Genomic DNA, 55059 nt, shown 5'->3' with positions numbered 1-55059 from the left:
TACCGCAAGTCGCTGGAGATCAGCGGTGTCGGCTACCGAGTTCTGGCGAAGGGCTCCGACATGGAGTTCCAGCTGGGCTACAGCCACCCGATCCTGGTCGAGGCCCCCGAGGGCATCTCCTTCGTCGTCGAGTCGGCCACCAAGTTCCACGTGGACGGCATCGACAAGCAGAAGGTCGGCGAGGTCGCCGCGAAGATCCGCAAGCTGCGCAAGCCCGACCCGTACAAGGCCAAGGGTGTCAAGTACGCGGGCGAGGTCATCCGCCGCAAGGTCGGAAAGAGTGGTAAGTAAGCGATGAGTGTCTCTGTCAAGATCGGCAAGGGCAACGCCTACAAGAGCGCCGCTCGCAAGCGCCGCGCGATCCGCGTTCGCAAGCGCGTCGTCGGCACCGAGGTGCGTCCGCGCCTCGTCGTGACGCGCTCGAACCGTCACATGGTCGCCCAGGTCATCGACGACGCCAAGGGTCACACCCTGGCGTCGGCGTCCACCCTCGACGTGTCCATCAAGGGCGCCGAGGGCGACAAGACCGAGCTGGCCAAGAAGGTCGGGAGCCTGGTCGCCGAGCGCGCCAAGGCCGCCGGCATCGAGTCGGTCGTCTTCGACCGCGCGGGCAACCGGTACGCCGGCCGCATCGCCGCCCTGGCGGACGCGGCCCGCGAGGCCGGGCTCGACTTCTAAGCCGCTCGTCGACTCAGTCGACGGACGTAATCGAGAGAGGTAATTCCAATGGCTGGACCCCAGCGCCGCGGTAGCGGCGCCGGCGGTGGCACCGGCGGTGGCGAGCGGCGCGACCGTAAGCGTGACGACCGGGGCAACGCCCCCGCCGTCGAGAAGACCGCTTACGTCGAGCGCGTTGTCGCGATCAACCGTGTCGCCAAGGTTGTCAAGGGTGGTCGTCGTTTCAGCTTCACCGCGCTGGTCGTGGTGGGCGACGGTGACGGCACCGTGGGTGTCGGTTACGGGAAGGCGAAGGAGGTTCCGGCCGCCATCGCCAAGGGTGTTGAGGAGGCCAAGAAGAACTTCTTCAAGGTCCCCCGTATCCAGGGCACCATCCCGCACCCGATCCAGGGTGAGAAGGCCGCCGGCGTCGTGCTCCTGAAGCCCGCCGCCCCCGGTACCGGTGTTATCGCCGGTGGTCCGGTGCGCGCCGTCCTGGAGTGCGCCGGCATCCACGACATCCTGTCGAAGTCGCTCGGCTCGGACAACGCGATCAACATCGTGCACGCCACCGTGGCCGCTCTGAAGGGCCTCGTGCGCCCCGAGGAGATCGCCGCCCGTCGTGGCCTGCCGCTGGAGGACGTGGCCCCCGCCGCTCTGCTGCGGGCGCGTGCTGCAGGGGTGAGCGCCTGATGGCTCGCCTGAAGATCACGCAGACCAAGTCGTACATCGGCAGCAAGCAGAACCACCGTGACACCCTGCGTACGCTTGGTCTCAAGCGCATGCACGACGTGGTGGTCAAGGAGGACCGTCCCGAGATCCGCGGGATGGCCCACACGGTCCGTCACCTGGTGACGGTTGAGGAGGTGGACTGATCATGGGCGAGAACCCGATCAAGATCCACAACCTGCGGCCCGCCCCGGGTGCCAAGACCGACAAGATCCGCGTGGGTCGTGGTGAGGGCTCCAAGGGTAAGACCGCTGGTCGTGGTACCAAGGGCACCAAGGCCCGCTACCAGGTTCCGCAGCGCTTCGAGGGTGGCCAGATGCCGCTCCACATGCGTCTGCCGAAGCTGAAGGGCTTCAAGAACCCGTTCAAGATCACGTTCCAGGTCGTGAACCTGGACAAGCTGGCCGAGCTCTACCCGCAGGGTGGCGAGGTCACGGTCGAGGACCTGGTCGCCAAGGGCGCGGTTCGCAAGAACTCCCTCGTCAAGGTGCTCGGCACCGGCGAGGTCTCGGTTGCGCTGCAGGTGTCGGTGGACGCCGTCTCCGGCTCCGCCGCCGAGAAGATCAAGGCCGCCGGCGGTACGGTCAACGAGCTCATCTGAGCCCGCTGAAAGCCGCCCACGAGCTCCGCACCTCCTCCGGGAGGTGCGGAGCTCGCGCCGTTCCGGCCGGATTTCCGGCCGGAACGGCCCTCATTCCTTTGTGTGGCAAAACCGGGCATCCCGTACCCCGTGAGTGGGGGAGCGGCGGCATGCGCTTCTTTCGAGTGGCCGTGCACTGTTAGAGTCCGTGGAGTTCCCTTGTAGGCTGCGCGTAGGCTCGCCTGTGCCGTCTGTACGGGAGCCCGAAAGGCAAACTCCCCATTCAGGACCGACCCTCCCGCCGACGACGCGCGGGAGGCGCAGGAGGCACCGTGCTCAGTGCGTTCGCGCGGGCGTTCCAGACGCCCGACCTGCGCAAGAAGCTGCTGTTCACGCTGGGCATCATGGTGCTGTTCCGGCTGGGCTCGCACATCCCGATCCCGGGCGTGAGCTTCACCGCCGTGAACGAGTGCGTGAAGGAGACCAAGAACAGCGGCCTCTTCGGACTCGTCAACCTGTTCAGCGGTGGCGCGCTCCTCCAGCTGACGATCTTCGCCCTCGGCATCATGCCGTACATCACGGCGAGCATCATCCTCCAGCTCCTCACCGTCGTGATCCCGCGACTGGAGATGCTGAAGAAGGAGGGGCAGGCGGGCCAGGCGAAGATCACCCAGTACACCCGTTACCTGACCATCGCGCTCGCGGTGCTCCAGGGCACCGGCATCGTGGCGACGGCCTCCAGCGGCGCGCTGTTCTCCGGCTGCCCGCTGGCCAACCAGATCGTCCCGGACACCGGCGTGTTCCGGATCGCCGTCATGGTGCTCACCATGACCGCCGGTACCACGGTCATCATGTGGCTGGGCGAGCTCATCACCGACCGCGGCATCGGCAACGGCATGTCGCTGCTGATCTTCACCTCGATCGCGGCCCAGTTCCCGTCCTCGATGTGGGCGATCAAGCAGTCCGGCACCATCGGCGGCGGCTGGGTCGAGTTCCTCTCCGTGGTCGCGGTCGGCGTCATCGTCGTGATGCTGGTCATCTTCGTCGAGCAGGCCCAGCGCCGGATTCCCGTCCAGTACGCGAAGCGGATGATCGGCCGCCGGGCGTTCGGCGGGACCTCGACGTACATCCCGCTCAAGGTGAACCAGGCCGGTGTCATCCCGGTCATCTTCGCCTCGTCGCTGCTGTACATCCCCGCGCTCGTGGTCCAGCTGACCAACAGCCAGGCGGGCTGGGCCACGTGGATCCGGACGAACTTCGTCAAGGGTGACCACCCGATCTACATGGCCACCTACTTCCTGCTGATCGTCTTCTTCGCCTTCTTCTACGTCGCCATCTCCTTCAACCCCGAAGAAGTCGCCGACAACATGAAGAAGTATGGTGGGTTCATCCCGGGTATCCGGGCCGGCCGCCCGACGGCCGAGTACCTGAACTACGTGCTGACCCGAATCACGTGGCCGGGTTCGCTCTACCTGGGCCTGATCGCGTTGATCCCGATGATCGCCCTGGTCGCCTTCGGACAGCAGACCAACTTCCCGTTCGGCGGCACCAGCGTGCTCATCGTCGTCGGCGTCGGACTCGAAACTGTGAAGCAGATCGAGAGCCAGCTCCAGCAGCGCAATTACGAAGGGTTCCTCCGCTGATGCGTATCGTCCTCGTTGGTCCTCCCGGGGCCGGGAAGGGTACTCAGGCGCACGTCCTGGCCAAGACCCTGTCCATCCCCCACATCTCCACCGGTGACCTGTTCCGTGCGAACATCAGCCAGGGCACCCCGCTGGGGCTTGAGGCGAAGTCGTACATCGACAACGGTCGCCTGGTCCCGGACGAGGTGACCATCGGGATGGCCAAGGACCGGATGCTCCAGGAGGACGCCGTCGGCGGCTTCCTGCTCGACGGCTTCCCGCGCAACCTCGGCCAGGCCGAGGCCCTGGACGCGTTCCTCACCGAGCAGGGCATCAAGCTGGACGGTGTGCTGGACCTGGAGGTCCCCGAGGACGAGGTCGTCAAGCGGATCGCGGGCCGGCGCCTGTGCCGCAAGGACGGCAGCCACGTCTTCCACGTCGCCTACAACCCGCCGAAGGCCGAGGGTGTCTGCGACGAGTGCGGCGGCGAGCTGTACCAGCGCTCGGACGACACCGAGGAGGCCGTGCGGGTCCGCCTGGAGGAGTACCACTCCAAGACCGAGCCGATCATCGGTTACTACCAGGAGCAGGGCCTGCTGGTGACCATCCCGGCGCTCGGCAAGGTGGACGAGGTCACCGCCCGCGCGATCGAGGCGCTGAAGCAGAACAGCTGAGTCTCTCGGCGAACGTACGACGGTACGGCCGGGTCGCCCGCCCCAGGCGGGCGGCCCGGCCGTTTCGGCGTCGTACGGTGGTAGCAGTGGTAATCCGGACTTGGAAGGCGTGACCAGATGGTGGAGATCAAGACCCCCGAGCAGATCGCGAAGATGCGAGCGGCCGGGCTGGTCGTCGCCGAGGCCCTGAAGGCCTGCCGCGAGGCCGTCGTTCCGGGGGTGACCACCCAGGAGCTCAACGACATCGCGGACAAGGTCATCACCGGCCACGGTGCCACCTCGAACTTCCGGGCCCACCACGGCGGGCTCTGGTTCCCGGGCGTGATCTGCGCCTCGGTGAACAACGAGGTCGTGCACGGCATCCCCGGCGAGCGGGTGCTCCAGGAGGGTGACGTCATCTCGATCGACTGCGGCGCCATCCTGGACGGCTGGCACGGCGACTCGGCCATCACCGTGGCGGTCGGCGAGGTCCGCCCGGAGGTCGAGATGCTGAGCCGGGTCACCGAGGGCTCGATGTGGGCCGGCATCGCCCAGATGAAGAAGAACAACCGCCTGGTGGACGTCTCCAAGGCGATCGAGGGCTTCATCCGCCGCCAGCCGCTCCCGCCGAAGGGCAAGTGGGGCATCACCGAGGGCTACGGCGGCCACGGCATCGGCACCGCGATGCACATGGAGCCGCACGTGCTGAACTACGTCGAGCGCGGCCGCGGCAAGGGCCCGAAGCTCGTCCCCGGCACCGTGCTGGCGATCGAGCCGATGGTCTCGCTCGGCACCCCGCACACCACCGTGCTGGACGACGAGTGGACGGTCGTCACCAACGACGGCACCTGGGCCTCGCACTGGGAGCACTCGGTGGCCGTCACCGAGCAGGGCCCGCTGGTGCTGACCGCCTTCGACGGCGGCAAGGCGGAACTGGCCAAGCTGGGCATCACCGCAGCTCCGGACCCCCTCGCGTAGTCACGGCGGCGCCCAACTGCCGCTGCTGACAAGGGATCAGGGCCCTGGAGGTTTGGACCTCCAGGGCTTTTGTCCTATTTTTATGCGCTGGTAGTGGCCAGCAGTGGCCATCAGTGGCTCACGAGCGAGCAGGAGACAGCACGTGCTCAAGGGATTCCGCGACTTCATGATGCGCGGCAACGTCGTCGACATGGCGGTCGGTGTGGTCATCGGTGCCGCGTTCACCGCGGTGGTGACCGGCTTCGTGTCCGCCTTCCTCACCCCGCTGGTGGGCGTGGTGGTCGGCGCGGCCGGCGACTTCAGCTCCTACAAGGCGCACATCGCCGGAGTGACCTTCCCGTACGGGCAGTTCCTCAACGTGCTGATCGCGTTCTTCATGACCGCCGCGGTGCTGTACTTCTGCGTGGTGCTGCCGATCACCAAGGCGACCGCGCGCTACATGCCGAAGAAGCCGAAGACGCCGAAGCGCCCCTGCCCCGAGTGCCTGACCGAGATCCCCGAGGCCGCCCGCCGCTGCTCGGCCTGCACCGCCCACGTCGAGCCGCTGGCGGTCGCCACCAAGGCCTGACGGCGGGTGTGACGGCGACCGCTTTCCGGGGCCCCCGTTTTGGTCCACCGGACGCGCTGGCGTAGGATGGACCGTCGGCTCACTCGTAGCGTGCTTCAGCGCGCCCTCTTCCCTCCGGGGGAGGGGTGAACCCAGGTTCGCACGAGCGTTCCGCATACGGTAGCCGGTCCCGGAAGGTGGATCTCGCAGTTCATGGCTAAGAAGCAAGGCGCCATTGAGATCGAGGGCACCGTGATCGAGTCTCTTCCGAACGCGATGTTCAAGGTCGAGCTGCAGAACGGTCACAAGGTCCTCGCGCACATCAGTGGCAAGATGCGCATGCACTACATCCGCATCCTGCCGGACGACCGGGTCGTCGTGGAGCTCAGCCCCTACGACCTCACGCGCGGGCGGATCGTCTACCGCTACAAGTAAGAACGTCAGATCTAGACCCGGAGAACCTGAAACATGAAGGTCAAGCCGAGCGTCAAGAAGATCTGCGACAAGTGCAAGGTGATCCGCCGCCACGGTCGGGTCATGGTGATCTGCGACAACCTGCGCCACAAGCAGCGCCAGGGCTGACGCTCTCCAGCATTTCTCGTAGTACTTCGCGCGACGCGAAAACGTCATAAGCGGGCTACCCGATCCGTCCCTCCACGGACGGACTGCCACCCCCGGTCAGAGGCCGGGGCTCCATCGTCGAGAGGCGAAGGAGTAGGTAGCACGCAAGACCTCTGAAGAACCACAGGAGCCTTGAATGGCACGCCTCGCCGGCGTTGATCTCCCCCGTGAGAAGCGGATCGAGATCGCCCTCACCTACGTGTACGGCATCGGCCGTACCCGCGCCCAGCAGACCCTGGCCGAGACCGGTGTCAACCCGGATGTCCGCGTTCGCGACATCTCCGAGGACGACCTCGTCAAGCTGAGCCAGTACATCGACGCCAACTACACGGTCGAGGGTGACCTCCGCCGTGAGGTGGCCGCCGACATCCGCCGCAAGGTCGAGATCGGCTGCTACGAGGGTCTGCGTCACCGCCGTGGCCTGCCGGTCCGCGGCCAGCGCACCCACACCAACGCGCGTACCCGCAAGGGCCCGCGTCGCGCGATCGCCGGCAAGAAGAAGCCGGGCAAGAAGTAGTCCGTCCCGTAACCGGACATCCCTCCGGCCCGCGGGTCAGCGGACCGACCACCTCAGTAGGAGAACAGACTTATGCCCCCCAAGGGTCGTCAGGCTGCCGGCGCGAAGAAGATCCGCCGCAAGGAAAAGAAGAACGTCGCTCACGGCCACGCGCACATCAAGAGCACGTTCAACAACACCATCGTTTCGATCACCGACCCCGCGGGCAACGTGATCTCCTGGGCCTCCGCCGGCCACGTCGGCTTCAAGGGCTCGCGCAAGTCCACCCCGTTCGCCGCGCAGATGGCCGCCGAGGCCGCTGCCCGTCGCGCGCAGGAGCACGGCATGCGCAAGGTTGACGTCTTCGTGAAGGGTCCGGGCTCCGGCCGCGAGACCGCGATCCGTTCGCTCCAGGCCACCGGCCTGGAGGTCGGCTCGATCCAGGACGTCACCCCCACCCCGCACAACGGCTGCCGTCCGCCGAAGCGCCGCCGCGTCTGACGCAGCGCCTTCGGGCACGCGGGTCATGTTTTAAACCTCGTACGGGCTCCCACGTAGTGATTAGTCGCTGCTCACGGGAGCCCGTACGCTTGGTCCTGTCGGCATCAAATAGTGGGTGCCGAAGACAACTGGAGGAATCCCCCCATGCTTATCGCTCAGCGTCCCTCGCTGACCGAAGAGGTCGTCGACGAGTTCCGCTCGCGGTTCGTGATCGAGCCGCTGGAGCCGGGCTTCGGCTACACCCTCGGCAACTCCCTGCGCCGCACGCTCCTGTCGTCGATCCCGGGTGCCGCTGTCACCAGCATCCGCGTCGACGGCGTCCTGCACGAGTTCACCACCGTGCCGGGCGTCAAGGAGGACGTGACCGACCTCATCCTCAACATCAAGCAGCTGGTCGTCTCCTCGGAGCACGACGAGCCGGTCGTGATGTACCTGCGCAAGCAGGGCCCGGGTGTCGTCACCGCCGCCGACATCGCCCCGCCGGCGGGTGTCGAGGTGCACAACCCCGAGCTGGTCCTCGCCACGCTGAACGGCAAGGGCAAGCTGGAGATGGAGCTGACCGTCGAGCGCGGTCGCGGCTACGTCTCCGCCGTCCAGAACAAGGCCTCCGGCCAGGAGATCGGCCGCATCCCGGTCGACTCGATCTACAGCCCCGTGCTGAAGGTCACCTACAAGGTCGAGGCCACCCGTGTCGAGCAGCGGACCGACTTCGACAAGCTGATCGTCGACGTCGAGACCAAGCCCGCCATGCGTCCGCGCGACGCCATGGCCTCGGCCGGCAAGACCCTGGTGGAGCTGTTCGGCCTCGCCCGCGAGCTGAACATCGACGCCGAGGGCATCGACATGGGCCCGTCCCCGACGGACGCCGCCCTGGCCGCCGACCTGGCGCTGCCGATCGAGGAGCTGGAGCTCACCGTTCGGTCGTACAACTGCCTCAAGCGCGAGGGCATCCACACCGTGGGTGAGCTCGTCGCCCGCTCCGAGGCCGACCTGCTCGACATCCGCAACTTCGGTGCGAAGTCGATCGACGAGGTCAAGGCGAAGCTGGCCGGCATGGGCCTGGCCCTCAAGGACAGCCCGCCCGGGTTCGACCCGACCGCTGCCGCCGACGCCTTCGGTGCCGACGACCTCGACGACTCGCACTTCGCCGAGACCGAGCAGTACTAAGAGATTTGGCCGCGGGGGCGGTTCCACGGAGCCGCCCCCGTCGTCGTGAAAGCCGTACGGGCACAGTGCCCGTACGCCCGCTGCGGTACCTGGTACGGCCGCAGTCGGAGATTCGAGGAGTAATTCCATGCCGCGTCCCACCAAGGGTGCCCGCCTGGGCGGTGGCCCGCACCACGAGCCGCTGCTGCTCGCCGGTCTGGCCCGTGAGCTGTTCCAGTACGGCCGCATCACCACCACCGAGGCCAAGGCCCGCCGCCTGCGCCCGCTGGCGGAGAAGCTGATCACCAAGGCGAAGAAGGGCGACATCCACAACCGTCGCCTGGTGCGCAAGACCATCACCGACATCTCGGTGCTGCACACCCTCTTCACCGAGATCGCGCCGCGCTACGAGAACCGCCCGGGTGGCTACACCCGCATCACCAAGATCGGTCCCCGTCGTGGCGACAACGCCCCGATGGCCGTGATCGAGCTGGTCGAGGCGCTGACCGTCGCGCAGACCGCCGTCGGCGAGGCCGAGGCCGCCACCAAGCGTGCCGTCAAGGAGGCCGACGCCAAGGTCGAGGCCACCGAGACCGAGGCCGCCGAGCAGGCCTGACACCGGTAGGTGTGTTGCGGGCCCGCCCTCCCATCCGTGGGGGAGCGGGCCCGTTCCTCATGTCCAGGGAGTGGAGAGCAGTGGTCAACGATTGCGCCGAGCGGCCGCCGGTGAAGGACGGCCCGGCGGACGGGTACGTCCGGGTCCGCCTCGACCTGGCCTACCAGGGCGCCGAGTTCTCCGGCTGGGCCCGCCAGAAGGGCGGCCGCCGGACGGTCCAGGAGGAGATCGAGACCGCGCTCCAGATCGTCACCCGCAGCTCGGAGCTGTTCCCGCTGACCGTGGCCGGCCGCACCGACGCCGGGGTGCACGCCCGCGGCCAGGTCGCCCACGTCGACCTGCCGGCCGAGCTGTGGGCGGCGCACCGGGAGAAGCTGCTGCGCCGGCTCGCGGGCCGGCTGCCCGGGGACGTCCGGATCTACCGGGTCGGCGAGGCGCCGGCCGGCTTCGACGCCCGCTTCTCGGCGATCTGGCGCCGCTACGCCTACCGGGTCGCCGACCACCCGGGCGGGGTGGACCCGCTGCTGCGCGGCCACGTGCTCTGGCACGACCGCCCGCTGGACCTGGACCGGATGAACGCGGCCGCCGAGCTGCTGCTGGGCGAGCACGACTTCGCCGCGTACTGCAAGAAGCGCGAGGGCGCCACCACCATCCGCACCCTGCTGGAGCTGCGCTGGGACCGCGTCCCGGTGGACTCCTACGCCGCCCAGGAGGGCTCCCTCGCGGTCGCCACCGTCCGGGCCGACGCCTTCTGCCACAACATGGTCCGGGCGCTGGTCGGCGCGATGCTGCTGGTCGGCGACGGGCACCGGCCGGTGGAGTTCCCCGGCGAGGTGCTGGCCGGCGGGGTGCGCAACTCCGCCGTCAACGTGATCCGGCCGTACGGGCTCACCCTGGAGGAGGTCGGGTACCCGCCGGACGACCAGCTGGCCGAGCGTAACCGCGCGGCCCGGCGGATGCGCACTCTGCCCGGACAGGGCGTCCTGTGAGGTAATCCGTTTTGGTCCGGCGCGTCCACTTGGGAGAATCGCTCCCATGGGACACGTCGAGATTTCGCACCTGGAGTACTACCTGCCGGACGGGCGCGTGTTGTTCGACGACGCGTCCTTCCGGGTCGGCGAGGGCGCCGCGGTCGCCCTGGTCGGCGCCAACGGAGCCGGCAAGACCACCCTGCTGCGGATGATCGCGGGGGACCTCCAGCCGCACGGCGGCTCGGTGACGATCAGCGGCGGGCTCGGCGTGATGCGCCAGTTCGTCGGCACCACCGGCCGCGAGGACCAGCAGTCCACCCCCGGCGCGCTGCCGGCCGACGCCTCGGTGCGCGACCTGCTGGTCTCGGTCGCCCCCGCCCGGATCGCCACCGCGGCCCGTGCGGTGGACGCCGCCGAGCTGGCGATGATCGCGCAGGACGACGAGAAGACCCAGATGGCTTACGCCCAGGCGCTCTCCGACTGGGCCGACGTCGGCGGCTACGACTACGAGACCGACTGGGACGTCTGCACCATGGCGGCCCTCGGGATGCCCTTCGACAAGGCCCAGTGGCGCGGCCTGAACACCCTCTCCGGCGGCGAGCAGAAGCGGCTCGTGCTGGAGGCGCTGCTGCGCGGCCCCGAAGAGGTGCTGCTGCTCGACGAGCCCGACAACTACCTGGACGTCCCGGCCAAGCGCTGGCTGGAGGAGGCGATCAAGGCCACCTCGAAGACCGTCCTGTTCATCTCGCACGACCGCGAGCTGCTCTCGAAGACCGCGGACAAGATCATTTCCGTCGAGTCCGGCGCGTCGGGCAGCAGCGTCTGGGTGCACGGCGGCGGCTTCGACACCTTCCACGAGGCCCGCAAGGCCCGCTTCGAGCGCTTCGAGGAGATGCGCCGCCGCTGGGACGAGGAGCACGCCAAGCTCAAGAAGCTGGTCGTCACCCTGCGCCAGGCCGCCGCCGTCAGCCACGAGATGGCCTCCCGCTACGCCGCCGCCCAGACCCGGCTGAAGAAGTTCGAGGACGCCGGCCCGCCGGAGGCGCCGCCGCGCGAGCAGAGCATCACCATGCGGCTCAAGGGCGGACGCACCGGGGTGCGCGCCTTCACCATGGAGCGGCTGGAGCTCACCGGCCTGATGCAGCCCTTCGACCTGGAGGTCTTCTACGGCGAGCGGGTCGGGGTGCTGGGCGCCAACGGCGCCGGCAAGTCGCACCTCCTGCGGCTGCTGGCCGGTGACACGACGGTCGAGCACACCGGCGACTGGAAGCTCGGCGCCCGGGTCGTGCCCGGCCACTTCCGGCAGACCCACGCGCACCCGGAGCTGTTCGGCCGTACCGTGCGGTCGATCGTCGAGGAGGAGCACGCGCTCAGCCGCGGCGCCGCGATGGGGGCGCTGCGCCGCTACGAGCTGGACCGCCAGGAGGAGCAGAAGTTCGAGTCGCTGTCCGGTGGACAGCAGGCCCGGCTGATGATCCTCAAGCTCGAACTCTCCGGTGTGACGGCCCTGTTGCTCGACGAGCCGACCGACAACCTGGACCTGGAGAGCGCCGAGGCCCTGCAGGCCGGCCTGGAGGCCTTCGACGGCACCGTGCTGTGCGTCACCCACGACCGCTGGTTCGCCAAGACCTTCGACCGCTTCCTGGTCTTCGGGGCGGACGGCCGGGTGTTCGAGTCGCCGGAGCCGGTCTGGGACGTGACCCGGGTGGAGCGCGAACGCTGAGTGACGGCGAGGGCCGGGCCCGGGCATTTTTGACCCGCTCCGGCCCTGCCGGTAACCTGGACGCTTGATGTGCGTATTGGCTCGCTCTATCTCACGTGAGAGGTCGGTACGCCGGAGACATCAGGTCGTCGACCAGCGGTCCCCCTTGAATTGCGTCCAAGGATGGCCAGGCTGCTCTTCCGTCCGGGTGCTCCTGTCAGGACTCACTCACTGAAAAGCGAAGGCTACGACCGTGCGTACGTACAGCCCCAAGCCCGGCGACGTCCAGCGTCAGTGGCACGTCATCGACGCGACCGACGTCGTGCTCGGCCGCCTGGCCTCCCAGGCCGCCAACCTCCTCCGGGGCAAGCACAAGGCGATCTACGCGCCGCACGTTGACACTGGTGACTTCGTCATCATCATCAACGCCGACAAGGTGCACCTGTCCGGTAACAAGAAGACCCAGAAGCTGGCCTACCGCCACTCGGGCTTCCCGGGTGGTCTGCGCTCGGTGCGCTACGACGACCTGCTGGCGAACAACCCGGAGAAGGCCGTCGAGAAGGCCATCAAGGGCATGATCCCCAAGAACAGCCTGGGCCGTCAGATGCTCTCGAAGCTGAAGGTCTACTCGGGCGACCAGCACCCCCACGCTGCCCAGCAGCCGGTGCCGTTCGAGATCACCCAGGTCGCGCAGTAATTCGGCCACCAAGCCCCCCAACACTGAAAAGAGCTGAGGAACACCGTGGCCGAGACCACTGAAACCCTTGAGGTCGACTTCGACGAGGCCGTTGAGGCCGTCGAGGGCGAGTACACCTCCGAGGAGAGCTACACCTCCGAGTCCCTGGCCGGCCGCTTCGGCGAGGCCACCCCGGGCGCCGGACTGGGCCGCCGCAAGGAGGCGATCGCCCGCGTGCGCATCGTCCCCGGCACCGGCCAGTGGAAGATCAACGGTCGCACCCTCGAGGGTTACTTCCCCAACAAGGTGCACCAGCAGACCGTGAACGAGCCCTTCAAGCTCCTGGAGCTGGACGGCCGTTACGACGTCGTCGCCCGCATCAGCGGTGGCGGCGTCTCCGGCCAGGCCTACGCGCTGCGCCTCGGCGTGGCCCGTGCCCTGAACGAGGCCGACGTGGACAACAACCGCGGCGCCCTCAAGAAGGCCGGCTTCCTGACCCGTGACGCCCGCGCCGTCGAGCGCAAGAAGGCCGGTCTGAAGAAGGCCCGCAAGGCGCCGCAGTACAGCAAGCGCTAATCGCCTCCCCGGGGGTGCGGTCCGCCCTGGCGGCGCACCCCCCGGTTGCGCGAAACCGTCGCCCCGGAGTACCTCGCGTACTCCGGGGCGACGTGTTCCCCGGCTACTGTGCGGCGGCCGGGATCATCGGTTGGGTTCCGAGCAGTGGTGATGGAGGACGGGACAGTGGGACGACTCTTCGGTACGGACGGCGTGCGCGGGGTGGCCAACGAGAGCCTGACGGCGGAGCTGGCGCTCGGCCTGTCGGTCGCGGCGGCCCATGTGCTCGGTGAGGCCGGCGCCTTCGACGGCCACCGGCCGGTCGCGGTGGTCGGCCGTGACCCGCGCGCCTCGGGCGAGTTCCTGGAGGCCGCCGTCATCGCCGGTCTGGCGAGTGCCGGAGTCGACGTCCTGCGGGTCGGCGTCCTGCCCACCCCGGCCGTGGCGTACCTCACCGGCGCGCTCGGCGCCGACTTCGGCGTGATGCTGTCCGCCAGCCACAACGCCATGCCGGACAACGGCATCAAGTTCCTCGCCCGCGGCGGCCACAAGCTGGACGACCGGATCGAGGACGCGATCGAGTCCCACTACCGCAAGCACACGCTCGGCGACGAGGACTGGAACCGTCCGACCGGCGCGGCCGTCGGCCGGGTGCGCGAGTACACCGAGGGCTTCGACAAGTACGTCGCCCACCTGATCGGCGTGCTGCCCAACCGCCTGGACGGCATCAAGGTCGTCATCGACGGCGCCCACGGCGCGGCCGCGTACGTCGCCCCCGAGGCCTTCGCCCGGGCCGGCGCCGAGGTCGTCCACACCCTGGGGGCCGAGCCCACCGGCCTCAACATCAACGACGGCGTCGGCTCCACCCACCTGGACCGGCTGCGCGTCGCGATGAGGGAGCACCAGGCCGACCTGGGCATCGCCCTGGACGGCGACGCCGACCGCTGCCTGGCCGCCGACGCCGAGGGCGACGAGGTGGACGGCGACCAGATCATCGCCATCCTCGCGGTCGCCATGAAGGAGGCCGGCACCCTGCGCCGCAACACCGCGGTGGCCACCGTGATGTCCAACCTCGGCTTCAAGCTGGCGATGGAGCGCGAGGGCATCGAGCTGGTGGAGACCGCCGTCGGCGACCGCTACGTGCTGGAGGCGATGAAGGAGCACGGCTTCGCGCTGGGCGGCGAGCAGTCCGGCCACGTCATCCTGCTGGACCACGCCACCACCGGCGACGGCACCCTGACCGGTCTGATGCTGGGCGCCCGACTGGCCGCCACCAAGCAGCCGCTGGCCGACCTGGCCGCCGTGATGACCCGGCTGCCGCAGGTGCTGATCAACGTCAAGGGCGTCGACAAGTCCCGGGTGCGGACCAGCACCGAGCTGACCGCCGCGGTCGCCGAGGCCGAGACCGAGCTGGGCTCCACCGGCCGGGTGCTGCTGCGCCCGTCGGGCACCGAGCCGCTGGTCCGGGTCATGGTCGAGGCCGCCGACCCGGCCCAGGCCGAGGCGGTCGCGCAGCGGCTGGCCGACGCCGTGCGCACCCACCTGGGCTGAGCCCCGGAGACGACGAAGGGCCCCCGCCTCGCGCGGGGGCCCTCTCCGTCGCGTCCGACGGGTGCTCAGAGCTTGCGCAGCAGCGCCCGGCGGACCTTGTGGTCCGGGCCCTTCTGCAGGATCAGGGTGGCGCGGCCGCGGGTCGGCAGCACGTTCTCCAGCAGGTTGGGCTTGTTGATGGTGCGCCAGACCTGCCGGCCGTACTCCATCGCCTCCTCCTCCGGCACCTCGGTGAAGCGGCGGAAGTAGGAGTTCGGGTCCTGGAAGGCGGTCTGACGCAGCTTGCGGAATCGGTCCAGGTACCAGTGCTCGATGTCGTCGGTCCGGGCGTCGACGTAGATCGAGAAGTCGAAGTAGTCGGCCACCGCGAGGCGGGTGCGGCCGTCGGTGCCGGGCAGCGCCGGCTGGAGCACGTTCAGGCCCTCGACGATCAGGATGTCCGGGCGCTCCACGGTGAGCCGCTCGCCCGGCACGATGTCGTACACCAGGTGCGAGTAGACCGGCGCGCTGACCCGCTCCTTGCCCGCCTTCACGTCCGCGACGAAGCGCATCAGCGCCCGGCGGTCGTACGACTCCGGGAAGCCCTTGCGGGCCATCAGGCCGCGCCGGCGCAGCTCGGCGTTGGGGAGCAGGAAGCCGTCGGTGGTGACCAGTTCGACCCGGGGGTGCTCGGGCCAGCGGGCGAGCAGCGCCTGGAGCAGCCGGGCGGTGGTGGACTTGCCGACCGCGACGGAGCCGGCCACGCCGATGATGAACGGGGTGCGGGTGCGCTCGGTGTCCGGGGTGTCCAGGAAGGTGCCCAGCGTGCCGCGCAGCTCGTGCGTGGCGTGGATGTACAGGTTCAGCAGGCGTGACAGCGGCAGGTAGACGTCGCGGACCTCGTCCAGGTCGAGGGCGGTGCCGAGTCCGCGCAGCCGTTCCACCTCCTCGGCGGTCAGCGGCAGTGGCGTACGCTCGCGCAGCGCGCTCCACTCGGCCCGGCTGAGGTCGACGTAGGGGGACGGCGACGGGCCGGGCGTGGCGGCGCCCCGCGTACAGAGTTCGGTCAGCACATGCTCCATTGTGAGCCGTAGCGACGTTCACGGTGGCTGTGGTGTCGGTCACGCAGCGTTCGCGCGCGGCGGGGAAACGGGCACAGAACCGCCCTTATGCTGGCACGCATGTGCGGAATTGTTGGATACGTGGGCGCTCAGACCGCCCTCGACGTAGTTATCGCAGGCTTGCAGCGACTGGAGTACCGGGGTTACGACTCGGCCGGTGTCGCGGTGCAGGTGCAGGACTCCGAGGGGCAGTGGAGCCTGGCCACCGACAAGCGGGCGGGCAAGCTCGCGAACCTGGAGAAGTCGCTCGCCGAGACCCCTCTGCCCGGCGGCACCACCGGCATCGGCCACACCCGCTGGGCCACCCACGGCGGCCCGACGGACGCCAACGCCCACCCCCACCTGGACGACAGCCAGCGGGTGGCCGTGGTGCACAACGGCATCATCGAGAACTTCGCCCAGCTGCGCGCCGAGATCGCCGAGCGCGGCCACACCCTGCGGTCCGAGACCGACACCGAGGTCGTCGCCCACCTGCTGGGCGAGGCCTACGCGGGTGACCTCGCCGAGGCCATGCGGGTGGTCTGCCGTCAGCTGGAGGGCGCCTTCACCCTGGTCGCGGTGCACGCGGACGCGCCGGACGTCGTCGTCGGCGCCCGCCGCAACTCCCCGCTGGTGGTCGGCCGCGGCGAGGGCGAGAACTTCCTCGCCTCCGACGTCGCCGCCTTCATCGCCCACACCCGCGAGGCGATCGAGCTGGGCCAGGACCAGGTGGTCGAGCTGCGCCGGGAGGGCGTGACCGTCACCAACTTCGACGGCACCCCGGCCGACGTGCGCGAGTACCACGTCGACTGGGACGCCTCCGCCGCCGAGAAGGGCGGCTACGACTACTTCATGCTCAAGGAGATCGCCGAGCAGCCGAAGGCGGTCGCCGACACCCTCCTCGGCCGGATCGGCACCGACGGCCGGCTGACCCTGGACGAGCTGCGGATCTCCGACGCCGACCTGCGCTCGGTCGACAAGGTCGTCATCGTCGCCTGCGGCACGGCCTTCCACGCCGGCATGATCGCCAAGTACGCGATCGAGCACTGGACCCGCATCCCCTGCGAGGTCGAGGTCGCCTCCGAGTTCCGCTACCGCGACCCGATCATGGGCCCGGGCACACTGGTCATCGCCATCTCGCAGTCCGGCGAGACCATGGACACCCTGATGGCCCTGCGGCACGCCCGCGAGCAGGGCGCCAAGGTGCTGGCGATCTGCAACACCAACGGCTCCACCATCCCGCGCGAGTCGGACGCGGTGCTGTACACCCACGCCGGTCCGGAGGTCGCGGTCGCCTCGACCAAGGCGTTCCTGACCCAGCTGGTCGCCTGCTACCTGGTCGCCCTGTACCTGGGCCAGGTGCGCGGCACCAAGTGGGGCGACGAGATCTTCGCCGTCATCAAGGAGCTCGGCGACGCGCCGAAGCAGGTCGAGCAGGTCCTGGAGACCATGGAGCCGGTGCGCGAGCTGGCCCGCTCGCTGGCCGACGCCCGCTCGGTGCTGTTCCTCGGTCGCCACGTCGGCTTCCCGGTGGCCCTGGAGGGTGCGCTCAAGCTCAAGGAGCTGGCGTACATGCACGCCGAGGGCTTCGCGGCGGGCGAGCTGAAGCACGGCCCGATCGCGCTGATCGAGGAGGGGCTGCCGGTCGTGGTGGTCGTGCCCTCGCCGCGCGGGCGCTCGATCCTGCACGACAAGATCGTCTCCAACATCCAGGAGATCCGGGCCCGCGGCGCCCGCACGATCGTGATCGCCGAGGAGGGCGACGAGGCGGTCGTCCCGTACGCGGACCACCTGATCCGCATCCCGGCCACGCCCACCCTGCTCCAGCCGCTGGTCTCCACCGTCCCGCTGCAGGTCTTCGCCTGCGAGCTGGCCACGGCCAAGGGCCACGAGGTCGACCAGCCGCGCAACCTGGCGAAGTCGGTCACCGTCGAGTAGCCGCTCGGCCTTCCACGGTGCCCCTGCGGTGGCTGCGTCCTACCGCAGGGGCACCGTGTCGAGCGTGAAGGAGAACGGGGCCGGAAGGTCGATCGGCTTGCCGAAGTCGGCCTGGGCGTGAGCCGTGTAGTCGCCGTTCTCGGGGTCGGTGAACAGCGTGACCTTGCCCGTACTGCGGTCGACCAGCAGATAGCAGGGGACGCCCGCGGAGGCGTAGCCCTTTCGCTTGGGCTCGCGGTCCTTGTGCGGGTTGGTCGAGGTGATCTCGAAGACGAGAAGGACACCCTCGGCGGGGGCCCAGGAGCCCGCGTTCTCGAAGTGGCCGACCGGGCTCACGGTGCCGTCCGGGATGAAACGGCTCTTGGACGCGATGATCAGGCCCTTGTTCCCCGAGACGTCCAGATCGATCGCGGCCTTGCGGAAGAACTGCCTGGCGAGCAGGGAGAACGCCGTCTCGTGCGATCCGTCCGGCGGTGGCGTCACGACGACTTCCCCTTCGATGAGCTCGGCCTTGAAACCGGGCGGTGTGTCCAGCGCCAGGAACATCTGGAGGACATCGTCCTGATCCAGCGGGTGCTCGACTGCCGGCATGGCGACCATGGCCCTTCTCCCTCCTGCTGGTCGGTGCTGGGCGACACGCTAGGTGTACGGACCGGTGCTGGCGGGGGATCGAAGTGGGTGTCACTCGAAAGTGTGCCGCAGGCGCGGCTCCCGCGGGGCGGGGACGCGGGCTAGCGTCGTGCGTACGTCGACGGCCGGAGGAGCCCCGCCATGCGTCATGCACACCCTGTGGAAACCGTCCGGGCCGCCGAGGCCGCGCTGATGGCGCGGCTGCCGGAGGGCACCCTGATGCAGCGGGCCGCCACGGGGCTGGCCGCGACCTGCGCGCGGCTGCTGACGCGGCGTCGGGGCCGGGTGTACGGCAGCCGGGTGACGGTGCTCGCGGGCAGCGGGGACAACGGGGGTGACGCGCTGTACGCCGGGGCCGCGCTGGCCCGGCGCGGGGCGCGGGTGACGGCGGTGCTGCTGGCGCCGGCGAAGGCGCACCCGGGTGGACTGGCCGCGCTGCGGGCCGCCGGCGGGCGGGTGACGGCGGAGCGGGAAGTCGGCCTGGCCGACTTCTCGCGCGCGGACCTGGTGCTGGACGGCATCGTCGGCATCGGCGGCCGGGGCGGGCTGCGCCCGGAGGCGGAGCCGTACGCGCGGGCCGGGCGGTCCGGGATCGTGGTGGCGGTGGACCTGCCGAGCGGGGTGGACGCCGACACCGGCGAGGTGCCCGGCGCGGCGCTGCGGGCCGACGTCACGGTCTGCTTCGGCACGTACAAGCCCGGGCTGCTGGTCGACCCGGGCGCCTCGTACGCGGGTGCGGTGCAGCTGGTGGACATCGGGCTGGAGCCGCCCGCCGCGGAGGTGACGGCGCTCCAGCACGCGGACGTGGCGTCGCTGCTGCCGGTGCCGGGCGTGGAGAGCGACAAGTACCGGCGTGGTGTGGTCGGGGTGGCGGCCGGCTCGGCGACCTACCCGGGGGCGGCGCTGCTGGCGGTGGCCGGGGCGCTGCACGGCGGCGCGGGCGCCGTCCGGTACGTGGGCACCGCGGCCGAGGAGGTGGTGCGGCGCTTCCCGGAGGTGCTGGTCACCGAGGGCGGCCCGGCCGGGGCCGGGCGGGTACAGGCCTGGGTGGTCGGGCCGGGCGGCGGCGAGGGGGCGCGGCAGGCGCTGACCGAGGCGCTGGCGAGCGACGTCCCGGTGCTGGTGGACGCGGACGGGCTGACCGAGCTGGGCCGGCTCGGCCCGGAGGCGCTGGCCGGCCGCACCGCGCCCACCCTGCTCACCCCGCACACCGGCGAGGCCGCCCGGCTGCTCGCGGGCGCCGGGGGCGGCACGCCGCCGGCCGCCGACGAGCTGGCCGCGGCCCGGCTGGCCACCGCCCGCCGACTCGCGGCCGACTACCGCGCGACGGTGCTGCTGAAGGGCTCCACCACGGTGGTCGCCGATCCGGGCGGGGCCGTCCGGGTGAACCCCACCGGCACCTCCTGGCTGGCCACCGCCGGCAGCGGCGACGTCCTGGCCGGGCTGGCGGGCTCCCTGCTGGCGGCCGGCCTCGCGCCGCTGGACGCCGCGTCGGCGGCCGCCTACCTGCACGGCCTGGCCGGCCGCGAGGCGGCGGGGGCGCCGGGCGCCCCGACCACGGCGCTCGCGGTGGCGGGGGCGCTGCCGGCGGTGTGGCGGGCGGTCCGGGAGGCGTAGCCCGATGAGCGGCCGCCCGATGACCGGCAGCCCGGCCGTCCCGCTGTTCGGGGCCGGGCCCGGTGTGCCCGGGCCACGGCCCCGAGACGGCGACTCGTCCCGAGACGGAACCGGAACGTCCGGACACGGCGTCCTCAGCAGGGCGGACGGGCCGACCGCCGCAGGTCGGCGCGCCGCGGGGGGCCGCCGCGCCGACGGGCCGTTCGGCGAGGACTCCGGGACGTCTGGGAGACTGACCCTGATGACAACTGCGAACACGACCGGCACAGCCCCCCTGACCGACGGCCTCCGGGCCGAGGCGACCATCGATCTCGCCGCCCTGCGCGGCAACCTCGCCTCCCTGCGCGAGCGCGTCGGCAGCGCGGCGGTGATGCTCGCGGTCAAGGCGAACGCCTACGGCCACGGCGCGGTCGAGTGTGCCCGGGAGGCGGTCGCCAACGGCGTCGGGTGGCTCGGCTGCGCGACGCCGGACGAGGCGCTGGCGCTGCGGGCCGCGGGCATCCGCCCGGAGCAGGCCCGCGTCCTGTGCTGGCTGTGGACGCCGGGCGGGCCGTGGCGCGAGGCGCTGCGCGCGGACCTGGACATCTCGGTCAGCGGCCAGTGGGCGCTGGACGAGTTGCTGCCCGCCGTGCGCGAGACCGGCATCCCGGCCCGGGTGCACCTGAAGGCCGACACCGGCCTCGGCCGCAACGGCTGCCAGCCGCACGACTGGCCGCAGCTGGTCGCCGCGGCCCGCCGGGCCGAGACCGAGGGTCTGCTGACGGTCGTCGGCGTCTGGTCGCACTTCGCCGCGGCGGACGAGCCGGGCCACCCGTCGATCCAGGCCCAGCTGGACTCCTACCGCGCCGCGCTGGCCACGGCCGAGGCCGCCGGGCTGCGCCCCGAGGTCCGGCACCTGGCGAACTCCCCGGCCGCCCTGCTGCTGCCCGAGTCGCACTTCGACCTGGTCCGCACCGGCCTGGCCGCGTACGGGCTGTCGCCGGTGCCCGAGGTGGGCTCGCCGGCCGACTTCGGGCTGCGCCCGGTGATGGCGCTGACCGCGCGGCTGGCGCTGGTCAAGCACGTCCCCGGCGGGCACGGGGTCAGCTACGGCCACCACTACACGACGCCGGGCGAGACCACCCTGGGCCTGGTCCCGGTCGGCTACGGCGACGGCATCCCCCGGCACGCCAGCGGCACCGGCCCGGTGCAGATCGACGGCAAGTGGCGCACGGTGGCCGGCCGGGTCGCGATGGACCAGTTCGTGGTGGACCTCGGCGGCGAGACCCCGGAGATCGGCGACGAGGTGCTGCTGTTCGGCAACGGCGAGCGCGGCGAGCCCACCGCCGAGGACTGGGCCCGCGCCTGCGGCACCATCTCGTACGAGATCATCACCCGGATCGGCGCCCGGGTGCCCCGCCGCTACCTGGGCGGCAGCCACCCGGAGGGCCCGTCGGCATGACCGGCGCACCGGCCGAGGGCAGTCCGGTCGCGGCGGTCGCCAAGGCGGCCGGCGCCGCCTCCGGGGTGAGCCGGGCGGGAGTGATCGGGATCTCGGTCGGCGTGCTGGCCGCCGGGGCGGCCGCGGGCGTCGCGATGGAGCGGTTGACCGTCGGCCGGGCGATGCGCCGCCGGGCCCGGGCCGAGCTGGACGCGAACGCCCCGTACGGCTCGCTGCGCGGCCGTCCGAGGAGGGTGGCCGCGCCGGACGGCACCGAGCTGTACGTCGAGCTGGACGGCACCGGCTGGAGCGGGCCGGACGGGGAGGGCGCCCCCGGCGAGCCGCTGACCGTGGTCTTCTGCCACGGCTACTGCCTCAACCAGGACAGCTGGCACTTCCAGCGGGCCGCGGTCCGCGAGGGCATGCGGCTGGTCTTCTGGGACCAGCGCAGCCACGGCCGCTCCGAGCGCTCCCGTTCGTACCTGGCGGGCGAGCCGGCCGGCATCGACCAGCTGGGCGGCGACCTCAAGGCGGTGATCGACGCCGTCGCCCCGACCGGGCCGCTGGTGCTGGTCGGTCACTCGATGGGCGGCATGACGGTGATGGCGCTGGCCGACCAGCACCCGGAGCTGTTCCGCGAGCGCGTCGCCGGGGTGGCGCTGATCGGCACCCTCGCCGGGGACTGGAACGAGGTCAGCCTCGGCCTGCCGAGGGCCGGCGCGAAGCTGTTCCGGAAGGTCGCGCCCGGCATGGTGAAGCTGCTGGGCCGCCAGGTCGACCTGGTCGAGGCGACCAGGCGGCTGGGCTCGGACGTGGCCGCCGTGTTCTACCGGAAGTTCTCCTTCGGCGGCCGGGACGTCGACCCCGGCGTGGTGCGCTTCGCCGAGCAGCTGCTGGACGCCACCCCGATCGACGTGGTCGCCGAGTTCTACCCGGTGTTCGGCGCGCACGAGAAATACGGGGCGCTGGCCGCCCTGCGGGGCCTGCCCGCGCTGGTGCTGGCCGGGACGAAGGACCTGCTGACGCCCTCGACGCACAGCGAGGCGATGGCCGAGCGGCTGCCCGGCGCCGAACTGGTCCTGTCCGAGGGCGCCGGGCACCTGGTGATGCTGGAGCGCCCGGAGCTGGTCGACCACGAGCTGGCGCGGCTGCTGCGCCGGGCCGCCGGCTTCGCCGGGGCCGCGCCGCTGCCCGCGGCCGTCCTCGACCTGGCCCGGAAGCGGGTCGTGGAAGTCGTGGAAGCCGTCGTCGACCCCGCGTGAGCCCCGGCGGCGCGCGGATGTGGCACGGTAGCGGTGGCGGCCGGTGGTCGGTGCGCCGGTACGGACCGAAGGGCAAGACACGCGCATGGGCTCGCACGCCACTCTCACCGTCCCCACCCCGGAGCGGATGGGCCGGCTCGGCCGGGAGCTGGCCGCGCTGCTGCGGCCGGGGGACCTGGTGCTGCTCTCCGGCGAGCTGGGAGCGGGGAAGACCACGCTGACCCGGGGCCTGGGGGAGGGCCTCGAGGTCCGCGGGGCGGTGACCTCGCCGACCTTCGTGATCGCCCGGGTGCACCCCTCGCTGGTCGGCGGCCCGGCGCTGGTCCACGTGGACGCGTACCGGCTGGGCGGGGACCTGGACGAGATGGAGGACCTCGACCTGGACGTCTCGCTGCCCGAGTCGGTGGTCGTGGTCGAGTGGGGCGAGGGCAAGGTCGAGCGGCTGTCCGAGGACCGGTTGGAGGTCCGGATCGAGCGCGCCATCGGCGACGCGGCGGACGGGGACGACCAGGACCCGCGCCGGGTGGTGCTGACCGGCATCGGCCCGCGCTGGGCGGACGTGGCGCTGGCGGACCTCGGGCGGCCGACGGGCGCGGGCGACGAGCCGACGACACGCTGACGACGTCGGGCGACGTCCGGCGACACGCTGACCGCGTCCGGCGACGAGCCGACGACACGCTGACCGCGTCGGCGACGTGCCGACATCTTGCCGACAGGCTGTCGGCAAGATGTTGCGGGCGGGGCGCCGGGCGTGGTGGGATGGGTGCTGCGGTTAGGTCTGCCTAACTAGGGAGGCGCCATGTCGAGCCCCACCCCCGCCCCGAAGAGTGCGGTCCCCGCCGCCGGGGCCGGAGAGTCAGCCCGTCGCGCTCCGGGAGAGCCGATGCGGGCGCTGCTGGCCGCCTGCGCGGCCGCCGAAGCGGTGTCCACCCCGCCCGAACCGCGGCCCAGACAAGACGAACGGCCCGAGGCGCAGGCGCCCCGGGCCGCGTGAGGCCGGCCGTTCCGGGCCCGGAACGGCCGGGCCCCTCCGGGCCGTCCCGGGTCAGGCGATCACGACCACCTTGGTCTCCTTGGGCGCGAAGTCCCAGAGCAGCTGGCCCTCGGCGCGCCCGCTGCGGATGCCGCCGGTCTTGGCGCTCGGGTCGGTGGTCGGCGTCGCGCCGTCCACCGCCGCGCTGAAGCCGAACACCACGCCGTTCAGCTGCGCGAAGCGCACCACGTGCTCGATCTGCTTGCCGTCCGTCCCGGTGGTGGTCGGGGTGCGGCTGTACACGGCGTAGCTGCCCGGGGTCGGCTCGACCGAGCCCGGGGTGACCGGGAAGGCGGCCGCCACCTGCGGGGTCTTCTTCGGGTCGACCAGCCAGACGTAGTGGCTGCCGACCGAGTAGACGACCCGGAGGCCGGTGCCCGAGGTGGCCGGCAGCGCGGGGACGGTCGGGGTGGCCGAGGCGGTCGGCGCCGCGGCGGTGGCCGTGCCGGTCGCCGTGGTGGTGGCGGTGGGCTTGGGGCCGCCGGCCCGCTCCTGGGCGCCGTTGGCCTGGAAGGCCAGCAGGCTCACCACCGCCAGGGCCCCCAAGGTCAACCCCGTGACCACCACTCCAGGACCCATCTTCGCCACGTTGCCGCTCCCGCCGCCGTCCCTTTACGTACGGCCCCATCGTGCCAGGTTCATCCGCGCGGGTCGCAGTGCCTCGGATGTGTGTTCCCGGGTGGTACACCCTGCCGATCGGCCGGTCGGCCCAACGCGGTCTAACCTTGACCCGTGCTGCTGCTCGCGTTCGACACCGCTACCCCCGCCGTCACCGCCGCCGTCCACGACGGCACGGCCGTCCTCGCCGAGACCCACCAGGTCGACGCCAGGCGCCACGGCGAACTGCTGCTGCCCGCGATCGACCGGGTGCTGCGGGCCGCCGGGGTGGACAAGCACCGGCTGACCGGCATCGCGGTGGGCGTCGGCCCCGGCCCGTACACCGGCCTGCGGGTCGGCCTGGTGACCGCCGCCGCGCTCGGCCACGCGCTCGGGCTGCCGGTGCACGGTGTCTGCACCCTGGACGCGATCGCCTTCCAGGCCCGGGCCGAGGGCCTGGCCGGGCAGCCGTTCACCGTCGCCACCGACGCGCGCCGCAAGGAGGTCTACTGGGCCTCGTACGACGCCGAGGGCCGCCGCACCGAGGGCCCGGGCGTGGACCGCCCGGCCGAGCTGACCCCGCCGGAGCGCTCCGTCGGCGCCGGCGCGCTGCTCTACCCCGACGCCTTCCCGGGCGCGCACGGCCCCGAGCACGTCTCGGCCGGCGCCCTGGCCGGCTTCGCCGCCGCCGAGCTGGCCGCCGGGCGCGAGCTGCTGCCGAACCACCCGCTGTACCTGCGCCGCCCGGATGCCCAGGTGCCGGCGGCCTACAAGACCGTTCTAGGGGGCAAGGCGGTGCTCCCGGCGTGAACCACGGCACCACCCTGCGCCCGATGCGCTGGTGGGACATCGCGCCGGTGCTGGACCTGGAGCTGCGGCTCTTCCCCGAGGACGCCTGGTCCACCGGGATGTTCTGGTCCGAGCTGGCCGAGGCCCACCCCGGCGGCACCCGCCACTACACCGTCGCAGCCGCCCCGGACGGCACGATCGTCGGCTACGCCGGCCTGATGGCGATCGCCGGCGAGGGCGACGTCCAGACCATCGCCGTCGACGAGCGCCACCAGGGCGCCGGCCTCGGCGCGGCGTTGCTCACCGACCTGATCCGGGAGGCCGCCCGGCGCGAGTGCGCCGAGCTGCTGCTGGAGGTGCGGGTGGACAACCCGCGCGCCCAGCGGCTGTACGAGCGCCACGGTTTCGAACCGGTGGGCATCCGGCGCGGCTACTACCAGCCCGCCAACGTCGACGCGCTGGTGATGCGCCTCGACCACCCGAGCACTGACAGCACCGACCCGAAGGACATTGAGGACACCCGCCATGGCTGACGAACCGCTCGTCCTCGGCATCGAGACCTCCTGCGACGAGACCGGCGTCGGCATCGTGCGCGGCACCACGCTGCTGGCCGACGCGGTCGCCTCCAGCGTCAACGACCACGCCCGCTTCGGCGGCGTCGTCCCGGAGATCGCCAGCCGCGCGCACCTGGAGGCGATGGTCCCGACCATCCAGCGCGCCCTGGACACCGCCGGGATCAAGGCGAGCGACCTGGACGGCATCGCCGTCACCGCCGGCCCCGGCCTGGCCGGCGCGCTGCTGGTCGGCGTCAGCGCCGCGAAGGCGTACGCCTGGGCGCTGGACAAGCCGCTGTACGGGGTCAACCACCTCGCCTCGCACATCTGCGTCGACCAGCTGGAGCACGGCCGGCTGCCCTCGCCGACGATGGCCCTGCTGGTCTCCGGCGGGCACTCCTCGCTGCTGCTCAGCGAGGACATCACCAGCGACGTCCGCCCGCTCGGCGCGACCATCGACGACGCGGCCGGCGAGGCCTTCGACAAGGTCGCCCGGGTGCTCGGCCTCGGCTTCCCCGGCGGCCCGATCGTCGACCGCACGGCCCGCGAGGGCGACCCGAAGGCGATCGCCTTCCCGCGCGGCCTGAGCGGCCGGAACGACCCGGAGTACGACTTCTCCTTCTCCGGCCTGAAGACCGCCGTCGCCCGCTGGGTGGAGGCCAAGCGCCGGGCCGGCGAGGAGGTGCCGATCGCCGACGTGGCGGCCTCCTTCCAGGAGGCGGTCACCGACGTGCTCACCCGCAAGGCCGTCAAGGCGTGCAAGGACAACGACGTCGACCACCTGATGATCGGCGGCGGCGTGGCGGCCAACTCGCGGCTGCGCGAGATGGCCCAGCAGCGCTGCGACCGGGCCGGCATCCGGCTGCGGGTGCCCCGGCCGGGCCTGTGCACCGACAACGGCGCGATGGTCGCGGCGCTGGGCTCCGAGATGGTGTGGCGCGACCGCGCGCCGTCCGCCTTCGACCTGTCGGCGGACTCCTCGCTGCCGGTGACCGAGGTGCACGTGCCGCACACCGACGTCCACGGCCAGGCCTACGACGCCCTCGGCGGCGGCGCCGAGTGACCGTCGCCGCGATGTGGGAGGCCCGGGCGGCGGCCGGCCGGGGGGCCGAACTCGCCGCCTGGGCGCGGGAGTCGGCGCTGCCCGCGCTCCGCGGCTCGGCCGGGCTGGAGCGCCTCGAACTGCTCTCCGCCCCGGGGGAGCGGGTGCTGCTGATCACCTGGTGGAGCGGCGAGCCGGTGCCCGTCGCCGACCCGCCGGCCGAACTGCTCGGCCGCCCGGTGCACCGCTGGTCCTTCACCAGCGAACACGTCGAATAGGCCGCTACCGGGAACCGTGACCCCGGCCGTTACCGTGAATCAGCTGATGAAAAGCTGAACGGAAACCGGGAGCGCGGTGCGGTGAGCAGGGACGGGCGGAACAGGACCAGGACGTACGCGGCGGGGGCACTGGCCCTGCTGGCCTTCGCCACGGCGTGCGGCGACAACGGAGGCGGAGGCGGCCTTGCCGCCCCGGCCGCCACCACACCGGTGTCGGCCGCGCCCCGGCCGAGCGGAGCCGCCCCGACCGGCGCGGCCGCCACCCCGGGCGCCGCCCCGGCCGCGGCGAACGCCGCCGCCTGGGCCAAGTGGAACCTCACCCCGCTCGCCCCTGCTCCGGCGCCCCCCGCCGACAAGCCGATCAAGCTCGAACGGACCGGCCCCGTGCCGGTGTTCAGCGACGTGAAGACGAACGACAAGGTCGTCTTCATCACCATCGACGACGGGGCCGAGAAGGACCCGAAGTTCGTCGAGATGCTCACCGACCTCAAGGTGCCGATCTCGATGTTCCTGACCCGGGACATCATCAAGAACGACTACGCCTACTTCAAGCCGCTCCAGGCGCTGGGCAACCACGTCCAGAACCACACCGTGGACCACCCGGTGATGAGCAAGATCCCGGCGGAGAAGCAGAAGTCCGAGATCTGCGACGCCCAGTCCGCGCTCACCCAGCAGTACGGCACCGCCCCGCTGCTGTTCCGCCCGCCGTTCGGCGACGGCGCCAACACCCCGATGCTCAACACCTCCGTCCAGCAGTGCGGCCCGCGCGCGATCGTGCTCTGGCGCGAGTCGATGCAGATACACGACATGCAGTACCAGTCGGGGGACAAGCTGAAGCCCGGTGACATCGTCCTGGCGCACTTCCGCGGCCCCAAGGAGCTCAAGGGCTCCACGATGACCCAGATGTTCGGCGAGCTGCTGGCCCGGATCCAGGAGCAGGGCTTCTCGGTGGCCCGGCTGGAGGACTACATCCAGGCCCCGGCCTCCTGAGGACTGCATCCAGGCCCCGGCCTCCTAGCTAGGGCGTGTCGGACACGCCCTGGACCGGCTGTCCCAGCATCATCAGCGGCCCGTGGTCGGTACGGCTGAGGACCACCGTGACGGTGTTCGGCCCGGAGGGCTTGAGCTGGCGGCGCAGCTCCTCCGGGGTGATCGCCATCCCGCGCTTCTTGATCACCACCGTGCCGACACCCCGCTCGCGCAGCAGCGCCTTCAGCTTCTTGATGTGGAACGGCAGCACGTCGGTGAGCTCGAAGGCGTGCGCGTACGGGGTGGCGACCAGCTGGTCCGAGGTCAGGTAGGCGATCTTCGGGTCGATCAGCCGGCCGCCCACCTGCCCGGCCACCTCGGCCACCAGGTGGGCCCGGATCACCGCGCCGTCCGGCTCGTACAGGTAGCGCCCGACCGGGCCGGCCGGCGGGTCGGGCAGGTCGCCGCCGGTCAGGCTGGCGCCCTGCGGCAGCAGGGTGGCGCGGTGCGGGCTCGCGGCCCCGGTGCCGAACCAGAGCACCGCCTCCTTGACGTCGCCGTGGTCGGAGACCCACTCGGCCTCGGCGTCCTGCGGCACGGCCTCGTGCGGGATGCCCGGCGCGACCTTCAGCGCGCCGATCGGGGTCCGCCGGCCGGCCTCGATCGCCCAGGAGAGCGGCGGGGCGTACGCCTCCGGGTCGAACACCCGGCCGCGCGAGGTGCGCCGGGCCGGGTCGGTGAACACCGCGTCGTAGCCGGTGACGTCCACCTCGGCGACGTCCGCGCAGCGCACCTCGACCAGCTCGGCCAGGCCCAGTGCGGCGGCGTTGGCCGCGGTGGCGGCGCAGGCCGCCGGGTCCCGGTCGACGGCCAGCACCTCGATGCCGGCCCGGGCCAGCGCCAGCACGTCCCCGCCGATGCCGCAGCAGAGGTCCGCCAGCCGCCGCACGCCCAGGGCCGCGAACCGCTGCGCGCGCCACTCGGCCACGCTGCGCCGGGTGGACTGCTCGACCCCGTTGGGCGTGAAGTACATCAGGTCGGCGTCCGCCCCGAACTTCGCCCGCGCCCGCTGCCGCAGCCGGGCCTGACCGAACGCGGCCGAGACCAGCTCCGCCGGATGCGTCCGCCGCAGGCGGGTCGCCAGCGCGAGCTCCTCCTCGGGGGTGAACTCGCGCAACTCGGCGAGCAGGGCCTGGCCCTCGGGCGTCAGCAGCGGCTGGAGGTTCTCGGTGTCCACGGGGCCATTCTCGCGGGTTGCCCGGTCGGCCGGAGCGGCGGCGCGGCGCTCACCGGCCGATGACGGGGACGTCGGAGGTCAGCCAGAACACCAGCGGCACCAGCGGTGCCGCCACCAGCGCGGCGTACGGCACGATCCGGTACCCGAGCCGCCGGGCGCCCCGGGCCGTCAGCGCCAGCAGCAGGAGCAGGACCGCGACGCCGAAGACGTCCAGGGCCACCACGCCGGGGCCGTACAGGGCGAGCAGCTTCAGCGCGTTGAGCACGAACGATCCGACGAACGCCGCCACGCCGGTCGTCGTCAGCACCACCACGGACAGCAGCAGGTCCGCCGCCGGGTGGATCCGCAGCCGCTCGGGCCGGCCGCCCACCGGGTTCACCGCCACAGCACGCCCGAGGAGAAGAGCACCGGCAGCGTGAACGGGGCGAGCACGGCGGTGACCGGGAGGAAGCGGTAGCCGGAGCGCCGGCTGCGGAAGGCCACCACGAGGCCCGCCGCCAGGGAGACCACCGGAGCGGCCAGCATCCCGATGCCCAGGAAGGCCCACCCGAGTCCGTCCCCGTCGTCCCCGTGGCCGGGGCCGCTGCCGAGCGCGGCGATGACGTAGAACGCGACGAACGGCAGCACGGCTCCCAGCAGGGGAAGCGAGAGCAGGGAGAGGGCGGCGTCCTTGGGCCGGGACGGGTCGAGACGTACCGGGATCGATGTCATGGCAGGAGTGTGTCGAAGTCCGGGCCCGTCGTACATGAGTACGGCTACTCAACCGTGGAACCGGGGCTCCAGGGGCGCGTCGTTGGCACTCTGGTTGACTGAGTGCTAACACGGCCCTATGGTCGTCCTTGGCACTCCCCACCAGGAGAGTGCTAACGCGATGACGCGTGTCTGACCCCCGCGACGGCAGACTCGCAGGTTCGCCCCTACCCGTTAGAAAACCCCGTAATCTCCGAAGGGGAGCTCGGACGTGACCACCAGCAGCAAGGTTGCCATCAAGCCGCTCGAGGACCGCATCGTGGTCCAGCCGCTCGACGCCGAGACCACCACGGCCTCCGGCCTGGTTATCCCGGACACCGCCAAGGAGAAGCCCCAGGAGGGCGTCGTCCTGGCCGTCGGCCCGGGCCGCTTCGAGGACGGCCAGCGTCTGCCGCTCGACGTCGCCGTGGGTGACATCGTCCTGTACTCGAAGTACGGCGGCACCGAGGTGAAGTACCAGGGCGAGGAGTACCTGGTGCTCTCCGCCCGCGACGTCCTCGCGATCATCGAGAAGTAAGACGTACCGACCCGCCCCGGATCCGTGTCCCAAGTGACAGGGGCCCGGGGCGTGGTTGTTGGTTCACGTAGTTCGGCGGCCGGTCGGCCGGCCGCAGCCCCGAGGGAATAGGGAACATGGCGAAGATCCTGCAGTTCGACGAGGACGCCCGCCGCTCGCTGGAGCGCGGTGTCAACAAGCTGGCCGACACCGTCAAGGTGACCATCGGCCCCAAGGGTCGCAACGTCGTCATCGACAAGAAGTTCGGCGCCCCGACCATCACCAACGACGGTGTCACCATCGCCCGCGAGGTCGAGCTGGACGACCCGTACGAGAACCTTGGCGCGCAGCTCGTCAAGGAGGTCGCCACCAAGACCAACGACGTCGCCGGTGACGGCACCACCACCGCCACCGTGCTGGCCCAGGCCCTGGTCAACGAGGGTCTGCGCAACGTCGCCGCCGGTGCCGGCCCGGCCGCCCTGAAGAAGGGCATCGACAAGGCCGTCGCCGCCGTCTCCGAGCACCTGCTGTCCATCGCCCGCGAGATCGAGGGCAAGGACGACGTCGCCGCCGTCGCGTCCCTCTCCGCGCAGGACACCCAGGTCGGCGAGCTGATCGCCGAGGCGATCGACAAGGTCGGCAAGGACGGTGTCATCACCGTCGAGGAGTCGAACACCTTCGGCGTGGAGCTGGACTTCACCGAGGGCATGCAGTTCGACAAGGGCTACCTGTCGCCGTACTTCGTCACCGACACGGAGCGTCAGGAGGCGGTCCTCGAGGACCCGTACATCCTGATCAGCCAGGGCAAGATCTCGTCCATCCAGGAGCTGCTGCCGCTGCTGGAGAAGATCCTGCAGAGCGGTGCCTCCAAGTCGCTGCTGATCATCGCCGAGGACGTCGACGGCGAGGCGCTGTCGACCCTGGTCCTGAACAAGATCCGCGGCATCTTCAACGCCGTCGCCGTCAAGGCCCCGGGCTTCGGTGACCGCCGCAAGGCGATCCTCGGCGACCTGGCCGCCCTGACGGGTGGCCAGGTGGTCTCCGAGGAGGTCGGCCTCAAGCTCGAGCAGGTCGGCCTGGACGTGCTGGGCACCGCCCGCCGCGTGACCATCACCAAGGACGAGACCACGATCGTCGAGGGTGCCGGCGACGCCGAGGCCGTCGCCGGCCGCGTCGCCCAGATCAAGGGCGAGATCTCCGCGACCGACTCCGACTGGGACCGCGAGAAGCTGCAGGAGCGCCTGGCCAAGCTGGCCGGCGGCGTCTGCGTCATCAAGGTCGGCGCCGCCACCGAGGTGGAGCTGAAGGAGCGCAAGCACCGCCTGGAGGACGCCATCTCGGCGACCCGTGCCGCGGTCGAGGAGGGCATCGTCGCCGGCGGTGGCGCCTCCCTGGTCCACGCCGCCAAGGTGCTGGAGGACGGCCTGGGCCTGTCGGGTGACGAGGCCACCGGTGTCGCCGTGGTCCGCAAGGCGCTGCACGAGCCGCTGCGCTGGATCGCCCAGAACGCCGGCCTGGAGGGCTACGTCATCACCTCCAAGGTCTCCGAGCTGGAGAACGGCCAGGGCTACAACGCCGCCACCGGCGAGTACGGCGACCTGGTGAAGGCCGGCGTCATCGACCCGGTCAAGGTCACCCGCTCCGCCCTGGAGAACGCCGCTTCGATCGCCTCCCTGCTCCTCACCACCGAGACCCTCGTGGTGGAGAAGAAGGAGGAGGCGGCCGACAACGGTGGCCACGGTCACGGCCACGGCCACTCGCACTGAGGCTCCGACGCCTGACCGGAGGCCCGGTCCGCTCCCCGAGAGGGGAGGCGGGCCGGGCCTCCGGCGTTCACAGCTTCACGCTTCAACTATCAGTAGAATTTTGCAGAATGCAAAGATTGCCTTATAACTAAGGCATGATCGAGGCCCGCCACCTGCGCGTCCTGCGTGCCGTCGCCCGCACCGGCTCCTTCTCCGCCGCCGCCCGTGAGCTGGGGTGTACGCAGCCCGCCATCAGCCAGCAGATGAAGGCCCTGGAGAAGTCGGTGGACACCCCGCTGGTGGTCCGCTCCGGCCGCGGGATGCAGCTCAGTGAGGCCGGCCGGGTCCTGCTCAAGCATGCCACCGGAATCCTCGCCGGGCTCTCCGCCGCCGAGGAGGAGGTCGCCGCGATCGCCGGGCTGCGGGCCGGGCGGGTGCGGCTGGTCTCCTTCCCGACCGCGAGCTCCACCCTGGTGCCGCCCGCGGTCGCCCGCCTGCGCGACGGCCATCCGGGGGTGCGCGTGTCGCTGGTCGAGGCGGAGCCGCCGGAGTCGTTGGCGATGCTCCGCGGCGGCGAGTGCGAGATCGCGCTGGCCTTCCGCTACCCGCAGTCCGACGGCGCCCTCGCGCTCCCGGCTCCCGCCCACGGCACGCCGCGCGAGGCCCGGGCCGAGGCCAACCTGGAGGCGCAGCAGCTGACCGCGGGGACCGACTGGTCCGACCTGGTGGTCACCCCGCTGCTGGACGACCCGCTGGTGGGTCTGCTGCCCGCCGGCCACGGGCTGGCCGGGCGGGGCGGGGCGGTGGAACTGGCCGAGCTGGCGGGGGAGCAGTGGATCGCCGGCTGCCCGCAGTGCCGGGGGCACCTGGTGGAGCTGTGCGCCGGGGCGGGCTTCGAGCCGCGGATCGACTTCGCGACGGATGACTACCCGGCGGTGGTCGGCCTGGTGGCGGCCGGGCTGGGGGTGGCGGTGCTGCCCCGGCTGGCGCTCCGGTCGGTGCGTCCTGACGGTGTGTCGACGGTGCCGGTGCGCACGGCCTCGGGGGCGCCCGCGGTGCGCCAGGTGGTCGCGCTGACCCTGCCGGACCTGGCGGAGGTGCCGGCCGTGGCGCTGATGCTGGAGCGGCTGGCGGGGGCGGCCGCCGATCGCTGACGGTGGGTGACGGGGCCGTGGTGGCCCGGTACGCACGGTGAGCCAGAAGGCTGAAGCGCCGCGAAGAAACGTTTCTTCACGGCGCTGGTGGAGGCGGGACTAGCGCTGGGCGACCGCAGGCGGGGTCAGCGGAACCTCGACCAGCCGGTGTCGCGAGCGCCCCAGCATCTCCTCGCGCTCGTCCTCGGTCATCCCGCCCCAGACGCCGTAGGGCTCGCGGACCGCCAGCGCGTGCGCCGCGCACTCGGCGATCACCGGGCAGCGCATGCAGACCTCTTTGGCGCTGGCCTCGCGCGAACTGCGCGCGGCCCCGCGCTCGCCCTCGGGGTGGAAGAAGAGCGAGCTGTCCACGCCACGGCAGGCTGCGGAGAGCTGCCAGTCCCAGAGGTCCGCGTTGGGACCGGGGAGGCGGGAGAAATCTGCCATGGCTCATTCCCTTCAGAGGCTGTCGGCCGTCGGCCGGGCGTTCGGCGGGGCTGCTGCCGAGCGGTGCGGCGGGGCTTCCTGCGCTGGTGTGGACACCTGGAAATATGACTTAAGGCAACTCCATGGACAAGTCACCCACACACTGGCACAACAGTCAATGACCATACGAAAGCTATAAAAACGGGCATAGTGGGCAAGGGCTCCGCCGGGCGCGGGCGTGGCAATCGGGTGGCCGACGGGCGCGCGACGTGCCGAATCGGTGTGCGGGTCGTACGCCGACCGCGCGCGAGCTGCGCAAAAGTGCGGCGTGTGCACCGCGATGCGGCTGATCGGTAATGGGTTGGCCACGTACAGTGGTGGAGATGGCCCCGAAGGCCGTAACTCATTCGAGTGACGGTCGTTGGAAGTGCGGAGGCGGTTAGCGGGCGCCGGACGTCGGGAACGATCGCGGGCAGGTTGGGGCGATCAGGACGAAGTCTGTCGCCGATCGGCCGTGTCGGAGAGGTTCGTACCAGCCAGGAGGCTCAACGTGACGCGGATCAGCTGCGGAGGACGACGGTCATGACTTCCGTTCTCGTTTGCGACGATTCCCCGCTCGCCCGCGAGGCGCTTCGCCGCGCGGTCGCGACCGTACCCGGTGTGGACCGGGTCACCACCGCGACGAACGGGGAGGAGGTCCTCCGCCGCTGGGTGGCCGACCGCTCCGATCTCGTTCTGATGGACGTCCGGATGCCCGGCCTCGGCGGGGTCGAGACGGTCCGGCGGCTGCTGTCCGCCGACCCGGGCGCGCGGATCATCATGCTCACCGTCGCCGAGGACCTCGACGGTGTCGCGCTCGCGGTGGCCGCCGGCGCCCGCGGGTACCTGCACAAGGACGCCTCGCGCGCCGAACTGCGGGCCACCGTCACCCAGGCCCTCGCCGACCCGACCTGGCGGCTCGCCCCGCGCCGGCTGCGCAGCCCCGACATGGGCGCGGCACCGACGTTGACGGCGCGTGAGATCCAGGTGCTGGAGGGCATGAGCCACGGCCGCAGCAACGCCGAGATCGGCCGCGAGCTGTTCCTCTCCGAGGACACCGTCAAGACCCACGCCCGACGGCTGTTCAAGAAGCTCGGGGCCTCCGACCGGGCGCACGCGGTGGCGCTGGGCTTCCGCTGGGGCCTGGTCCGCTGACCACCGGCGGCGCCGCCGGTTGCGGCGCGCCGTCGGCCGTTCCCGGAGCGGGTGCCGCACGGGCGTGTGACGTTACGGTCCCGAGGTTGCACCATGGAGGAGTGGAGCACCTCGGGGACCAGCGGACAGGCACTGCGGCGAACCACGCAGCCGCAGGACACTCGGCGGACGGCGCGACGGACGGGACCACCGACGGCGGCGGGGCGGGAGGCGGCACGGTGCAGGAGGGGCCGGTGGTGCGCAGCACGCCGGGCGGTGCCGCAGCGCATAACGTTCCGGTGCACAACTCCGGACGCGGTGCCGCGTTTTCCCGCTCGACCAGGCACCATGGACCGATGCGCGACGACGTCGCCGGCGCGGCCGGCCAGGCGGACCCGGTGGAGGCCGAGCCCTCCGGTCCGGGCCGTGATCCGTCGTACGCCGGTTCCGACGGTTCCGAGGATCCCGCCGGCCTGACCGGGCCGGACCGCCCGCCGGTGCTCGGCACGGGCGGCTCGCCGCTGGTGGGCGAACTGGTCGCGGCCGCGGTGCGCGGCGAGGGCCCGGCGATCGACGCGCTGCTCGCCTACGTCCACCCGCTGGCGCTGCGGTACTGCCGCGCCCGGCTGGTCCGGCTGCCCGGCGGGGCCCGGCACCACGTGGACGACGTCGCGCAGGAGGTCTGCGTGGCGGTGCTCTGCGCGCTGCCCCGGTACAAGGACCAGGGGCGCCCGTTCGAGGCCTTCGTGTACGGGATCGCCGCGCACAAGATCGCCGATCTCCAGCGGGCCGCGATGCGCGGGCCCGGCTCCACCGTGGTGCCCCAGGACGACCTGCCCGAGGTGCCGGACGAGGCGCTCGGCCCGGAGGAGCAGGCGCTGCTGAGCAGCGACGCCGCCTGGGCGAAGGAACTGCTGTCCAACCTGCCGGCCCGTCAGCGCGAGCTGGTGCTGCTGCGGGTGGCCGCCGGGCTGTCGGCGGAGGAGACCGGCGAGGTGCTCGGAATGTCTCCCGGCGCCGTCCGGGTCGCCCAGCACCGGGCGCTCAGCCGGCTGCGGGCCCTCGCGGAGGAGTCCTCCTGATCGGGCCCCGCCGATCCGTGCTGTTTTCACCCGTTACGGGGGAATGAGCCACGGGGCAGGGGTGTTGTCAAGGGCACACGAGGACACATTCGCGGTGCCAGTACCATGGGGTATCGGCGCCTGGGCGGGTTGCCAAAGTTTGACGGGTGCGGCCGGGATCCCCTTGGAGGATCCTCCCATTGCATCCGGCTTCGGCGGTCTGCGCGAGTGAGCGATGAATGCGCCCCCACCCTCGGGCGTGAGCGGATTAGGCCGGCCACGGAAGGTACCCCCCAAATGTCTTACAACGCCGCAGGCGTACCCGAGAAGTTCGCGATGCTCGGGCTCACGTACGACGACGTGCTGCTGCTGCCCGGGGCCTCCGAGGTGCTGCCGAACCAGGTGGACACCTCCTCGCGGGTCTCCCGGAACGTGCGCGTCAACATCCCGCTGCTGTCCGCGGCGATGGACAAGGTCACCGAGTCGCGCATGGCCATCGCCATGGCCCGCCAGGGCGGCGTCGGCGTGCTGCACCGCAACCTGTCGGTCGAGGACCAGGCCAACCAGGTCGACCTGGTCAAGCGGTCCGAGTCCGGCATGGTCACCGACCCGATCACGGTCGGCCCGGAGACCACCCTGGGCGAGGCCGACGCGCTGTGCGCCAAGTTCCGCATCTCCGGCGTGCCGATCGCCGACGAGGCGGGCAAGCTGCTCGGCATCGTCACCAACCGTGACATGGCCTTCGAGTCGGACCGCAGCCGCCAGGTCCGCGAGATCATGACCCCGATGCCGCTGATCACCGGCAAGGTCGGCATCTCCGGGGTGGACGCGATGGCCCTGCTGCGCCGCCACAAGATCGAGAAGCTGCCGCTGGTCGACGACGAGGGCCGGATCAAGGGCCTGATCACCGTCAAGGACTTCGTCAAGGCCGAGCAGTACCCGAACGCGGCCAAGGACTCCGAGGGCCGGCTGCTGGTCGGCGCCGCCGTCGGCGCCAGCGCCGAGGCGTTCGACCGGGCCCAGGCCCTGGTCGAGGCCGGCGCGGACTTCCTGGTGGTGGACACCTCGCACGGCCACAGCCACAACGCGCTGGCCTGGATCGCGAAGATCAAGTCGGCCGTCAAGATCGACGTGGTCGGCGGCAACGTGGCCACCCGGGACGGCGCCCAGGCGCTGATCGACGCCGGCGTGGACGGCGTCAAGGTCGGCGTCGGCCCCGGCTCCATCTGCACCACCCGCGTGGTCGCCGGCATCGGCGTCCCGCAGATCACCGCCATCTACGAGGCCGCCCAGGCCTGCCAGGCGGCCGGCGTGCCGGTCATCGGCGACGGCGGCCTGCAGTACTCGGGCGACATCGGCAAGGCGCTGGCCGCCGGTGCCGACACCGTGATGCTCGGCTCGCTGCTGGCCGGCTGCGAGGAGTCCCCGGGCGAGCTGCTGTTCATCAACGGCAAGCAGTTCAAGTCCTACCGCGGCATGGGCTCGCTGGGCGCCATGCAGTCCCGCGGGCAGGGCCGCTCGTACTCCAAGGACCGCTACTTCCAGGCCGAGGTGGCCTCGGACGACAAGCTCGTCCCCGAGGGCATCGAGGGCCAGGTGCCGTACCGCGGTCCGCTGTCGGCCGTGCTGCACCAGCTCGTCGGCGGTCTGCGCCAGACCATGGGCTACGTCGGCGCCGCCGGCGTCGCCGAGATGGAGAGCAAGGGCCGGTTCGTCCGGATCACCTCGGCGGGCCTCAAGGAGAGCCACCCGCACGACATCCAGATGACCGTCGAGGCGCCGAACTACTCGACCCGCTGACGCCCGGCCGTTCAGTGACCCGAGGGGCCCGCTGCCGCACCGCGGTGGCGGGCCCCTCGGGCTGTCCGGGGTGCGGAGGGTCCCGGGTGCGCCGGGCGTGGACGGGCGGTCGCGGGCGTCCGCGGCGTGGGCCGTCGGGGCGGGAGCAGCGGCAGTACGGGATACTGGGGTGCGGCCGGGGTGACCCGGCAGGCATGAGCAACACAGCAGAAGGGCTCGAAGTGACTGAGATCGAGATCGGGCGAGGCAAGCGCGGCCGACGGGCGTACGCCTTCGACGACATCGCCGTCGTCCCCAGCCGCCGTACCCGGGACCCGAAGGAGGTCTCGATCGCCTGGCAGATCGACGCCTACCGCTTCGAGCTGCCGTTCCTGGCCGCCCCGATGGACAGCGTGGTCTCGCCGCAGCAGGCCATCCAGATCGGCCGCCTCGGCGGCCTGGGCGTGCTGAACCTCGAAGGTCTGTGGACCCGCTACGAGGACCCGCAGCCGCTGCTGGACGAGATCGCCGCGATCACCGACGAGGCCACCGCGACCCGCCGCCTGCAGGAGATCTACGCCGCGCCGATCCGCGCCGAGCTGATCAAGCAGCGGATCCAGGAGGTCCGCGACTCCGGTGTGGTCACCGCCGCCGCGCTCTCGCCGCAGCGCACCGCCGAGTTCTCCAAGGCCGTGGTCGACGCCGGCGTCGACGTCTTCGTCATCCGCGGCACCACCGTCTCGGCCGAGCACGTCTCCAGCGCCGCCGAGCCGCTCAACCTCAAGCAGTTCATCTACGAGCTGGACGTTCCGGTGATCGTCGGCGGGTGCGCCACGTACACCGCGGCGCTGCACCTGATGCGGACCGGCGCCGCCGGTGTGCTGGTCGGGTTCGGTGGGGGCGCCGCCCACACCACCCGGAACGTCCTGGGCATCCAGGTGCCGATGGCGACCGCCGTGGCCGACGTGGCGGCCGCCCGTCGTGACTACATGGACGAGTCCGGCGGTCGCTACGTGCACGTGATCGCGGACGGGGGCGTCGGCTACAGCGGGGACATCCCGAAGGCGGTCGCCTGCGGCGCGGACGCGGTGATGATCGGCGCTGCGCTGGCTCGGGCCACGGACGCCCCCGGCAAGGGGTTCCACTGGGGGATGGAGGCCGTCCACGAGGAGCTGCCGCGCGGCAAGCGGGTGAACCTCGGCACGGTCGGCACCACCGAGGAGATCCTCACCGGGCCCTCGCACACCCCGGACGGGACCATGAACCTGTTCGGTGCGCTGCGGCGGGCGATGGCCACGACGGGGTACACGGAGCTCAAGGAGTTCCAGCGGGTCGAGGTGACGGTGAATCCGGCGCTCGACCACCGCTGACGGGTGGTGATGGGGGCCCCTGCCGGGAGCGGTGGGGGTCTTCGTCGTTTTCGGGGGGCTTTCGGGAGGGCGGGGTGGGGGAGTCTCCCTCTCGCTGGGGGGCGGGGGTCAGCTTCGGGTGGCGGTGCGGCGGGTGAGGAGGTAGCCGCCGATGAGGGCGATGGCGTAGAAGGCGGCGTCGAGGGGGCGGAGGTCGGTGCGCCAGGTGGTGAGGGTGTCGTGGAGCAGGCCGTCGGGGGTGGGGCCTTCGGGGTGGAGGCGGCGGAGGTGTTCGATCAGTTGGCCGAGGAGGAGGGCGCCGGCTGCGAGGAGGGCGCCGAGTGGGGGGAGCAGGCGGCTCGGGCCGCCGAGGCGGCCGAGGGGGAGGGCGACCAGGCCGGCCGGGGCGATGGCCAGCCAGCCGAGGCTGTCGGCGGCGCGCAGGGGGGCGCTGCCGTAGGCCAGGCCGCCGAGGAGCATGGCGAGCAGGGCCAGGAAGATGGCGAGGGCGGTGCGGCGGGGGTGGCGGGGGGTGCGTCCGGGGGTGGGTTCGGTGGGGGTGAAGCCGGCCACGGGGGCGCCGGGCATGCCGGGGGCGACGTAGCCCTCGGGGGTGGCCGGGGGTGGTGCGACCGAGTAGTGCTGGGCGGTGAGGGGCCGGGTCGATGGGCCGTCAGTGCCCGGTGCGGGTGCGGTCATGGGCGTCGAATCCCCCCGGAAAGACGATGAGCTGCCGAACGGTAGCAGTGACTCGGGCAGATCTTGGCGAGTTTTCGATCACAGATCGAGCACGGAGCGCCGCGCCCGTTCCGGTTCGTACCGGCTTGTGTCGGGGGCCGGGTGGTCGAGGGCCCTCGGGACAGGGGATGATGGAGGCTTGGGCGTCCGGGCCCCAGGTCGGGCCGACGCGCCGTCACCACGACCGCCAGCAGCACATGGGGGAACGTTCCGAATGACCCAGGCGCAGGGTTCCACCGGCCGCCTCCTGGCCGGCCGCTACCGCCTGAACGGCGTGCTCGGGCGCGGTGGCATGGGTACGGTCTGGCGCGCCGAGGACGAGATGCTGGGCCGGACCGTCGCGGTCAAGGAACTGCGGATGAACGCCAGCGTCGAGGAGGAGGAGAAGCACCGGCTGATCACCCGGACGCTGCGCGAGGCGAAGGCGACCGCGCGGATCCGGCACAACTCGGCGGTGACGGTCTTCGACGTGGTCGACGAGGACGACCGGCCGTGGATCGTCATGGAGCTGGTCGAGTCCCGTTCGCTGGCCGACGTGGTGCGGGAGGACGGCCCGTTGGAGCCCGTCCGGGCCGCCGAGATCGCGCTGGACGTGCTGGGCGTGCTCAGCGCGGCGCACGCGCTGGGCATCCTGCACCGGGACGTCAAGCCGTCCAACGTGCTGATCGGCGAGGACGGCCGGGTGGTGCTCACCGACTTCGGGATCGCCAGTGTGGAGGGCGACGCGTCCGTCACCTCGACCGGGATGCTGGTCGGCGCGCCCTCGTACATCTCGCCGGAGCGGGCCCGTGGGCAGAAGCCCGGGCCGCCGGCCGACCTGTGGTCGCTGGGCGGCACCCTGTACGCGATGGTCGAGGGCCGGCCGCCGTACGACCGGGGCTCGGCGCTGGCCACCCTGACGGCGGTGATGACCGAGGACCTGGCCGCGCCGGTGAACGCCGGGCCGCTGCGGCCGGTGATCGAGGGGCTGCTGGCGAAGGACCCGGCCGAGCGGCTGGACGCCTCGCAGACCCGGTCGATGCTCAAGCGGGTGGTCGCGGAGTCGACCGCGCGGGCGGAGTCGACCACCGAGCACGCGGTGCCGGTGGAGAAGGCGGCGCCGGAGCCCGCGAAGGAGGAGACGGAGCGGTCCGAGGAGGGCCGCAGGCCGCCCGTGGGCGGGCTGCTGGGGACGGTCCGGGTCGGTAGCCGGGCCCAGGACGAGGAGCCCGTCGGGAAGCCGTCCGGGGAGCCGGAGCCGGAGCCGGAGTCGGAGTCGGAGCCGATCCGGCCGGTGACCAGTGAGTGGACGATGGGGGCGACGCAGGCGGCCGGGGCCGATCCGCGCACCGGCCGGCGGCGGCTGGCCATCGCCACCGTGGTCGTGGTGCTGCTGCTGATCGCCGGGGTGGTGGCGGTGGTGCGGATGGTCGGCGACGGCGGGGACGCGCAGAGCGCGGGGGCCGGCGCGTCGGTGGCGGCGAGTACGGGGCCGGTGCCGAGCCCGGGTGCGACGGCGCCGCCGGCGTCTGAGCCGGCGCCGCAGCCGACCGGTGCCCCGGCCACCGTGCCGGACGCGCCCGCGCAGTCCGCCGGTGCGCCCGCGGCTCCCGTGCAGCCCCCGGCGCCGGTCCAGACGCCGGCGCAGCCCGTGCCGGGGGCCGTGCCGGCCGGGTACCACGAGTACAAGGACCCGAGCGGCTTCTCGGTCGTGCTGCCGGACGGTCTGCAGCCGACCGGGACGGACGCCAACCGGCGGATCTTCAAGAACGCGGCGGACGGCAGCCAGCTGCGGATCGAGTGGACCACCTCGCCCGGTGCGAGCGCGGTCGCCGACTGGCAGGAATCGGAGCCGAACGTCCGTGGGCAGGTGAGCAACTACCAGCGGCTGAACCTCTCGGCGATCACCTACCGGCAGTGGACCAACGCCGCGGACTGGGAGTGGACCAACGGCACGCCCAGGATGCACTCGCTCAACCGCGGTTTCGTGACCGGGACCCCGGCCAAGTACGGGTACTCGATCTACTGGATCGTCCCGGACGCGGAGTGGGCCGCCCAGGCCCCGGTCCGGGACGTCGTCTTCAACAGTTTCCAGCCGGCGCCGTAAGGTCGGCCCTCTAACCGATCAGGCGTTGCTTGGCGCGGGTGAACTCGTCCTCGGTGAGGGCGCCGGAGGAGCGCAGGGCGGCCAGCCGTTCGAGCTGGCCGATGAGCTGGTCGCCGGTGGCGGCCTCGACCGGGGCGACGGCGGCGACGGCCTTGGGGGCGTTGCGGGCGGCGCGGGCGGCGGTCCGGAGCTGTTCGGCGAAGAACTCGGCCTTGACCACGTCCTCGAAGCGGTGCGAGCCGGTGAGCGCCACCACCAGGAGCACTTCGCCGTTGAGCTTGGTGCGGGTCACGGTGGCGTCGGTGACGGCGGCGAGCGGAACCGGGACCGGCGGCTTCCCGTCCTTCAGGAACAGGAGCCGATGGGTGGTCAGCACGAGCATGCCCTTGCGGAAGTGCTCCGGGTGGCGCCCGGCGGTGGAGGCGACCGGCTTCTCGTCGTCGATGACGGTCGCCGCGAAGGCTCGGAGGGCCTCGGCCTGGTGGGCTTTGCTGCTGTTTCCGGACGCCTCGAGGGCGGTGTCGATCAGATCGGTCCAGTCCATGGGATCGAGCCTAAGGGAGCCGCTCAGTAGGCTGGTCGGCGAGCGAGAGGAACTGGCATGCGAGGCGGCTCCGGGCTGTTGCTGGCGGGGCGGTACCGGCTGACGGACCGTCCCGAACCGTTGCGCGCCCACGCGGTGGACGAGCGGACCGGTGAATCGGTGCTGCTGAGCGCCCTGGAACTGCCGGGGCTGCTGACGGTGGGGCAGGATCCGGAGGACGCCGCCGCGGCGCAGGCGGACCGGTTGGTGCGGCGGGTGGCGGCGGTCGGTTCGGCCGCGCCGGTCGCGCACCCGCGGCTGCTGCGGGGGGTCGGCGCGTTCGTCGACGGCGAGCTGTTGTGGACGGTGGAGGAGCGGCCGGTCGGGTGGACGGCGGCCGAGCTGCTCGTCGACGGGCCGCTGCCGCCGTACCGGGTGGCCGAGTTGGCGGCGGACCTGGCCGGCGCGCTGCGGGCGCTGCACGCGGCCGGGCTGACCCACGGCGCCCTGACCGCGGAGTCCGTGCTGGTCTGCGAGGACGGTGCGGCGATGCTCGGCGGGCTGCTCGCCGGGGTGGCGCAGGAGGCGCTGGCCGAGGAGCTCGGCGGGCCGGGCGGGCGGCGCCGGTACGAGGTGCGGGCGAACCTGGTCGGGCCGGTGGCGGAGCGCTGGCCGCTGGACGGCGGCCCGGCGGGCGACTGCTGGGCGCTCGGGGTGCTGGTGCAGCGGCTGGTCACCGGCCGCTCGCCGTACCCGGAGGGGAGCGTGCCGGAGCTGGTGACGGCCGTGCGGGACGGGCGCCGCGAGCCCGCGGTGGTGTGCGGGCCGCTCGGGCCGCTGGTGGAGCGGCTGTTGCAGTCCGACCCGGGGCGGCGGCCGACGGCGGAGGCGGTGCGCGGGGAGCTGGCGGAGCTGCTGGCGGGGGCGCCGGAGCCGGTGGACGAGGAGCGGGTGGCGGCGGTCGCGGTGCCCGCGCCGCAGGCGCCGCCGGTGTCCCGGGGGCCGCGGTCGCGGAGCGGAAGGAGTGCCCGAAAGGGCGGGAACGGCGGGGACTTCGGGGCAGGAAACGGTGCGAAGCCACCCCGGATACCCCCCTCCCTATTGGGCCCGCTGTTGGTGGGTGGAGTGTTTGTGCTGCTCGCGCTGGGAATTGTCGCGGTGGTGCTGTTCGCGGGCTGACGATCCGCCGGGGTTCCGGTCCTGCGGTCCAGCGGGTGGGCGTGATTACCGGGGGCGGCAGGGTGCGCCTAATGTGTGCGTGGGATTTGTTCGAACAGTGGTCTGCACCAGGCCCTCCGTCGCGGTGACGGCAGGCGGAATGTGTGGGGGAGCGGGCGCAGATGGGCGTGCAGGACCGGCCGGAGGCGGCCGAGGCGGAGCGGTTGCTGGCCGGGCGGTACGAGCTCGGCGAGCGGCTCGGCCGGGGCGGCATGGGCACCGTCTGGCGGGCCTGGGACCGGATGCTCGACCGCGAGGTGGCGGTCAAGGAGCTGACCGTCAACCACCTCCCCGAGGAGGACCTCCAGATCCTGCACGCCCGGATGAAGCGCGAGGCCAGCGCGGCCGCGCGGATCAAGCACCCCGGCGTGATCACCGTGCACGACGTGCTGGAGCAGGACGGCCGGCCGTGGATCGTGATGGAGTTGGTCGACGGCCGTTCGCTGGCCGACGTGATCAGTCAGGACGGCACCCTGCAGCCGCGTGCCGCCGCCGAGGTCGGCAGCCAGGTGCTGGCCGCGCTGCACCGGGGCCACCAGCTGGGTGTGCTGCACCGGGACGTGAAGCCGGCCAACGTGCTGCTGGAGCGCGGCACCGGGCGGGTGGTGCTGCTGGACTTCGGCATCGCGACCTACGAGGGCTCGACGGAGCTGACCCGGCCGGGCGACCTGGTCGGTTCGCCGGACTACCTGGCGCCGGAGCGCGCCCAGGGCGAGCGGCCCGGGCCGGCCTCCGACCTGTGGGGCCTCGGGGCGACGCTGTACGCGGCGGTCGAGGGCCAGTCGCCGTTCCGGCGGGACTCGCCGATCACCACGCTCGCCGCGGTGGTCGACGAGCCGCTGCCGGAGTCGCGGCGGGCCGGCCCCCTGGGACCGGTGCTGGCCGCGCTGATGGCCAAGGACCCGGCCGACCGGCCCACCGCGGACGAGGCGGCCGGGATGCTGGCCGAGGTGCAGGCCGGGCACACGATGGGCCTGAAGTCCGTCGCGGCGGTGCGCACGCCCACCCGGTCGGTGCCGGTGGTGGACCGCAGCGAGGGCCCGGCGCCGGCGGCGGAGCCGGTCGAGGGCTCCGAGGAGCCGACCGAGCCGAAGGCCGCCGCGCCCGTCGCGCCCGTCGCGCCTGCCGGGCCGGACACCGCCGGGGGCGCGCAGATCGCCGCCCAGGCGCAGACCGGGCCCGTCGCGCCGGGGCCGCACTCCGTCGCGCCCGCGCGCGGGCCGGCCAAGCGCCGCAGCCTGCTGAAGATCGTCGGCGTCGCGGTGGCCGTCGGCCTGCTCGCCGCCGCGGGCACCTTCCTGGTCACCCGGCACGTGGTCGGCGGCGACACCCCCAACGACCCGACGCCCACGGCCGCCGAGTCCACCGGGCCCGAGCCCACCAGCGACGCCACCCCCGCGGTGGCACCGCCCAGCGGCTACCACTGGGTCGACGACCCGGCCGGCTTCCGCTTCCCGCTGCCGAACGGCACCCCGTCCTGGCAGCGGATCAGCACCGGGGACAACCAGATCTACTACAGCCCCGACGGCAAGGTGCACTACCTCCAGTTCGCCGTCACCGTCGGCCAGTCGGTCAAGCCGTTGGAGCACATGCGGCAGATGGAGACCAACGTCTCCAAGTCGCTCAAGGACTACAAGCAGCACCGGATGGCCGGCACGGCGGTGAAGGGCCAGGAGGCGGCGGTCTGGGAGTTCAGCTACCTGGCCAAGGAGGGTGGCCGCCGGCGCGCGATCGAGACCGAGTTCATCAGCCCGGACGGCACCAGCTACGCGATCTACTCGTCCAGCCCGGACAGGGGCGGCGAGTGGAACGAGGCCGAGCAGCGCTTCTACGCGGTGCTCAACAGCTTCACCCCGACCCGCTGACCGGCGCCGGGCGGAGCGCCCGCTTTCGCCCGACTGCGGCAGATTCTTGTTACCGACGGGTACCGGACCGGCCGCCGAACGCCTAGGCTGCGCCGTATGTCGGACCTCACAGCAGATGCAGTGGCCACCGAACACCCCGGCGCCGGCAATCCGGCGGCCCCCGGCGGCGCTCGCACCGTCGCCGCGGCCGTCCCGCCGTCCCTGGTCGCCAGGCTGGCTGCCGGCGTCACGGCCACCGGCGAGCCCGACCTGGTGGAGACCGTCGCCCCGCTGACCGGCGAACGGCTGGCCAGCCTGCCGCGGTCCACCCCGGCCGACGTCGAGGTCGCCTTCCAGCTGGCCCGCCGCGCCCAGGGCGCCTGGGCCGCGCTGCCGGTGCGCCGCCGGGCCGCCGTCCTGCTGCGCTTCCACGACCTGCTGCTGAAGCGGCAGGACGAGGTGCTGGACCTCATCCAGGCGGAGACCGGCAAGGCCCGGCCGCACGCCTTCGAGGAGGTGCTGGCCGTCGCCATGGCCGCCCGGCACTACGGGCGGGCCGCGCACGGGTACCTCAAGGACAAGCGGCGCGGCGGCGCGCTGCCGGTGCTCACCCACGCCGTCGAGGCCCGTCGGCCCAAGGGTGTGGTCGGCCACATCTCGCCGTGGAACTACCCGCTGGAGCTGTCCATCGGTGACGCCCTGCCCGCCTTCGTGGCCGGCAACGCGGTGGTCAACAAGCCCGACACCCAGACCGCGCTGACCGCGCTGTGGGCCCGCGAGCTGCTGGTCGAGGCCGGGCTGCCGGCCGACCTGTGGCAGATCGTGATCGGCGACGGCCCGGTGATCGGCCCCGCCGTGGTGGAGCACGCCGACTACGTCTCGTTCACCGGCTCCACCCGGACCGGCCGCGACGTCGCCCAGCGCGCCGCCGCCCGGCTGGTCGGCGCCTCGCTCGAACTCGGTGGCAAGAACGCCATGCTGGTGCTCGCCGACGCCGACCTCGACGCGGCCGCCGCCGGTGCCGTACGGGCCTGCTTCTCCTCCGCCGGCCAGCTGTGCATCTCGATCGAGCGGCTGCTGGTGCACCGCTCGGTGGCCGACGAGTTCCTGGAGCGCTTCGCCGCCCGCACCCGGGCGCTGCGCCTCGGCGGCGGCCTCGCGTACGGCGCGGACATGGGCTCGCTGGTCTCCGTCCGTCAGCTGGAGACCACCACCCGGCACGTCGAGGAGGCCGTCAAGGCGGGCGCCACCGTGGTGGCCGGCGGGCGTGCCCGGCCGGACCTCGGCCCGTTCTTCTTCGAGCCGACCATCCTCGACGGCGTCACCCCGGACATGGCGGTCTGCGCCGAGGAGACCTTCGGCCCGGTCGTCTCCGTCTACCGCTTCGACACCGACGAGGAGGCGGTGGCCGCCGCCAACTCCACGCCGTACGGCCTGAACTCCAGCGTCTGGACCAGGAACCCGCGGCGCGGCCGGACGGTCGCGGCCCGGCTGCGCACCGGCACGGTCAACGTCAACGAGGCGTACGCCGCCGCGTACGGCTCGGTCGCCTCGCCGATGGGCGGCATGGGCGACTCCGGGCTGGGCCGCCGGCACGGCGCCGAGGGCATCCTCCGCTTCACCGAGGCGCAGACCATCGCGACCCAGCGGCTGCTGCCGATCGCGCCCTCGTTCGGCCTGGACGACAAGCAGTTCGCCGCCGTGATGACCGGCGGCCTGCGGGCGCTCAAGGCACTGCGCTTCAAGTAGGCCAGGCGGCGAGAAGCAGGCCGGGCGGCGAGCCGGGCCCCGTACGCGCGGGGCCCGGCTCGCCGCCCGCACAGACAGGTTCACCCGGCGAAGGAGCGGTGGCAGATGGTGCAGTCCGGTGGTGCGGCGGAGTTCGACTACGACGTGGTGGTGGTCGGGTCCGGCTTCGGCGGTTCGGTCGCGGCGCTGCGGCTGACCGAGAAGGGCTACCGGGTCGCCGTCCTGGAGGCCGGTCGGCGCTTCGACCGCGACGAACTGCCCAGGAACTCCTGGGACCTGCCGAACTACCTGTGGGCGCCGCAGCTCGGCCTGTACGGCATCCAGCGCATCCACCTGCTGGCCAATGTGCTGATCCTGGCCGGCGCCGGGGTCGGCGGCGGCTCGCTGAACTACGCCAACACCCTGTACGTGCCGCCGAAGGCCTTCTTCGAGGACCGCCAGTGGCGCCACATCACCGACTGGCAGCAGGAGTTGGCGCCGTTCTACGACCAGGCGCAGCGGATGCTCGGAGTCCGGCTCAACCCGACCCTCACCCCCTCCGACGTCCACCTCAAGGCGGCCGCCGAGCGGATGGGCGTCGCCGACACCTTCCACATGGCGCCGGTCGGGGTCTTCTTCGGCGACGGCGAGGACGCCGGGGGCGCCGCCAAGGCGGCCCCCGGGGACGAGGTGGCCGACCCGTACTTCGGCGGTGCCGGCCCGGCCCGCAAGGCCTGCGTGGAGTGCGGCGAGTGCATGACCGGCTGCCGGCACGGCGCCAAGAACATGCTCACCGAGAACTACCTGTACCTGGCCGAGAAGGGCGGCGCGCAGATCCACCCGCTCACCACGGTGGCCCGGATCAGGGAGATCGGCGGGGCCGAGGGGGAGCGCGGCTTCGCGGTGGACGTGCGCCGCACCGACGCGCGCTCGAAGACCGACCGGGTGAAGGCGGGCGCGCGGACCATCACCGCGGCCCGGGTGGTCGTCGCGGCCGGCACCTACGGCACCCAGACGCTGCTGCACCGGATGCGCGACGGCGGCCACCTGCCCCGGATCTCGCAGCGGCTGGGCGAGCTGACCCGGACCAACTCCGAGGCCCTGGTGGGCGCGCAGACCACCGACCGGCGCTACGGCACCAAGGCGGACTTCACCAAGGGCGTGGCGATCACCTCCTCGATCCACCCGGACGCCAACACCCACATCGAGCCGGTCCGCTACGGCAAGGGCTCCAACGCGATGGGCGCGCTGTCCATCGCCCAGGTCAGGGGCGGCGGAACGATTCCGCGCTGGCTGCGTTACCTGGGCAACTCGGCGCTCCACCCGGTGACCTTCGCCCGCTCGATGAACCAGCGCCGCTGGTCCGAGAAGACGATCATCGGCCTGGTGATGCAGTCGCTCGACAACTCGATCACCGTCTCCCTGAAGAAGGGCCCGCTCGGCAAGGCCCGGCTCACCTCCAGCCAGGGCCACGGCGAACCCAACCCGACCTGGATCCCGGCGGCCGAGCAGGGCGCCCAGGCGCTGGCCGACGAGATCAACGGCTTCCCCGGCAGCACCGTCGGCGAGATCTTCGACATCCCGATGACGGCGCACTTCCTGGGCGGCTGCCCGATCGGTGACGCCCCCGAGACCGGCGTGGTGGACCCGTACCACCGGCTGTACGGCTACCCGGGGATCAGCGTGGTGGACGGTTCGGCCGTCTCCGCCAACCTGGGCGTCAATCCCTCGCTCACCATCACCGCACAGGCCGAGCGCGCGCTGTCGATGTGGCCGAACAAGGGCGAGGCGGACCAGCGCCCGGTCCAGGGCGAGGAGTACCGGCGGGTCGCGGCGGTGGCGCCGGTGCGGCCGGCCGTGCCCGAGGGCGCGTTCGGCGCGCTGCGACTGCCGCTGCTGCCCGTCCCGGAGGTCCCGAAGAAGCGCGACTGAGACCGGTCCGCGGGCCGATCCGCCCGCGCCGGTTCCCGGTTGACATCCGTTCGGGTCCGATGGGATAAACGGGCTCCCTGGGGCGGCCAGGAACTCGTCGAGCGGGGGGAAGCCGGCATGGCCAACTGCACATCGTGCGGGGCGACTTCGGAAGAGGGGACGCCCGCCTGCGGGTCCTGCGGGCGGCCGTTCGCGCCCCCGCCGCCCGCGGTGCCCGCGGTGCCCTCCGCCCCGCCGGCCCTGCCGGCCGCGGCCCCGTCCGTCCCGCAGCCGGAGCACGCCCCGCAGCCGGGGTCCGTCCCGCAGTCGGGGCCCGGGCCGCAGCCGGGGTACGTCCCGCAGCCGGAGTACGGGCCGACGGCCGTGGCCCCGCCCGCCCTGGGCAGCTGGGGCGCCGGGCAGACGTACGACCGGCAGCCCGCCCTCCGGCGCCTGCTGACGGCCGCGGACTGGCGCCCGGCGGTCAAGGTGGCCGTCGCACCGACCCTCGTCCTGATGGCGGTCGCGCTGATCGCGGCGATCCCGAGCGGCTACCAGTACCAGTACCGGTTCGAGGCGCCCGGCTTCGGCGAGCGCTTCGGCGCGATGCTGTCGATGGCCGTGAGCGCGCTCGGCGCGCCGTTCCGGCTCGCCTACCAGAGCTCGGTGAGCCGGGGCCAGGCCGGCTGGAGCGAGAGCGTCCGGATGCTGCCGATGACCGTCACCGTGCTGTGGTGCCTGGCGCTCTGGCTCGGGCTGCGGGCCGGGCTGCGCCGGCGCAAGGCGGTGGAGGGACAGCTGACCCGGGGGCAGGCCGCAGCCGAGGCGATGCGCACCGCGGCGGTCCTCGCCGCGGTGAGCCTGGTGCTCGGCCTGGTCGGCGGTACGGAGTGGAACCCGGACGGCCGTGGCGTCAAGTCCGACTACTTCGACTCCGGAGCGAAGTCGGAGCTGCTGATCACCGCGGACTCCGGCTGGCTGGAGGCGGTCGCCTGGACCGTCGTGCCGGCCGCCCTGCTGACCTTCCTCGTCTACGGCACCGACGCGCTGCGCTGGGCCGCCTGGCGCAGCCGCTCGGTGCGCGGCTGGGCGGTGGCCGCGCTGACCGCCGGCCAGGCGCTCGCGGTCGCGGTGGGGCTCTCCTCGGTGGTGGCCTTCCTGCTGGTCGCGCTGAACAGCGACGACGGGACGTTGACCGGGGTTTCGCTGGCCTTCCTGCCCAACCTCGGCCTCGGCCTGCTCGGCTTCGGCTCGGGGGCGGGCTTCCGGGCGCACAGCGGTCTGTCCGGTGAGGGCGGCAGCTCGTGGCGCGACCGCACCACCGACACCGAGTTCTCCTTCTTCGACCTGCGGGACCTGAGCGCCGACTGGCGCTGGGCCGGCCTGATCGCGCTCGTCGCGGCGGGCGTGCTCGGCTGGTGGGCGTACCGGCGGCGCCTGGACACGGCCGACCGGCTGCGCCTGGCGGCCCTGTACGCCGGGGCGCTCACCCTGCTGATGGCGGTCGCCGGGGCGCGGCTGGTGGAGACCACGTCCATGACGGGCTGGAGCGAGGCCGGTCGGATGGAGTTCTCCCAGGAGTCCTCGGTCGGGCTGGTGTTCCTCGGCACGCTGGTGGCCAACGCGGTCTGGGCGCTGGTCGGCGCCCTGCTGGTGCCGCCGCTGCTGGTGGCCGTCCGCGACCGGGGCGCGGGCGCGCCGAGCGGGGCGGTGCCGTACGCCGAGTCCCCGTTCGCCCACGCCCAGGGCGCCGCGCCGCACCCGGGGACGGTGCCGCCGGAGGTGCCGTACGCGACGCCGGCGCACGGCGTTCCGGTGCGGCAGGGCGGTCCGGTGCCGGGGTACGGCGTGCCGGCGCAGGCCGCCGCGCCGCAGGACGCGCCGTTCGCGCCCGGGGACGGGGTGAGCGAGGTGCTCGCCTCGCACGAGGAGTCGCCCGCCCCGGCGGGCGGGGCGCCGGTGCCCGGCGCGGTGTCGCCGCGGCCGGTCGAGGAGCCGGTCGACCCGAGCGTCTGGCGCGAGCACCCCTGAGTCACCCCTGAGCCGACCTCTGAGCCGACCTCTGCGTCTACCTCTGGGTCCACCCCTGGGTCCACCTCTGGGTCCGCCGCGCGGGGCGGACGGGAGAGCGCGAGCGCGACGGCAGGGGGATGGAGACAGAGGGAGAAGGCGAAGGGCAAAAGGGCAAAGGGCCCCGCGGGGGAACGGGGCCCTTTGTCGTTCAGCACTCGGCGTCAGGGCCGCGCCGGTGCTGGGGTGACGGCGCCGGGGGAGGAGCGCCGTCGTGTCGGTTGGCTGGGGGTGCGCCGCGCGGCTCCGGCGTGGGTGGCCGGTCTCGCGGGGCGTGCACCTCCGTGCGGGCGGGTCGGCGCACAGGTCTGCGCCGGTCCCGCGCTCACGGAGCGTGAACTGACGACCGCTGCCGCTCCCTGCGGCGCGGCTGCGGAGAAAGCCGTCGCGGGCCTCCTCGGTGAGCCGTGAGGCGCCGGGAGAACCGCTTACAACGAGCATCGTGCTGGACGAGGGGCTCGCTCTGCAACCGGTTCGGCACAGTTCGGCACAGACCATTTCCCGCCGGGGCCGCCATCGATGATCACGGTGCGTAGTGGTTCGGGTGGTTGCGGCGCAAAGGGACGCGCGTAGCGGCACGGGGCGGAAGGGGGAGTGCGCCGGGGGTGCGCACCGGATCGGGCCGGGGGTGCGACGGCCGGTCCCGGGCGTCCCCGGACTCCGGCCGTCCCACCTCGCGGCCCAGTCGCGGCCGGGGTCGCTGTCCCCTGCTGGCCGGCCGCGGCACCCGCGCACGGTCCCACGGAGCCGTGCGCCCGGCGGGCCGGGCGGCGGCACCACGTGCGCCGGTGGACTGGGTGGAGCTCCACGCGTGGTCCTGCTCCCGTACGGCGGTGCCCCCGCGGGGACGGGCGGCGCGTCTGGCGGACGCGGCGCGGCCGTACGTTCGTCAGAAGCAACGAACCTCGGCCCCGTCCGGTCACGGTTCATCGGACGGGCAGACGAGTGAAACCGGACAGCCCGGTAGAATCGGTGTCCAGACACCCCACACCGTCCGCCGCAGCCGCAGCCCCGCCGGGGAGGCGGCCACGCGTGACACCTCGATACCGCTGCCGGAAGGCCGTCTGTGTCCTCTGCAATTCCCGTCCAGTCCGCGCCGGACAACGACCCCGTCCTGGTGGTCGACTTCGGCGCCCAGTACGCCCAGCTCATCGCCCGCCGGGTGCGTGAGGCGCGGGTCTACAGCGAGATCGTGCCGAGCAGCATGCCGGTCGCCGAGATGCTCGCCAAGAACCCCAAGGCGATCATCCTCTCCGGTGGCCCCTCGTCGGTCTACGAAGAGGGCGCGCCGCAGATCGACCGCGCGGTCTTCGAGGCCGGTGTCCCGGTCTTCGGCATGTGCTACGGCTTCCAGCTGATGGCCAAGAGCCTCGGCGGCACCGTCGACAACAACGGCGCCCGCGAGTACGGCCGCACCCCGCTGACCGTCTCCCGCTCCGGCTCCACCCTGTTCGAGGGCGTCCCGGCGCAGCACTCGGTGTGGATGTCGCACGGCGACGCCTGCTCCGCCGCCCCGGAGGGCTTCACCGTCACCGCCTCCACCGACCTGGTCCCGGTCGCGGCCTTCGAGAACGACGAGGCCCGGCTCTACGGCGTCCAGTACCACCCCGAGGTGCTGCACTCCGACCACGGCCAGCAGGTCCTGGAGCACTTCCTCTACCGCGGCGCCGGCATCACCCCGACCTGGACCACCGGCAGCGTGGTCGACGAGCAGATCGCCCTGATCCGCGAGCAGGTCGGCGACAAGCGCGCGATCTGCGGCCTGTCCGGCGGCGTGGACTCCGCGGTCGCGGCCGCCCTGGTGAACAAGGCCATCGGCGACCGCCTGACCTGCGTCTACGTCGACCACGGCCTGATGCGCAAGGGCGAGACCGAGCAGGTCGAGAAGGACTTCGTGGCCGCCACCGGCGTCCAGCTGAAGGTCGTCGACGCCTCCGAGCGCTTCCTGAACGCGCTGAAGGGGGTCACCGACCCCGAGGAGAAGCGCAAGATCATCGGCCGGGAGTTCATCCGGGTCTTCGAGCAGGCCCAGGCCGAGATCGTCGCCGAGGCCGGCGAGCACGGCGAGTCGGTCGACTTCCTGGTCCAGGGCACCCTGTACCCGGACGTGGTGGAGTCCGGTGGCGGCACCGGTACCGCCAACATCAAGTCCCACCACAACGTCGGCGGCCTGCCGGAGGACCTCCAGTTCCAGCTGGTCGAGCCGCTGCGCAAGCTGTTCAAGGACGAGGTCCGAATGGTCGGCCAGGAGCTGGGCCTGCCGGAGGAGATCGTCCAGCGCCAGCCGTTCCCGGGCCCGGGTCTGGGCATCCGGATCGTCGGTGAGGTCACCAAGGAGCGCCTGGACCTGCTCCGCGAGGCCGACGCGATCGCCCGCGAGGAGCTGACCGCGGCCGGTCTGGACCGCGAGATCTGGCAGTGCCCGGTCGTGCTGCTCGCCGACGTCCGCAGCGTGGGCGTGCAGGGCGACGGCCGCACCTACGGCCACCCGATCGTGCTGCGCCCGGTCTCGTCCGAGGACGCCATGACCGCCGACTGGTCGCGCCTGCCGTACGACGTGCTGGCGAAGATCTCCACCCGGATCACCAACGAGGTCCGCGACGTGAACCGCGTCGTCGTCGACGTCACCAGCAAGCCGCCGGGCACCATCGAGTGGGAGTGATCACTCCCGCCGGCCGCCGGGACGCGTCTTCGTCCTGAGGCCGATGCCTGAACGGCCGCGCCGTCGTTCCCGTACTGGAGGGAGCGACGGCGCGGCCGTTTGCGGTGCGGGAGCCGCTCTCCGGGAGGGACCTCCCACCGAAAGCGGCCGGGAGCGGGCAGAATGCGGACCGGACCTGTCAGGGAGTGGCAGGCGGCGAGGGAAGGTGTGAGGGATGTCGGAGGCCAGCAACTCGGTGCCGGCCGGTGGGGGATCGGCCGGCGGGGGAACGGCCGGTCGGGCCGCCAGGGCGGCGCAGCGACGGGCGCTCGCGTCCAAGTACGCGCTGCTGCCCCTGCGGCTCTTCCTCGGCGTCACCTTCGTCTACGCCGCCCTCGACAAGCTCTCCGACGCCCACTTCCTGGCCGGAGCGGGCGACCCGGCGTCCTTCGTCTCGCAGACCCAGGCCGCCAAGGCGGGCGGCAGCCCGATCTCCTTCCTGCTCGGCCCCGCCCTCGACCACCCGACCCTGTTCGCGCTCGCCGTCGCCTTCGGCGAGCTGGCGGTGGGCCTGGGCACCCTGCTCGGCCTCTGGGGCCGGGTCGCCGCGCTCGGCGGCGCGCTGCTCAACCTCAGCCTGTGGCTGACCGTCAGCTGGAGCGTCTCGCCGTACTACCTCGGCAACGACCTGGCCTACCTGATGGCCTGGACCCCGCTGCTGCTGGCCGGTACGCCGTACCTGTCGGTGGACGGCTACCTGGCCCGCCGGGCCGAGCGGGACCGCGCGCGCGGGCTGAACGAGGACCACGTCAAGCGCCGGGCGCTGGTGGACGGCGGGATCGCGGCCGTCGCGATCGGCGGGGCCGGGCTGCTCACCGGCTCGCTGACCCGCACCTTCGGCCGGGACAAGTCGGCCGCGGCCAAGCAGTCGGCCGTGCCCCAGCCGTCGGCGGCTCCGGTCTCCGGTGCCCCGGCGCCGGCCCCCGGGGTGCCCGCCGCGAGCGTGCCGGTCGGCGGCTCGGCCCAGGTCAAGGACCCGGCCACCGGGGACGCCGTCTACATCGTCCAGCCCAAGGCCGGTCAGTACTGCGCCTTCTCCGCGGTGTGCACCCACTCCGGCTGCGCCGTGGACGCGCCGAAGAACGGCCAGCTGTACTGCCCCTGCCACGGCTCCCGGTTCGATGCCGCGACCGGTGCGGTGGTCAACGGGCCGGCGGTCAAGCCGCTGCCCAGGTACGCCGTCAGCAAGGACGGGGACCAGCTGACCCTGGGCCCGCAGCAGAGCTGAGGACCCGGGGCCGGTGCGGGGCGTCGCGGGGCGGCCGGGAAGGCTCCCGGCCGC

54 protein-coding genes (1 of these 54 only partly in view) are annotated in these 55059 nt (G+C 72.4%); 45 read left to right on the top strand and 9 right to left on the bottom strand.

What is annotated here, in order from left to right; all coding sequences use genetic code 11:
• The 20 genes from rplF to glmM form a co-directional block, all read left to right on the top strand.
• Positions 1–291, top strand: the 3' portion of a protein-coding gene (rplF, locus tag ABZ449_RS24335) for a 50S ribosomal protein L6 (RefSeq protein WP_360349497.1). It extends 249 nt beyond the left edge of the window; the window shows 291 of its 540 coding nt (coding positions 250–540); the start codon falls outside the window, past its left edge; the stop codon is at positions 289–291.
• Positions 292–294: 3 nt separating this feature from the next.
• The gene (rplR, locus tag ABZ449_RS24330) at positions 295–678 is read left to right on the top strand and encodes a 50S ribosomal protein L18 (protein WP_030280785.1); all 384 of its coding nucleotides are present in this window, start codon (positions 295–297) and stop codon (positions 676–678) included.
• 48 nt (positions 679–726) lie between these two features.
• The gene (gene rpsE / locus ABZ449_RS24325; RefSeq protein WP_030055834.1) at positions 727–1350 is read left to right on the top strand and encodes a 30S ribosomal protein S5; all 624 of its coding nucleotides are present in this window, start codon (positions 727–729) and stop codon (positions 1348–1350) included.
• The gene (rpmD, locus tag ABZ449_RS24320; RefSeq protein WP_049649044.1) at positions 1350–1532 is read left to right on the top strand and encodes a 50S ribosomal protein L30; all 183 of its coding nucleotides are present in this window, start codon (positions 1350–1352) and stop codon (positions 1530–1532) included. The genes rpsE and rpmD overlap by 1 nt, the downstream gene beginning before the upstream one ends.
• Before the next feature lie 2 nt (positions 1533–1534).
• A complete protein-coding gene (gene rplO, locus ABZ449_RS24315; RefSeq protein ID WP_360349493.1) occupies positions 1535–1987 on the top strand; it encodes a 50S ribosomal protein L15 in 453 nt (150 codons plus the stop codon).
• 311 nt (positions 1988–2298) lie between these two features.
• Complete coding sequence (secY, locus tag ABZ449_RS24310; RefSeq protein WP_359820423.1) at positions 2299–3609, top strand: preprotein translocase subunit SecY; 1311 nt, start codon at positions 2299–2301, stop codon at positions 3607–3609.
• Positions 3609–4262: an adenylate kinase gene (locus tag ABZ449_RS24305; RefSeq protein ID WP_360349490.1), complete on the top strand. Its 654-nt coding sequence runs from the start codon at positions 3609–3611 to the stop codon at positions 4260–4262. The genes secY and ABZ449_RS24305 overlap by 1 nt, the downstream gene beginning before the upstream one ends.
• Positions 4263–4379: 117 nt before the next feature.
• Complete coding sequence (gene map, locus ABZ449_RS24300) at positions 4380–5219, top strand: type I methionyl aminopeptidase (RefSeq protein ID WP_360349487.1); 840 nt, start codon at positions 4380–4382, stop codon at positions 5217–5219.
• 142 nt (positions 5220–5361) lie between these two features.
• A complete protein-coding gene (gene mscL, locus ABZ449_RS24295; protein ID WP_360349484.1) occupies positions 5362–5787 on the top strand; it encodes a large conductance mechanosensitive channel protein MscL in 426 nt (141 codons plus the stop codon).
• A 192-nt stretch (positions 5788–5979) separates the two neighbouring features.
• Entirely contained in the window at positions 5980–6201 is a 222-nt protein-coding gene (gene infA, locus ABZ449_RS24290) for a translation initiation factor IF-1 (protein WP_003956442.1), read from the top strand.
• Positions 6202–6234: 33 nt separating this feature from the next.
• Positions 6235–6348 (top strand): 50S ribosomal protein L36, encoded by a 114-nt coding sequence (rpmJ, locus tag ABZ449_RS24285; protein ID WP_003956441.1) that lies wholly within the window; start codon positions 6235–6237, stop codon positions 6346–6348.
• A gap of 175 nt (positions 6349–6523) precedes the next feature.
• Complete coding sequence (gene rpsM, locus ABZ449_RS24280) at positions 6524–6904, top strand: 30S ribosomal protein S13 (protein WP_188306769.1); 381 nt, start codon at positions 6524–6526, stop codon at positions 6902–6904.
• A gap of 72 nt (positions 6905–6976) precedes the next feature.
• Positions 6977–7384 carry a 30S ribosomal protein S11 gene (gene rpsK / locus ABZ449_RS24275; protein ID WP_030232513.1) on the top strand — a complete coding sequence of 136 codons (408 nt, stop codon included), beginning with the start codon at positions 6977–6979 and terminating at the stop codon, positions 7382–7384.
• Between the two features lie 144 nt (positions 7385–7528).
• The gene (locus ABZ449_RS24270) at positions 7529–8551 is read left to right on the top strand and encodes a DNA-directed RNA polymerase subunit alpha (protein ID WP_360349481.1); all 1023 of its coding nucleotides are present in this window, start codon (positions 7529–7531) and stop codon (positions 8549–8551) included.
• Positions 8552–8678: 127 nt separating this feature from the next.
• A complete protein-coding gene (gene rplQ / locus ABZ449_RS24265; protein WP_360349479.1) occupies positions 8679–9146 on the top strand; it encodes a 50S ribosomal protein L17 in 468 nt (155 codons plus the stop codon).
• An 80-nt stretch (positions 9147–9226) separates the two neighbouring features.
• Positions 9227–10135: a tRNA pseudouridine(38-40) synthase TruA gene (gene truA / locus ABZ449_RS24260; RefSeq protein ID WP_360349476.1), complete on the top strand. Its 909-nt coding sequence runs from the start codon at positions 9227–9229 to the stop codon at positions 10133–10135.
• Positions 10136–10181: 46 nt separating this feature from the next.
• Entirely contained in the window at positions 10182–11840 is a 1659-nt protein-coding gene (locus tag ABZ449_RS24255) for an ATP-binding cassette domain-containing protein (RefSeq protein ID WP_360349473.1), read from the top strand.
• 232 nt (positions 11841–12072) lie between these two features.
• Positions 12073–12516: a 50S ribosomal protein L13 gene (gene rplM, locus ABZ449_RS24250; protein WP_030055846.1), complete on the top strand. Its 444-nt coding sequence runs from the start codon at positions 12073–12075 to the stop codon at positions 12514–12516.
• A 45-nt stretch (positions 12517–12561) separates the two neighbouring features.
• Positions 12562–13071: a 30S ribosomal protein S9 gene (rpsI, locus tag ABZ449_RS24245; protein ID WP_229928575.1), complete on the top strand. Its 510-nt coding sequence runs from the start codon at positions 12562–12564 to the stop codon at positions 13069–13071.
• A gap of 165 nt (positions 13072–13236) precedes the next feature.
• Positions 13237–14601, top strand: coding sequence for a phosphoglucosamine mutase (gene glmM, locus ABZ449_RS24240; protein ID WP_360349470.1), 1365 nt, complete (start codon positions 13237–13239; stop codon positions 14599–14601).
• Between the two features lie 65 nt (positions 14602–14666).
• Here the strand turns inward: glmM and coaA are convergent, their stop codons facing one another.
• Positions 14667–15662, bottom strand: a complete 996-nt coding sequence (gene coaA / locus ABZ449_RS24235) for a type I pantothenate kinase (RefSeq protein ID WP_360349467.1) — start codon at positions 15660–15662, stop codon at positions 14667–14669.
• Between the two features lie 99 nt (positions 15663–15761).
• Here coaA and glmS point away from each other — a divergent pair, with 99 nt between their 5' ends.
• Positions 15762–17618 carry a glutamine--fructose-6-phosphate transaminase (isomerizing) gene (gene glmS / locus ABZ449_RS24230; RefSeq protein WP_360349549.1) on the top strand — a complete coding sequence of 619 codons (1857 nt, stop codon included), beginning with the start codon at positions 15762–15764 and terminating at the stop codon, positions 17616–17618.
• A 39-nt stretch (positions 17619–17657) separates the two neighbouring features.
• Here glmS and ABZ449_RS24225 read toward each other — a convergent pair whose 3' ends face one another.
• Positions 17658–18209 carry a Uma2 family endonuclease gene (locus ABZ449_RS24225; protein WP_360349546.1) on the bottom strand — a complete coding sequence of 184 codons (552 nt, stop codon included), beginning with the start codon at positions 18207–18209 and terminating at the stop codon, positions 17658–17660.
• A 180-nt stretch (positions 18210–18389) separates the two neighbouring features.
• Between ABZ449_RS24225 and ABZ449_RS24220 the strand changes: the two genes are divergently transcribed.
• The 4 genes from ABZ449_RS24220 (at position 18390) to tsaE (ending at position 23166) form a co-directional block, all read left to right on the top strand.
• Entirely contained in the window at positions 18390–19865 is a 1476-nt protein-coding gene (locus ABZ449_RS24220; protein ID WP_360349464.1) for an NAD(P)H-hydrate dehydratase, read from the top strand.
• A gap of 241 nt (positions 19866–20106) precedes the next feature.
• Positions 20107–21306 (top strand): alanine racemase, encoded by a 1200-nt coding sequence (gene alr, locus ABZ449_RS24215; RefSeq protein WP_360349461.1) that lies wholly within the window; start codon positions 20107–20109, stop codon positions 21304–21306.
• Positions 21303–22547: an alpha/beta hydrolase gene (locus ABZ449_RS24210; RefSeq protein ID WP_360349458.1), complete on the top strand. Its 1245-nt coding sequence runs from the start codon at positions 21303–21305 to the stop codon at positions 22545–22547. Before alr ends, ABZ449_RS24210 begins: the two co-directional genes overlap by 4 nt.
• Positions 22548–22632: 85 nt before the next feature.
• Positions 22633–23166: a tRNA (adenosine(37)-N6)-threonylcarbamoyltransferase complex ATPase subunit type 1 TsaE gene (gene tsaE / locus ABZ449_RS24205; RefSeq protein ID WP_360349455.1), complete on the top strand. Its 534-nt coding sequence runs from the start codon at positions 22633–22635 to the stop codon at positions 23164–23166.
• A gap of 426 nt (positions 23167–23592) precedes the next feature.
• Here the strand turns inward: tsaE and ABZ449_RS24200 are convergent, their stop codons facing one another.
• Positions 23593–24159 carry a hypothetical protein gene (locus ABZ449_RS24200; RefSeq protein ID WP_360349543.1) on the bottom strand — a complete coding sequence of 189 codons (567 nt, stop codon included), beginning with the start codon at positions 24157–24159 and terminating at the stop codon, positions 23593–23595.
• A 153-nt stretch (positions 24160–24312) separates the two neighbouring features.
• Here ABZ449_RS24200 and tsaB point away from each other — a divergent pair, with 153 nt between their 5' ends.
• From tsaB to ABZ449_RS24175, 5 genes are all read left to right on the top strand, one after another.
• Entirely contained in the window at positions 24313–24987 is a 675-nt protein-coding gene (gene tsaB, locus ABZ449_RS24195; RefSeq protein ID WP_360349452.1) for a tRNA (adenosine(37)-N6)-threonylcarbamoyltransferase complex dimerization subunit type 1 TsaB, read from the top strand.
• Between the two features lie 23 nt (positions 24988–25010).
• Entirely contained in the window at positions 25011–25499 is a 489-nt protein-coding gene (gene rimI / locus ABZ449_RS24190) for a ribosomal protein S18-alanine N-acetyltransferase (protein WP_360349540.1), read from the top strand.
• Positions 25492–26583 carry a tRNA (adenosine(37)-N6)-threonylcarbamoyltransferase complex transferase subunit TsaD gene (gene tsaD, locus ABZ449_RS24185; protein WP_360349449.1) on the top strand — a complete coding sequence of 364 codons (1092 nt, stop codon included), beginning with the start codon at positions 25492–25494 and terminating at the stop codon, positions 26581–26583. Before rimI ends, tsaD begins: the two co-directional genes overlap by 8 nt.
• Positions 26580–26840, top strand: coding sequence for a hypothetical protein (locus ABZ449_RS24180; RefSeq protein WP_360349446.1), 261 nt, complete (start codon positions 26580–26582; stop codon positions 26838–26840). The genes tsaD and ABZ449_RS24180 overlap by 4 nt, the downstream gene beginning before the upstream one ends.
• A gap of 81 nt (positions 26841–26921) precedes the next feature.
• On the top strand, positions 26922–27830 hold the full coding sequence (locus ABZ449_RS24175; protein ID WP_360349443.1) for a polysaccharide deacetylase family protein: 909 nt from the start codon (positions 26922–26924) through the stop codon (positions 27828–27830).
• 28 nt (positions 27831–27858) lie between these two features.
• Here ABZ449_RS24175 and ABZ449_RS24170 read toward each other — a convergent pair whose 3' ends face one another.
• The 3 genes from ABZ449_RS24170 to ABZ449_RS24160 are packed head-to-tail and all read right to left on the bottom strand — an operon-like array spanning position 27859 to position 29757.
• Positions 27859–29046 carry a class I SAM-dependent methyltransferase gene (locus tag ABZ449_RS24170; protein ID WP_360349440.1) on the bottom strand — a complete coding sequence of 396 codons (1188 nt, stop codon included), beginning with the start codon at positions 29044–29046 and terminating at the stop codon, positions 27859–27861.
• A gap of 49 nt (positions 29047–29095) precedes the next feature.
• The gene (locus ABZ449_RS24165; RefSeq protein WP_360349437.1) at positions 29096–29431 is read right to left on the bottom strand and encodes a hypothetical protein; all 336 of its coding nucleotides are present in this window, start codon (positions 29429–29431) and stop codon (positions 29096–29098) included.
• Positions 29422–29757: a hypothetical protein gene (locus tag ABZ449_RS24160; protein ID WP_360349434.1), complete on the bottom strand. Its 336-nt coding sequence runs from the start codon at positions 29755–29757 to the stop codon at positions 29422–29424. The genes ABZ449_RS24165 and ABZ449_RS24160 overlap by 10 nt, the downstream gene beginning before the upstream one ends.
• 250 nt (positions 29758–30007) lie before the next feature.
• On the opposite strand from ABZ449_RS24160, the gene groES reads away from it, so the two are divergent.
• From groES to ABZ449_RS24145, 3 genes are all read left to right on the top strand, one after another.
• A complete protein-coding gene (gene groES, locus ABZ449_RS24155) occupies positions 30008–30313 on the top strand; it encodes a co-chaperone GroES (RefSeq protein WP_014136232.1) in 306 nt (101 codons plus the stop codon).
• 116 nt (positions 30314–30429) lie between these two features.
• On the top strand, positions 30430–32058 hold the full coding sequence (gene groL / locus ABZ449_RS24150) for a chaperonin GroEL (RefSeq protein WP_360349431.1): 1629 nt from the start codon (positions 30430–30432) through the stop codon (positions 32056–32058).
• Positions 32059–32192: 134 nt separating this feature from the next.
• A complete protein-coding gene (locus tag ABZ449_RS24145; protein WP_360349428.1) occupies positions 32193–33191 on the top strand; it encodes a LysR family transcriptional regulator in 999 nt (332 codons plus the stop codon).
• A 99-nt stretch (positions 33192–33290) separates the two neighbouring features.
• Here ABZ449_RS24145 and ABZ449_RS24140 read toward each other — a convergent pair whose 3' ends face one another.
• The gene (locus ABZ449_RS24140) at positions 33291–33617 is read right to left on the bottom strand and encodes a WhiB family transcriptional regulator (RefSeq protein ID WP_350519940.1); all 327 of its coding nucleotides are present in this window, start codon (positions 33615–33617) and stop codon (positions 33291–33293) included.
• 561 nt (positions 33618–34178) lie between these two features.
• Between ABZ449_RS24140 and ABZ449_RS24135 the strand changes: the two genes are divergently transcribed.
• From ABZ449_RS24135 to ABZ449_RS24120, 4 genes are all read left to right on the top strand, one after another.
• Positions 34179–34790, top strand: coding sequence for a response regulator transcription factor (locus ABZ449_RS24135; RefSeq protein ID WP_014136228.1), 612 nt, complete (start codon positions 34179–34181; stop codon positions 34788–34790).
• 335 nt (positions 34791–35125) lie between these two features.
• Entirely contained in the window at positions 35126–35851 is a 726-nt protein-coding gene (locus tag ABZ449_RS24130; RefSeq protein WP_360349425.1) for a sigma-70 family RNA polymerase sigma factor, read from the top strand.
• Between the two features lie 276 nt (positions 35852–36127).
• Positions 36128–37630 (top strand): IMP dehydrogenase, encoded by a 1503-nt coding sequence (guaB, locus tag ABZ449_RS24125; RefSeq protein WP_360349422.1) that lies wholly within the window; start codon positions 36128–36130, stop codon positions 37628–37630.
• A 221-nt stretch (positions 37631–37851) separates the two neighbouring features.
• The gene (locus tag ABZ449_RS24120) at positions 37852–38979 is read left to right on the top strand and encodes a GuaB3 family IMP dehydrogenase-related protein (protein ID WP_360349419.1); all 1128 of its coding nucleotides are present in this window, start codon (positions 37852–37854) and stop codon (positions 38977–38979) included.
• Positions 38980–39087: 108 nt separating this feature from the next.
• Here the strand turns inward: ABZ449_RS24120 and ABZ449_RS24115 are convergent, their stop codons facing one another.
• Positions 39088–39657 carry a hypothetical protein gene (locus ABZ449_RS24115; RefSeq protein ID WP_360349416.1) on the bottom strand — a complete coding sequence of 190 codons (570 nt, stop codon included), beginning with the start codon at positions 39655–39657 and terminating at the stop codon, positions 39088–39090.
• A gap of 253 nt (positions 39658–39910) precedes the next feature.
• Between ABZ449_RS24115 and ABZ449_RS24110 the strand changes: the two genes are divergently transcribed.
• The gene (locus ABZ449_RS24110; RefSeq protein WP_360349414.1) at positions 39911–41782 is read left to right on the top strand and encodes a protein kinase; all 1872 of its coding nucleotides are present in this window, start codon (positions 39911–39913) and stop codon (positions 41780–41782) included.
• 10 nt (positions 41783–41792) lie between these two features.
• On the opposite strand, the gene ABZ449_RS24105 is transcribed toward ABZ449_RS24110, so the two are convergent.
• The gene (locus ABZ449_RS24105) at positions 41793–42326 is read right to left on the bottom strand and encodes an SHOCT domain-containing protein (protein WP_360349411.1); all 534 of its coding nucleotides are present in this window, start codon (positions 42324–42326) and stop codon (positions 41793–41795) included.
• 57 nt (positions 42327–42383) lie between these two features.
• On the opposite strand from ABZ449_RS24105, the gene ABZ449_RS24100 reads away from it, so the two are divergent.
• The 7 genes from ABZ449_RS24100 (at position 42384) to ABZ449_RS24070 (ending at position 55005) form a co-directional block, all read left to right on the top strand.
• Complete coding sequence (locus ABZ449_RS24100) at positions 42384–43484, top strand: hypothetical protein (RefSeq protein ID WP_360349409.1); 1101 nt, start codon at positions 42384–42386, stop codon at positions 43482–43484.
• 161 nt (positions 43485–43645) lie between these two features.
• Entirely contained in the window at positions 43646–45388 is a 1743-nt protein-coding gene (locus tag ABZ449_RS24095; RefSeq protein WP_360349406.1) for a serine/threonine-protein kinase, read from the top strand.
• Positions 45389–45484: 96 nt separating this feature from the next.
• Entirely contained in the window at positions 45485–47116 is a 1632-nt protein-coding gene (locus ABZ449_RS24090) for a succinic semialdehyde dehydrogenase (protein WP_360349403.1), read from the top strand.
• Positions 47117–47221: 105 nt separating this feature from the next.
• Positions 47222–49027: a GMC family oxidoreductase gene (locus tag ABZ449_RS24085; protein WP_360349400.1), complete on the top strand. Its 1806-nt coding sequence runs from the start codon at positions 47222–47224 to the stop codon at positions 49025–49027.
• Between the two features lie 219 nt (positions 49028–49246).
• Complete coding sequence (locus ABZ449_RS24080) at positions 49247–51037, top strand: hypothetical protein (RefSeq protein WP_360349397.1); 1791 nt, start codon at positions 49247–49249, stop codon at positions 51035–51037.
• 1105 nt (positions 51038–52142) lie between these two features.
• Complete coding sequence (guaA, locus tag ABZ449_RS24075; RefSeq protein ID WP_360349394.1) at positions 52143–53738, top strand: glutamine-hydrolyzing GMP synthase; 1596 nt, start codon at positions 52143–52145, stop codon at positions 53736–53738.
• Positions 53739–53952: 214 nt separating this feature from the next.
• Positions 53953–55005 carry a Rieske 2Fe-2S domain-containing protein gene (locus tag ABZ449_RS24070; protein ID WP_360349391.1) on the top strand — a complete coding sequence of 351 codons (1053 nt, stop codon included), beginning with the start codon at positions 53953–53955 and terminating at the stop codon, positions 55003–55005.
• The last annotated feature ends 54 nt before the right edge of the window (positions 55006–55059 follow it).

Source organism: Kitasatospora sp. NPDC005856 (assembly GCF_040629945.1).
Taxonomy (GTDB): Bacteria; Actinomycetota; Actinomycetes; order Streptomycetales; family Streptomycetaceae; genus Kitasatospora.
Note: the sequence above shows the minus strand (reverse complement) of the source record. Positions and strands in the feature narration are given on the sequence as shown.

What these genes read in the sequence shown, in the direction of transcription:
- ABZ449_RS24255 (WP_360349473.1), top strand. Translation starts at nt 10,182, where the DNA reads ATGGGACACGTCGAGATTTCGCACCTGGAGTACTACCTGCCGGACGGG.
- ABZ449_RS24130 (WP_360349425.1), top strand. Translation starts at nt 35,126, where the DNA reads ATGCGCGACGACGTCGCCGGCGCGGCCGGCCAGGCGGACCCGGTGGAG.
- ABZ449_RS24105 (WP_360349411.1), bottom strand. Translation starts at nt 42,326, where the DNA reads ATGGACTGGACCGATCTGATCGACACCGCCCTCGAGGCGTCCGGAAAC.
- rplQ (WP_360349479.1), top strand. Translation starts at nt 8,679, where the DNA reads ATGCCGCGTCCCACCAAGGGTGCCCGCCTGGGCGGTGGCCCGCACCAC.
- ABZ449_RS24160 (WP_360349434.1), bottom strand. Translation starts at nt 29,757, where the DNA reads ATGACATCGATCCCGGTACGTCTCGACCCGTCCCGGCCCAAGGACGCC.
- ABZ449_RS24225 (WP_360349546.1), bottom strand. Translation starts at nt 18,209, where the DNA reads ATGCCGGCAGTCGAGCACCCGCTGGATCAGGACGATGTCCTCCAGATG.
- ABZ449_RS24095 (WP_360349406.1), top strand. Translation starts at nt 43,646, where the DNA reads ATGGGCGTGCAGGACCGGCCGGAGGCGGCCGAGGCGGAGCGGTTGCTG.
- groL (WP_360349431.1), top strand. Translation starts at nt 30,430, where the DNA reads ATGGCGAAGATCCTGCAGTTCGACGAGGACGCCCGCCGCTCGCTGGAG.
- infA (WP_003956442.1), top strand. Translation starts at nt 5,980, where the DNA reads ATGGCTAAGAAGCAAGGCGCCATTGAGATCGAGGGCACCGTGATCGAG.
- ABZ449_RS24305 (WP_360349490.1), top strand. Translation starts at nt 3,609, where the DNA reads ATGCGTATCGTCCTCGTTGGTCCTCCCGGGGCCGGGAAGGGTACTCAG.
- map (WP_360349487.1), top strand. Translation starts at nt 4,380, where the DNA reads ATGGTGGAGATCAAGACCCCCGAGCAGATCGCGAAGATGCGAGCGGCC.
- rplR (WP_030280785.1), top strand. Translation starts at nt 295, where the DNA reads ATGAGTGTCTCTGTCAAGATCGGCAAGGGCAACGCCTACAAGAGCGCC.
- ABZ449_RS24115 (WP_360349416.1), bottom strand. Translation starts at nt 39,657, where the DNA reads ATGACCGCACCCGCACCGGGCACTGACGGCCCATCGACCCGGCCCCTC.
- rpmD (WP_049649044.1), top strand. Translation starts at nt 1,350, where the DNA reads ATGGCTCGCCTGAAGATCACGCAGACCAAGTCGTACATCGGCAGCAAG.
- guaB (WP_360349422.1), top strand. Translation starts at nt 36,128, where the DNA reads ATGTCTTACAACGCCGCAGGCGTACCCGAGAAGTTCGCGATGCTCGGG.
- rpsM (WP_188306769.1), top strand. Translation starts at nt 6,524, where the DNA reads ATGGCACGCCTCGCCGGCGTTGATCTCCCCCGTGAGAAGCGGATCGAG.
- ABZ449_RS24085 (WP_360349400.1), top strand. Translation starts at nt 47,222, where the DNA reads ATGGTGCAGTCCGGTGGTGCGGCGGAGTTCGACTACGACGTGGTGGTG.
- rplO (WP_360349493.1), top strand. Translation starts at nt 1,535, where the DNA reads ATGGGCGAGAACCCGATCAAGATCCACAACCTGCGGCCCGCCCCGGGT.
- ABZ449_RS24145 (WP_360349428.1), top strand. Translation starts at nt 32,193, where the DNA reads ATGATCGAGGCCCGCCACCTGCGCGTCCTGCGTGCCGTCGCCCGCACC.
- rpsE (WP_030055834.1), top strand. Translation starts at nt 727, where the DNA reads ATGGCTGGACCCCAGCGCCGCGGTAGCGGCGCCGGCGGTGGCACCGGC.
- alr (WP_360349461.1), top strand. Translation starts at nt 20,107, where the DNA reads ATGACAACTGCGAACACGACCGGCACAGCCCCCCTGACCGACGGCCTC.
- ABZ449_RS24220 (WP_360349464.1), top strand. Translation starts at nt 18,390, where the DNA reads ATGCGTCATGCACACCCTGTGGAAACCGTCCGGGCCGCCGAGGCCGCG.
- ABZ449_RS24200 (WP_360349543.1), bottom strand. Translation starts at nt 24,159, where the DNA reads ATGGGTCCTGGAGTGGTGGTCACGGGGTTGACCTTGGGGGCCCTGGCG.
- glmS (WP_360349549.1), top strand. Translation starts at nt 15,762, where the DNA reads ATGTGCGGAATTGTTGGATACGTGGGCGCTCAGACCGCCCTCGACGTA.
- ABZ449_RS24070 (WP_360349391.1), top strand. Translation starts at nt 53,953, where the DNA reads ATGTCGGAGGCCAGCAACTCGGTGCCGGCCGGTGGGGGATCGGCCGGC.
- ABZ449_RS24090 (WP_360349403.1), top strand. Translation starts at nt 45,485, where the DNA reads ATGTCGGACCTCACAGCAGATGCAGTGGCCACCGAACACCCCGGCGCC.
- rpsK (WP_030232513.1), top strand. Translation starts at nt 6,977, where the DNA reads ATGCCCCCCAAGGGTCGTCAGGCTGCCGGCGCGAAGAAGATCCGCCGC.
- tsaD (WP_360349449.1), top strand. Translation starts at nt 25,492, where the DNA reads ATGGCTGACGAACCGCTCGTCCTCGGCATCGAGACCTCCTGCGACGAG.
- rpmJ (WP_003956441.1), top strand. Translation starts at nt 6,235, where the DNA reads ATGAAGGTCAAGCCGAGCGTCAAGAAGATCTGCGACAAGTGCAAGGTG.
- ABZ449_RS24135 (WP_014136228.1), top strand. Translation starts at nt 34,179, where the DNA reads ATGACTTCCGTTCTCGTTTGCGACGATTCCCCGCTCGCCCGCGAGGCG.
- ABZ449_RS24270 (WP_360349481.1), top strand. Translation starts at nt 7,529, where the DNA reads ATGCTTATCGCTCAGCGTCCCTCGCTGACCGAAGAGGTCGTCGACGAG.
- ABZ449_RS24110 (WP_360349414.1), top strand. Translation starts at nt 39,911, where the DNA reads ATGACCCAGGCGCAGGGTTCCACCGGCCGCCTCCTGGCCGGCCGCTAC.
- tsaE (WP_360349455.1), top strand. Translation starts at nt 22,633, where the DNA reads ATGGGCTCGCACGCCACTCTCACCGTCCCCACCCCGGAGCGGATGGGC.
- ABZ449_RS24210 (WP_360349458.1), top strand. Translation starts at nt 21,303, where the DNA reads ATGACCGGCGCACCGGCCGAGGGCAGTCCGGTCGCGGCGGTCGCCAAG.
- rimI (WP_360349540.1), top strand. Translation starts at nt 25,011, where the DNA reads ATGCGCTGGTGGGACATCGCGCCGGTGCTGGACCTGGAGCTGCGGCTC.
- ABZ449_RS24100 (WP_360349409.1), top strand. Translation starts at nt 42,384, where the DNA reads ATGCGAGGCGGCTCCGGGCTGTTGCTGGCGGGGCGGTACCGGCTGACG.
- coaA (WP_360349467.1), bottom strand. Translation starts at nt 15,662, where the DNA reads ATGGAGCATGTGCTGACCGAACTCTGTACGCGGGGCGCCGCCACGCCC.
- ABZ449_RS24140 (WP_350519940.1), bottom strand. Translation starts at nt 33,617, where the DNA reads ATGGCAGATTTCTCCCGCCTCCCCGGTCCCAACGCGGACCTCTGGGAC.